Genomic DNA, 44,940 nt, shown 5'->3' with positions numbered 1-44,940 from the left:
ACTCAAACGGCCGGCACCGGCGACCGGGGGCGAAGTAGATGTCCGGGCCGAGGAGCGCTCAGCGGCCCTTCGGCATCCGCATGCCCTTCGGCATCGGACCCTTCGGGATCGGCATGTTGCTCATCAGGGTGCCGAGCGACCGCAGCCGGTCGTTGACCTCGGTGACCTTCGGCCCCGCCAGCACGCGCGGCAGCTTGAGCAGCGTCGTCCGTACCTTCTTGAGCGGGACCTGGCCCTCTTCGTTGCCCACGATGATGTCGGTGATCGGAACGTCGAAGACGACGCGCGCCACCTTCTTCTTCTCACTGGCGAGCAGGGACTTCACCCGGTTCGGGTTGCCCTCGCCGACCAGCACCACACCGGCCTTGCCGACCGCGCGGTGCACCACGTCCTGGCTCTTGTTCATCGCGACGGCCGGGGTCACGGTCCAGCCGCGGCCCACGTTCTCCAGTACCGCCGCGGCGGCACCCGGCTGGCCCTCGAGCTGCCCGAAGGCGGCCTTCTCGGCCCTGCGGCCGAAGATGATGGCCATCGCGAGGAACGCGAGCAGGAAGCCCAGGATGCCCGCGTAGATGGGGTGATCGATCAAGAAGCCGAGGGCGAGGATGACACCGAAGGTGACGATTCCCACAGCCGCTACGACGAGCCCGACCTTGGGGTCGGCCCGCCTGGTCATCTTGTAGGTCTGAGCGATCTGCTGAAGACGCCCAGGGTTCTCGGATGTTTCCTTCCTCGCCATGCGGCACAGGATACGTGGCCCGCGCGCCGGCGGACGCATCGGAGGCCCTCAAGAGGCCGGCCGGCCGCCTACAGGGAATCCGGCCCCGTGTTCCGGCTGCCGGGGTGCGGGTTCAGGGCCTCGATGACGTGCTGCACCTCGCGTCGGTCCTTGGCCCGGCGGCGGTCCTCGACCACGGCCGACCAGGCGTTGCGGCGGGCGGTCTGCTGCCCCCCGCCCAACAGCAGCGCCTCCATGGCACGCAGGGCTCCGGTGACGGTGACTGTGGGGTGGAGTGTGCTCTGGCGGAGTTGTGCGGACTCGACCTGCATGGGGGTCCCCCTCAGGACGCCTCGGAATCGCGTGGGAGTGCGTAGAACCAGGCTCGCCACATTGTGTTACCAGCCTGTGACCGTATGGTCAATCTCGCATGAAGCCCTGTCGCATCCCTGACACCGCCCCGCCGGGCCCCATGCCTGGCGGGGGCGGTGACGCGGTGCGGAGCCGCACCGCGCCCCCGTGAGGGGTCTCACACGATCTGCGCGGCCACCGAGTGCTCGCCCGTCTGCCGGCGCCGCTCCATCGCCTGCTGGAACAGCCGTCCGGCCCGGTACGACGAACGGACCAGCGGCCCGGACATGACTCCGGCGTAGCCGATCTCCTCGGCCTCGTCCTTCAGCTCCACGAACTCGTGCGGCTTCACCCACCGCTCGACGGGGTGGTGCCGCGGCGAGGGCCGCAGGTACTGGGTGATGGTGATGAGCTCGCAGCCGGCGTCGTGCAGGTCCCGCAGCGCCTGGCTGACCTCCGAACGTTCCTCGCCCATGCCCAGGATCAGGTTGGACTTGGTGACGAGTCCGGCCTCGCGGGCCTTGGTGATCACTTCGAGGGAGCGCTCGTAGCGGAAGCCGGGGCGGATCCGCTTGAAGATCCGCGGCACCGTCTCGACGTTGTGCGCGAGCACCTCGGGGCGGGACGAGAAGACCTCGGCGAGCTGCTCGGGTACCGCGTTGAAGTCCGGGATCAGCAGCTCGACCTTGGTGAAGCCGGTCTCGCGCTGCGCCGTCATCGCGTGGATCTGCCGCACGGTCTCCGCGTAGAGCCACGCGCCGCCGTCCTCCAGGTCGTCGCGGGCGACGCCGGTGATCGTGGCGTAGTTCAGATCCATGGTGACCACGGACTCGCCGACGCGGCGCGGTTCGTCACGGTCCAGCGCCTGCGGCTTGCCGGTGTCGATCTGGCAGAAGTCGCAGCGCCGGGTGCACTGGTCGCCGCCGATGAGGAAGGTGGCCTCGCGGTCCTCCCAGCATTCGTAGATGTTCGGACAGCCGGCCTCCTGGCACACCGTGTGCAGACCCTCGCTCTTCACGAGCTTCTGCATCTTCGTGTACTCGGGGCCCATCTTCGCCCGGGTCTTGATCCACTCGGGCTTGCGCTCGATGGGGGTCTGAGCGTTCCGGACCTCCAGGCGCAACATCTTGCGACCGTCGGGTGCGACAGCGGACACGTCTGGCTCCCTGCGACTTCGATTCTTCGGCGAACACCAGGGTACGCCCGTTGTTTGTACCTCTACGAACGGAGCCAACCGACAGGCTCGTGGGGGCATTCCCCCGGACAGCTGCTGGACGACTGCGGGACGGCTGGGAGACGGCGGTTAGACGGCCCGGGGGAGCGGTGCCGCGGCCCGGGGAAGCGGTGCCGCGGTCTCCAGGACCGCCCTCAGGTGCTTCTCGATCACGGGTGCGACGTCCGTGACGGGGATCTCGCGGGCCAGCTCGTTGGAGAGCGAGGTGACCCCCGCGTCGCGGATGCCGCACGGCACGATCCGGTCGAACCAGGTGTTGTCCGGATTGCAGTTGATGGCGAAGCCGTGCATCGTCACGCCCTTGGCGACCCGGATGCCGATGGCCGCGAGCTTGCGGTCCTCGCGGCGCTGGCCGGCGTTGGACGGGGCGTACTCCGGACCGTTCAGGCGCGGATCGAACTCCTCGTCCGCCAGCCGGGGGTCGAAGTCCAGGGTCAGCCCGCCGCCCGGCGCCGGACGCTGCTCGACGGGATCGCCCAGCACCCAGACGCCGCTGCGACCCTCGATGCGGGTGGTCTCCAGGCCGAACTCGGCGCAGGTCTGGATCAGGGCGTCCTCGAGGCGCCGTACGTGTGCGACGACATCGACCGGGCGCGGCAGCTTGAGGATCGGGTACCCGACGAGCTGGCCGGGGCCGTGCCAGGTGATCTTGCCGCCGCGGTCCACATCGACGACCGGCGTGCCGTCCAGCGGACGCTCACTGTCGGCGGTGCGGCGCCCCGCGGTGTAGACCGGCGGGTGTTCGAGCAGGAGGCAGGTGTCGGGGATCTCGTCCTCGAAGCGCGCGGCGTGCACCCTGCGCTGCTCCTGCCATGCCTCCTGGTATTCGACGGCGTCCGCCCCGAACCCCAGGTGGACAAAGTGCAGGTCAGTCACGTCAGCTCCTCGTAGTCGCCCCCGTTAGCGCCCCTGCAACTGTACGACCGCGGCGAAAGCCGTCCGAAGGGGGCTCATAGAGGGGCCCGCCGGCGGCCGGTGCGCGGCGGATGTGCGGCGGATGTGGGTGATCGGCCGGTGCCCGGAGGCGCTACCACGGGTTGTGCCCCGAAAGAAGGGCCTTTGCAGGTCAATGAGGCTACGTGTAACCCATTCGGGGTAATCTGAGGCTCTGGTAGTGAGTGCGGCACTACAGGCCGTTACATTCACGCCGATCCAGAGTCCTTCGAAGGAAGCGGACCGCACAGCCGATGACGGACCGATCCACGCAGCGCGTCCCCAACCGCCAGCTCGCCACCCTGATCGCCGAGGCCGGCTTCTCCAACGCGGGGCTCGCCCGCCGGGTCGACCAGCTGGGCATCGAGCACGGCCTCGACCTTCGCTACGACAAGACCTCTGTGACGCGCTGGCTGCGCGGCCAGCAGCCGCGCGGCACCACTCCGGCGCTCATCGTCGAGGTCTTCACCCGGCGCCTCGGGCGGCGGCTGTCCGCGGAGGACCTCGGCCTCGAGGCCTGCGCGCCGGTCTACGCGGGCCTGGAGTTCGCCTCCGGACCGGAGGAAGCGGTCGACATCATCAGCGGACTGTGGCGGAAAGACACCGGTAGCCAGGCCGAGCTGCGCAAAATCACCTTCACTCCGGCGGGGCTGGTCGTGCCCAGCCGCGACTGGCTCATCGGCCGGGCCGATGAGCACGTGGCGTCCGGTCCCGCGTCCGGTTCCGCGTCCGGTTCCGGGGTCGGTCCCGGGGGTCAGGAGGCGCCGCAGCCCGGCCGCGTCCGGGTCCCCGCCCAGACCCGCGGCCACGCCTACGCCCGGGCGGCCGCCGCCCCCCGCCAGCGCGTCACCATGGGCGACATCGCCGCGCTGCGTTCTGTCGGCGACCTCTTCAGGACCCTGGACAACACCTACGGCGGCGGCCACGCCCGCCAGGCGCTCGTGCGCTACCTCGAGCACGAGGCCGAGCCGATGCTGCGCGGCACGTACGGCGAGGCCCTCGGGCGACGGCTGTTCGCCGCCGTCGCCGATCTGACCCGGCTGGCCGGCTGGACGTCCTACGACATCGGCGCCCACGGGCTCGCCCAGCGCTACTTCGTCCAGGCACTGCGCCTCGCCCAGGCGTCCGGGGACCGCGTCTACGGCGGCTACGTCCTCGTCACGATGAGCCGTCAGGCCGTCTACCTCGGACACGGGCGAGAGGCCGTCCAGCTCGCCCGTGTCGCCCAGCAGGGGGTCGGCACCAGCGCGCCCTCGGTCGTCCAGGCCCTGCTGCACGCCGCCGAGGCGCGCGGACACGGGCTGCTCGGCGAGGTACGCGCCTGCGCCGCCGCCCTCGCCCGCGCCGAACGCTCCCTCGAAGCCGCGCGGGCAGGCGACGAAGTCCCCTACTGGGCCCGCTTCTTCGACGAGGCCCAGCTCGCCGACGAGTTCGGCCACTGCCACCGCGACCTCCAACAGCACCGCGCCGCCGCCCAGTACGCCGAACGCTCCCTGGAATTACGCGGCCCCGCGTACGCCCGCAGCCGCCTCTTCTGCCGCACCGTGCTGGCTTCGGCGCGGCTCGGGCTCGGGGAGCTCGATCTCGCGTGCGCGCTGGGGAGCGAGGCGATGCAGCAGGCCACCGAGATGCGGTCCACTCGCGCCGTGGAGTACGTACGCGACTTCGGCCGCCGCCTCGAACCCTTCCGTGACACGACGGCGGCCCGGGCGTTCCACGAACGGGCCGCGGCACTGGGACTTGCCGTCGGCTGACGGGTCGCTTGCCGCGGGCTTGGGGGTCTCGGGCCGGGCCCTCCGGGGCGGCGGTTCGAAATCGCCTCTTTACGTTCCAGGCGGCCCATCAAATAGCTCGGCAGCATTTCGAACCCCACCCCTCCGGCCCCGTCCCCCTCCAGCCGGTTCTCCGTGTGCGGGCGCCGACCTCCCCCGGAGCCGCCGGGCCCCGGCCCGAAAAGCCCGCCGTAGGCGGTTACGCCGCCTCCTCCGACTGGTGGGGGGTTTCTCCGTAGCCCGGGCGGAGGCCGAAGTCGGCGAGGAGGTGGGCGGCGGCGCGGCGGCCCGAGAGGAGGGCGCCCTGGACGGTGCTGGTGTCCCGGTGGTCGCCGCAGACGTAGAGGCCGCACAGGAGCCGCACGGGGCGCCGCAGGTCGTGCGGCGCGGTCATGACGGGGACGGCCTCGGGGTCGTGATGGGCGGCGAGGGGCTCCCAGTCTTCGGTGGAGGTCTCGTAGAGCTCGGCGAGATGCTCGCGGACGGCGGCGTCGGCGGCGTCCGCGCCGGCGCCGTTCGCCGGCGGTCCGAGGAGGACGGACGTGATGAGCGCGCGTCCGGCGGGCGCGCGGGAGGCGTCGATCTCGCTGGCGGGGATGGTGTGGGAGACGGGTCCGCGCCGGTCGGCATCGAGGACCAGAAGGGGCTCGCGCAGCGGGGACCGCGGTGCCGCGTGGTGGACGAGGGTCACGGCGTGGAAGGCGGGCACCCGCAGCCCGGGGAGGAGTTCACCGGCGGCGCGCGCGCCGGTGGCCACCACGACGGCGCGGCAGGGCAGTTCACCGCCCCCGCCCCCGCCGTCGGTGGCGACGGCGTTGACGGAGACGGCGGTGACCCGGACGCCGAGCCGGACGCTGCCCGGCGGCAGCGCGGCGGCGAGGCGTTGCGGGAGGGTCGCGGCGCCGGTCGCGGGCAGACACGTGCCGCCGCGGGCGAAGCCGCGCAGCACAAGGTCTGCGCACCGGCTGGAGGTGGCCAGTTCGGGGTCGTAGAGCAGCGCGTTGAGGAGCGGGCGCAGGAAGCCGTCGACGAGGCGTGGCGCGAAACCGCGGGCGGCGAGCGCGGCGGCCGTGGTGGTCTCGGGCCGGGCGAGGAGCCGTGAAGTGGAGGTGGCGGCCAGCCGGTTGAGCGCGGTGCCGAGGCCCGCCCAGTCGAGGGTGTCGCCGATCGGCGTCCGCGCCGCGGAGAGCACCGTGCGCGTACGGGTACGCGCGCCGCCGACGCGGTAGCCACGTCCCCCGGCCCGTACCAGGGCGCCGGGGGAGAACGGGCGCAACCGCAGTCCCTGCAGCCCCGGGGTGCGGCGGAGTTCGGGGTACGAGGCGTTGAGCAGCTGTGGCCCGTGGTCGAGCCGGAAGCCGTCCACGGTGTCGGTGGCCATCCGGCCGCCGACCCGTGGCCCCGCCTCCAGGACGGTGACGGTCAGCCCCGCACTGGTCAGATGATGCGCCGCGGCGAGGCCCGCAAGCCCGGCCCCGACCACGACGACGTCCGCTTGCCGTGCTGTTGAGAGCACGATGCCCCTCCCGGAGATTGGCTTCGTTCCCCGCTCGCGTCAGCTGGCGCTGCTAGGGGTCATGCCCTCATCCCAAGCGGCTGACGCACCGCGCGCACGGTGCGATTCGGCCTATTCGGCACTCAGTGCCCGAGTGCGGCCCGGACGCAGTCGTCGATCTCGGCGAACGCGAATGAGAAGCCCGAGTCCAGCAGCCGCCGCGGCCGTACCCGCTGGCTGCCCAGGACGTCCTGGGCGAATTCGCCGAGCACGACGCGCAGGACGGGCGCGGGTACCGCGGCGAGAGTGGGCCGGTGGAGTACGCGGCCCATGGCGGCGGTGATCTCGCGGTTGGTGAGGGGCTCGGGCGCGGTCAGGTTCACCGGGCCGGAAAGTGTCTCCGTGTCGATGATGTGGCGGAACGCGGCGATCTCGTCGTGCAGGGAGATGAAGCTCCAGTACTGGCGCCCGTTGCCGAGCCGGCCGCCGAGCCCGGCCTTGAAGAGCGGGAACAGCCGTCCCCAGGCGCCGCCCTCGCGGGAGACGACGAGCCCGGTGCGGGCGTGCGCGACCCGCACGCCGGCCGCCGCAGCGGGTTCCGCGGCGGCCTCCCACTCCTGGCACAGGTCGGCGAGGAAGCCGCTGCCGGGCGGGCTGTCCTCGTCCACCGGGCGGTCGCCGGTGTCGCCGTAGAAGCCGACCGCGGTGCCGCACACCAGGACCGCGGGCGGGGTGTCGAGCGAGGCGACGGCCTTGGCGATCGCGGCGGTGCCGAGCACCCGGCTGTCGTGGATCTCCCTCTTGTACGCGGCGGTCCAGCGGTGTTCGCCGACGCCCGCCCCGGCGAGGTGGACGACCGCGTCGCAGCCCGTCAGTCCCTTGGTGTCCACGTACTGGCGCGCGGGATCCCAGCGCACCTCGCTCGGGCCCGCGGGCTCGCGCCGCACCAGGCGCACCACCTGGTGTCCGTCGGAGGTGAGGTTGTGGACGAGGGCGGTGCCGATCAGGCCTGTCGCGCCGGTGACTGCGATACGCATGGGCTCATTCTGCCCGCTCGGGGACCCGGCGGGGCGCCACGGACCAGGGGTGCGGCGCGTGGCACAGTTGCCCGCATGTCAGATGTGATGATCCGTTCGGCGACCCTCGCCGATGAGGCCGATCTGGTAGGGATCGATGTCCGTACCTGGTCGTCGCTCCACGCGGTGCAGCCGCCGCCCGACCCCGCGAAGGGGTTCTTCGACGAGCGGCACCTCCCGGACCAGATCCTGGTCGCCGAGGTCGACGGACAGGTGGCCGGTTATGTGCGCATCGTGCCGCCCACCCCGCTCCCCTGCAACGCGCACGTCCGCCAGATACAGGGCCTCGCGGTGGACACCTGGGCCCGCGGCCGGGGCATCGCCCGCAAGCTGATGGCCGCCGCCCTGCGCGAGGCCGACCGACAGGGCGCGGTCCGCATGACCCTGCGGGTACTCGGCCACAACGCGCCGGCCCGGCGGCTCTACGAGTCGATGGGCTTCGCGGTGGAGGGCATTCTGCCGGGCGAGTTCCTGCTGGAGGGCGCGTACGTGGACGACGTGCTGATGGGGCGGCCGCTGGATTTCGCGGCCGCGTAGCGAGGCGGAAGGGCGCGGAGGACTCGGAAGGGCGGGGCGGGACGCGGAAGGTGAGGCGGGACGTGGCCGGCCGCCGGGTCAGCCGAAGCGGGCCCACAGTTTGGGGAAACGGTCCGCCATGAGGTCCGTGTCGTCCATGTCCAGCTGCTCGCCCTCCGGGTCACCGGGCTGTGGCAGCTCCAGATCGGGCAGCCGCACCCCGGTGAGCTGCTCGTACGCCTCGTCCGCCGCGTAACCGAGCTCCTCGGCGTCGCCGTCGACCTCCGGGTCGAATTCCCCGACGAGGAAGGCCAGGTCGTCGGGTGAGTGCAGGGAGCCCTCGAAGACATGGCGGCCCTGGCCGATCAGCCAGCAGCGGAAGAAGTCGAACGCCTCGTCGTCGGCCCCGCCCAGCATGATGTCCGCCGCGCTCCACACATCCCACCGGAAGGCCCGCGCGAAGCGGGTCTCGAAGTGCCGCGCGAAGTCCACGACCGAATCCGGATCGAGCTGCGCCAGCCGCTCGATCAGCAGGTCGGCGTGTTCCTCCGGATCACCGTCCGCGGCCGCGCGGGTGCTGTCGATGATCTCCCAGAACTCCGTCTCGTCCATCACGCGTCCAGCTTCCCGGTTGCCGGGGCCGGACGCACGCGGAGTGCCCCGTATGCGTCCGTGTCGTTACGCACGTTTGGGCTCAATGGCCGGATGACGCCGCGGGGTGCCCGCCCGCGGTCGCGGGAAGAATCGGAGGAATTCATTCCGCCAGGCTCAGCTGGTACTCCACCGTCTGCCGGACCGGTACGAATCCCAGACCCGCGTTGATCGCGACCATGTGCCGGTTGTCGTCGGCGTTGTCGGTCTCGATCTCCGTCACTCCGGGCAGCTCGGCCACCACCCGCTGGATCATCGACGCCTTCAGCCAGCGGCCGAGCCCGTGCCCGCGGTGCCCGGAAACGACGGCCGTGTCGTACTGCAGCGCGCGCCCGGTGCCGCCGGCCGGAACGGCCAGCATGGTGTATCCGGCCATGGAGCCGTCGGTGTCACTGACCGCGGTGATGGTGATCAGCTGCTCTCCGCGCTTGGCGAAGCCCTCGAAGACGGACCGCACCCGCTCCGCGTTCCACGGCACGGTGCCGAAGTCGATTCCACCGGTAGGCATGTCGGCCATAGCCTGCTTGGCCCGCGCGAACGCGTCGATCAGGTCGTCGGGCGCGACGCCCTCCCACGCCTCCAGCCGGTAGCCGGGGTGCGGCTCTCCGGCGAGGCCGCCGATCATCGCGGCGTCCGTGGTGTCGAGCCGCAGCCGCCGCCAGGTGAGCTTCAGTGCCGGTGTGAAGGCCCGGGTGGCCAGGAACCGGTCCCCGGGGGTGCCCACCGTGGTCCGGGTGATGAGACTGCGGCGCCCGTCGCCGCGGGCCGCGTCCACGGCGGTGGCCAGCAGCCGGGAGCCGGCGCCGAGCCGCCGGTGGGCGGGGTGCGAGTACAGCTCCAGAGAGGCGAGGTGCGACCGTCCCGGCTCGTCGAACAGCCGCAGCGCGGCGGTCCCGACGGGCGCCCCTGAGGTGTTCCGCGCCAGCCACAGCAGCTTGCGGCTGTAGGCGTTCGGTGTTGTCAGCCGGGTGGAGACGTCGTCGTGCGAGGGCACCGGATCGCCGGGTAGGTCATGGCCGAGGGCAGCGGCCAGCACCTGGTGCCAGTCGTGGAGTTGCGTGCCGGTGGGCTCGGTCAGCAGATCTATGTGAATCGACAAGATGCCTCCGGAGGAAACCCGACACAGGATGTCGAGTATGGCTGCGACGGTCATGCAGTACGTACCACTACAGGAGGTCACGCATGGCCGACAAGCCGAATGACGGGCTCAAGGGGAAGGTAGTCCTCGTCGCGGGAGCCACGCGCGGAGCCGGGCGGGCGATGGCCGTGGAACTCGGCCGGGCCGCCGGTAGCGGGCGGTGACCACCCGGTCGTCCCAGACGGCGTCGGCGAGCGCGGGGAGGAGCGGCGGCGTCGCCGGCTCCTGGTACCAGCCGGGCGCGTCCAGATGGAACCGCTGGGCCGCGGAGTGCGAGGCGTCCCGGAGTTCGGGGAGCAGCGCCGCCGTGACCTTGAGCCGGGCGGCGGATCCGGTGTCCGCCAGGCCCATGTCGCGCAGCGCGCCCGGCACCCCGGACAGGAACAGCGCCTCCGCCTCGTCGCGCCCCAGCCCCGTCAGGCGCGTGCGGTACCCGCCGACGAGCCGGTACCGCCGGACCGCCCGCGCTCGGCGTACACCGGCACGCCCGCCTCGGAGAGGGCCAGCACGTCACGCGCGACCGTGCGCTCCGAGACCTCGAGGGTCTCCGCCTGCTCGGCGGCCGTCATCGAGCCGCGGTTCTGGAGCAGCAGTACGAGGTGGATCAGCCGGGCCGCGCGCATGGGTGGTTCCTCCTGTCCGCTCCTCCGCTACGACAGCGCCCCCGGCCCGGAGGAACCGGGTCGGGGGCGCTGTCGTAGCGAATGCCTCAGTAGACCGGAGACCCAGTGGCTCCGGGTCTCGGAGCTCTCAGAGGCCGATCTCGGTCTCGAACTCCGCGGCTTCCAGGATCTCCTTGACGGCCGTCAGGTAACGGGCCGCGTCGGCGCCGTCCACCAGACGGTGGTCGTAGGAGAGCGCCAGGTACGTCATGTCGCGGACGCCGATGACGGTGCCCTCGGCGGTCTCGATGACCACCGGACGCTTGACGGTGGCGCCGATGCCCAGGATGGCCGCCTGGTTCGGAGGCACGATCACCGTGTCGAACAGCGCACCGCGCGAGCCGGTGTTGCTGATCGTGAAGGTGGCACCGGACAGCTCGTCCGGGCTGATCTTGCTCGCCCGGACCTTGCCGGCCAGCTCCGCGGTCCGCTTGGAGATACCCGCGATGTTGAGGTCGCCCGCACCCTTGATGACCGGGGTCATCAGACCCTTCTCGGAGTCCACCGCGATACCGATGTTCTCGGAGTCGAAGTAGGTAATGGTGCCTTCGTCCTCGTTGATCCGGGCGTTGACGACCGGGTGGGCCTTCAGCGCCTGGGCTGCGGCCTTGACGAAGAACGGCATCGGCGAGAGCTTGACGCCCTCGCGCTGCGCGAACGCGTCCTTGGCCTTGTTGCGCATCTGCATGATCTTGGTGATGTCCACCTCGACCACGCTGGTGAGCTGTGCCTGGCTGTGCAGCGCCTTCATCATGTTGTCGCCGATGACCTTGCGCATGCGGGTCATCTTGACCGTCTGGCCGCGCAGCGGGGACGCCACGAGGGCGGCCTTCGGAGCGGCGGCCGGAGCGGCCGGGGCGGCGGACGCGGCGGCCTTGGCGGCCTCCGCGGCGGCGATGACGTCCTGCTTGCGGATACGGCCACCGACGCCGGTGCCCTTGACCGCGGACAGGTTCACGCCGTTCTCCGAGGCGAGCTTACGGACCAGGGGGGTCACGTACGCGCCGTCGTCGCCCGAGGTCGCCGGAGCGGCGACCGGGGCCGGGGTGACGACCGGTGCCGGAGCGGCAGCGGGTGCCGGTGCGGCGACCGGAGCAGCCACCGGAGCCGGGGCCGGAGCGGCGACCGGAGCGGGAGCCGGGGGCGCCACAGGGGCGGGAGCCGGTGCCGGAGCAGCGGCCGGTGCCGCAGCGGCGGGAGCCGGGGCGGCCGCCGGAGCGGCACCCGCGGCTCCGATGACGGCGAGCTTGGCGCCGACCTCGGCGGTCTCGTCCTCGTTGATGAGGATCTCCAGGAGGACACCACCGGCCGGAGCCGGGATCTCGGTGTCGACCTTGTCGGTGGAGACCTCGAGCAGCGGCTCGTCGGCCTCGACGGTCTCGCCGACCGACTTGAGCCAACGGGTGACGGTGCCCTCGGTGACCGACTCGCCCAGTGCGGGGAGCAGGACCGGGGTGCCCTCGGCGGCGGCCGGAGCAGCGGCCGGGGCCGGAGCAGCGGCCGGGGCCGGGGCGGCCACGGGAGCGGGAGCAGGTGCCTCAACAGCGGCCGGGGCCGGGGCGGCCACGGGAGCGGGAACAGGTGCCTCAACAGCGGCCGGGGCCGGGGCGGCAGCGGCGGGCGCGCCCGAGCCGTCATCGATGATGGCCAGCTCGGCGCCGACCTCGACGGTCTCGTCCTCGGCCACCTTGATGGAGGCCAGGATGCCGGACACGGGCGATGGGATCTCGGTGTCGACCTTGTCGGTCGACACCTCGAGCAGCGGCTCGTCGGCCTCGACGCGCTCACCCTCGGCCTTGAGCCAACGGGTGACGGTGCCCTCGGTCACGCTCTCGCCGAGCGCCGGAAGGGTTACGGAAACCGCCATGGTTGCGGTTGCTCCTAACGATCTGTGCGGATGGGGTGCGTGGTGAGGGGCTTAGTCGTGGGAGTGCAGCGGCTTGCCCGCGAGAGCCAGGTGAGCCTCGCCGAGCGCCTCGCTCTGCGTCGGGTGTGCGTGGATGAGCTGGGCGACCTCGGCCGGCAGCGCCTCCCAGTTGTAGATCAGCTGGGCTTCGCCGACCTGCTCGCCCATACGGTCACCGACCATGTGGACGCCGACGACGGCGCCGTCCCTGACCTGGACGAGCTTGATCTCGCCCGCGGTCTTGAGGATCTTGCTCTTGCCGTTGCCGGCGAGGTTGTACTTCAGGGTGACGACCTTGTCGGCGCCGTACAGCTCCTTGGCCTTCGCCTCGGTGATACCGACGGAGGCGACCTCCGGGTGGCAGTACGTGACGCGCGGAACGCCGTCGTAGTCGATCGGCACGGCCTTGATACCGGCCAGCCGCTCAGCTACCAGGATGCCCTCTGCGAAGCCGACGTGCGCGAGCTGGAGCGTCGGGACGAGGTCACCGACGGCCGAGATGGTGGGCACGTTCGTCTGCATGTACTCGTCGACGAGGACATAGCCGCGGTCGATCGCGACACCGGCCTCCTCATACCCCAGGCCCTGTGAGACCGGGCCGCGGCCTACGGCGACGAGCAGCAGCTCGGCCTCGAACTCCTTGCCGTCGGCGAGGGTCACCTTCACACCGTCGGCCGTGTACTCGGCCTTCTGGAAGAAGGTCCCGAGGTTGAACTTGATGCCGCGCTTGCGGAACGCGCGCTCCAGGAGCTTGGAGCTGTTCTCGTCCTCCAGCGGGGCCAGATGCGGCAGGCCCTCGACGATCGTGATGTCCGCGCCGAAGGACTTCCACGCGGAGGCGAACTCGACGCCGATGACGCCGCCGCCCAGCACGATCGCGGACTTCGGGACGCGGTCCAGGACCAGCGCGTGGTCCGAGGAGATGATGCGGTCGCCGTCGATGGCCAGGCCCGGCAGCGACTTCGGCACGGAGCCGGTCGCCAGCAGGAGGTGGCGGCCGGTGTAGCGCTCGCCGTTCACATCGACCGTGGTGGGGGAGGACACCCGGCCCTCACCCGCGACGTACGTGATCTTGCGGCTGGCCACCAGGCCCTGCAGGCCCTTGTAGAGGCCGGCGATCACGTCGTCCTTGTACTTGTGGACACCCGCCATGTCGATGCCGTCGAAGGTGGCCTTGACACCGAACTGCTCGCTCTCACGAGCCTGATCGGCGATCTCGCCCGCGTGCAGCAGAGCCTTTGTGGGGATGCAGCCGTTGTGCAGACACGTGCCACCGAGCTTGTTCTTCTCGATCAGGGCGACGTCCAGGCCCAGCTGCGCCGCGCGCAGCGCTGCGGCGTAACCGCCACTGCCGCCGCCGAGGATCACTAGGTCGAAAACGGTGCTGGCGTCGTTCGCCACGTCACGTCCTCCATGCATGGGTACGCCGGAGCCGGTCTGTGGTGACCGGGCGGCGGCTGTTGATCGGCCGCTATGTCTGAAAACTTTGAAAACTGGGCCCTGTCGTGCCGACCAACATCTTCGCACTTGTTCGCGGCAGACGGGTCACCGGGCCGGGGTCCGAGACGGACTTAAGCCCCATCCTGGGAGGCTACTGGCCCGTAAAGGGCACTCCGGGCGGCAGAATCTCGCTCAGGGCGAACACCTGCCCAGTCGCGCGCACGGCCCCGGGCGTGCTAGTGCCGTAACCGGCAGGGTGCACCGGGTTACGGGTCGTCCGGCCGCGCTGTCGTCACGTGCCGGACGGGCTGAATGCAGCCCGTCCGGCACGTGAGGACGAATCGGTTGCCTAGAGCACGTCGCCCGCGGCGGCCTTCTCGACCAGCCGGACCAGGGTGCGGACCGCTGAGCCGGTGCCGCCCTTGGGGGTGTAGCCGAACGGCGCGCCCTCGTGGAACGCCGGGCCCGCGATGTCCAGGTGTGCCCAGGTGATGCCCTCGCCCACGAACTCCTGCAGGAACAGGCCGGCCACCAGGCCGCCGCCCGGCCGCTCGCCCATGTTCGCGATGTCCGCGACCGGCGAGTCCATCCCCTTGAGCAGCTCCGCCGGCATCGGCATCGGCCACGCCTGCTCGCCCGACTCCGTCGCCGTCTCGTGCAGCGCGGTCCGGAAGCCGTCGTCGTTCGACATGATCGCGAACGTACGGGTACCCAGCGCCAGCACCATCGCGCCGGTCAGCGTCGCCACGTCCACGATCGCGTCCGGGTGCTCCTCCGAGGCCCGCGCCAGCGCGTCCGCGAGGACCAGCCGGCCCTCGGCGTCCGTGTTGAGCACCTCGACGGTCTTGCCCGAGTACATCTTCAGCACATCGCCGGGACGCGTCGCGTTGCCGCCCGGCATGTTCTCCGCCAGCGCCAGCCAGCCGGTCACATTGACCTGCACGCCCAGCTTGGCCGCCGCCACGACGGTGGCGAACACGGCGGCCGCGCCGCTCATGTCGCACTTCATCGTCTCGTTGTGGCCCGGGGGCTTCAGGGAGATGCCGCCCGAGTCGTACGTGATGCCCTTGCCGACGAGCGCGACGGTCTTCTTCGCCTTCGGGTGGGTGTAGGCCACCTTCACCAGCCGCGGCGGGCTCGACGAACCCTGGCCGACGCCCAGGATGCCGCCGAAGCCGCCCTTGAGCAGCGCCTTCTCGTCGAGCACCTCGACCTTGAGGCCGTGCTCCTTGCCCGCGGCCTGGACCGCGGTGGCGAATGCCTTCGGGTTCAGGTCGTTCGGGGGCATGTTGATCAGGTCACGCGCCCGGTTGACCTCCTCGGCCACCGCGGTCCCCCGCTCGGCCGCGGCCTTGTGCGCCTTGTCGCGCGGCTTCGCGCCCGCCAGCGCGATCTCGCCCAGCGGCCCCTTGCCGCCGGCGCTGTCCACCCGGTACGCCGTGTACGCGTACGCGCCCAGCAGTGCGCCGGTCGCCACCGCCTCCACGCCCGCCGCGTCCGTGGCCGGCAGCGCGAACGCCGCCTTCTTTGTCCCGCTCAGCGCACGCGCCGCGGCACCGGCCGCCCGGCGCAGCGCCTCGGCGTCGTAACCGGCACCGTCGGTGGGCGTCTCACCCAGACCCACAGCGAGCACCACCGCCGACTTCACGCCGGACGGAGCCGGCAGCTTCGTCACCTCGCCCTCGCCGCCGGAGGCGCCGAGGAGTTCCAGCGTGGCGGCGAGCTTGCCGTCGAACGCCGCGTCCACGGCCTCCGCACCGGCGGCGACCTCGGGGCCCTTGGCGCCCTTGGTCACTCCGATGACGACGGCATCCGCGCGCAACGCTGCGCCGGAGGAAGTGCTGAGTGTCAGTGCAGTCACGGTGAGGGTGGTCCTGTTCCGTCGAATGTTGTCGGCCAAGGGGTGGGCTGGCCGCGCCCCTCGCATCGTATTCCGCCACGCCCGCGGGGCGGCACGCCAGGCCGCGCCGCCGCCGAGCCTACGCCTGACGCGGCGCGTCGAGGGCCCCTGTCTTGACGGCGTCCAGGAACGCGCGGAGCCGGACGGGAGTGGTCGTTACGATCGCCCCGGGATCAGTGCTTTCCCGTATCGCCACGCCGGCGGGTGTGGTGGCGAGCTGTATGCAGTTGTTGCCGCCCTCGCCGCTGAAGGACGACTTCTTCCAGACAGTCACTGGGTGCCTCTCAAAGGTCACGGACGATGGCTCCGACGAACGCTTGGGATTCGGCGGCGGACAGGGCCCGCTGTTCCATCAGGTCCAGGCGGCGCCTGTAGTTGATGAGCTGAGTCTGCGCGTCGATGAACTCAGGACCGTGCGACGTGTCCATCTGGACGGTGTCGAGTTCGGGGACGACGCCCTCGGCATAGAGGATCGACTGGTCGGCTCCCGGAAACCCGCCCGCGGAGAACGGGATCACCAGCAGGGTGATGTTCGCCCGGTCGGTGGCGGCCAACAGGTGCTCGAGCTGGGCGCGGGTGGTCGACCGGCCGCCGAACTGCATGCGCAGGGCCGCCTCGTGGATGATCCCGGTGTACGGGGTCGGGGCGTCCCCGTCGAGGATGCGCTGCCGCTCGAGCCGGTGCGCCACCCGCAGTTCCACCTCCAGCCGGGGCAGCGGTGGAACCACCACATCGAACAGCGCCCGCGCGTGGTCCTCGGTCTGGAGCAGCCCCGGCAGGTGCACCGTCTGGGCGGTGCGCAGCCGTACCGCGTAGTGCTCCAGCTCGGCCACGTCGAGGAATCCGGCGGGCAGGCTGCTCCGGTACTCCTCCCACCACTCCTTCTTGCGGCCTCCGGTCATCTCCGTCATCGCGCCGATGAATACCTCGTCCGGGCACTCGTAGTGCAGCGCGAGTTGGCGCAGCCGCTCCTCGCTGACCCCGACCCGGCCTGCCTCGATGTTCGAGATCATCGCCCGGTCGGTGCCCAGCAGTTCCGCCGCCCGCGCGGCCGTCAGACCGGCGTGCTCGCGCATCCTGCGCACCTCAACGCCGAAGCGCTGCTGGCGTGCTGTGGGAGTAGTCCTCGGTGCCATGTGCCCTCTCTCTTCGCCGCACCCAGTCTGCCGGGCCGGTGGGGACGGGTCCACGGTCCCATGTGCACACTATTTTCCCTTAGGCGGTAACAACTATGTGCACTTACCCCTACGATGTGACCCACGCCACTCGACTCGGCCCGGAGACGCCCATGTACGCCGTGCAACCGTCATGCCCCGACCCCACCCCCCGCGCAGCGGAACCGTGGGAGTACTACCTCCAACTGCCGCACGATCCGCGGGCGCCCGGGATCGCGCGGACGACCGTGCGGGCGGTGCTGGTGGCGCACGGCTTACGTGAACTCGTCGATACGGCCGCGCTGCTGACGTCGGAGCTGGCGACGAACGCGTACCGCTACGCGGCGGGCCCGGCGTCGCTGCGGCTCAATTGGGGACACCAGCGGCTGCGGGTGACGGTCCGGGACAACAACCCGGAACTGCCGTCGGCGCTCGCCCCGGAGCCCGATGCGGACGGCGGGCGCGGGCTCTTCCTGCTGGACCTGTTCTCGGACCGGTGCGGCGGATACGCGCTGGGGGAGGAGCCGTTCGGGCTCTGCGGCAAGCTGATGTGGTTCGAGCTGGCGGCGCGCTGACGGAGCGGCGCGGTGTACATCGGGCGCTGGTGCGCGCCTTCCCCGCAGGTGCGCGCCACTCCAGCCGCGGCGGAAGCCCTCCCCGGTCCCCCAGCAATTGCGGAGGCCGACGACCGATCGAGTAACGTCGTGTGATCCACAACGGCTGTACGGGGGAACGCACGTGGGAGAGCCAGGCGAAGTACTGGACATCAAGACGGCCGACATCAAGGTGTCGGCTCCTGTCTTCCATACACAGAGTGAGAATTTGCGCCTGGCTGCGGCCGCGCTGAAGACGGCGCTGGATGGGCTGGGTGCTCCGTGGGGCGGTGACGATGAAGTCGCCAAGTTCCGTGAGGGCTACACCAAGAACCGCACCAGCATCGAGAGTTCGGCGGCGATTTTGGTGGAGGGGCTGGCCAGTATCCACACCGCGCTGACGGACATGGCCGACGGTCACATCGACAACGACGAGCTCATCAAAGCGATGTTCAGCAAGGCTGGGCGCAAGGACGCCCACTGATGGGGGCCTTCGAGGAGGCCAAGGAATGGCTCGTCGAGACGATGGGCATGTGGTGGCCGGACGGCGACGAGGGCAAGCTCCGCCAGGCGGCCACCGCCTGGCGGACCTACGCCGATGCCGTCGGGGACGTGCGGGCGGCGACGAACAGCTCGGCCGGCACGCTCATCCATCACAACAAGGGTGAGGCCATTGATGCTTTCGACGAGTTCTGGCGCCGCTACAGCGGTGGCGGGAAGGGCTGGTTGGAGGACCAGGAGGCCGCCGCCCGGCAGATGGCGAAGGCGCTGGATGACCTCGCGGACGAAATCGCCGACGTCAAGGACAAAATCGACACGCAGCTCGAGATATCGGCGGTCGTCATCGCCGCGGGTATCGGTCTGGCCTTCTTCACCGCGGGTCTCGCCGCCGGAGCCGCCGCCACGGCGGCGGCCGCCATGGTGGACTTCGCCGCGAGTATGGGCATGGTCGTCGGCACCACGGCGGCCCGGATCGCCGCCGGTGCGCTGGTCGGCGTGGTCTTCGGCGGAGTCGAGTCCGTCACCGTCAACCTCGCGGTCGCCCAGCCGCTCCAGATCGCGGCCGGCACGCAGAACGGCTTTCAACTCGACCAGGTCGACCATGCGCTGACCGACGGGATGAAGTACGGCGGCGTCTTCGGCGCCGGCGGTGCCGGGGCCGAATCCTTTGCGACGAATGTCGCCGCAGCGGGCGGCTACCGCAACTCCTTCCTGGGAATCCTCGGTCGCTTCGGAGTTCCGGGCGCTCCCTCCCCTGTGTGGAACGCTCCCTTCCCTCTCCTGGCCAATCGCGGTGGCGGAACTCCGCTTCCCCCGTTCGACGAGATCAAGAGAGCCGTCGCCGAGAGCAAACCGCAGATCGTGTCGGGTCGTTGGCCCGATAATGACGGCCGGTACTATGCGAGCAGGGTGCTCGCAGGTGGTCGATCCGACGGAGAAACCGTCTTGGCGGGTCATGGCTATATTGAGCGCAATGCTGGGGAGATTACCGTCCCGCCGGGTACCACAATTTCGTTCTATGTGGAGCACGGCGAGCGGATTCCAGGGCTGAACGGGGTCGCGGTGGAGGGCGGGTCGTATCCTGCTGCGGCCCTGGAGACGTTCCATCCGGGCGACCGAATACCTAACTACACCCTCGGTCCCCCTACGCCGTCCGCGGCGGGAGGATTTACTGTCTACGAGAACTCGACCACCGTTCCCGGGCGTACACCCCTCGGTGATCTCCTCAAGCCGAACATGGGGAATGTTCACTGGGCCGCTTGTCGCGAGTTCAAGTAACGGGATAGGGAATTGGCCGGCACACTGGAAGAGAATTTTCGAGGGGTTCTTTATGAGTCTTCATGACAACGAGCCACAGGCCTGGGCGCTGACGGATGTCGCCCTCGTCGTCAAGAAATCTGATCTTGATCCCGATTCCGTGACCCGCATCCTGGGACTGGACCCCAGTGGCACCTGTCAGCCCGGTGTCAATCGGTGGAATCCGGGCGGGGAAACCGATGGAGAGTGGCGTTTCCAGATCGATGAGCGCACATCGCGGGTCTTCTCGGAGCAATTGGACATCATCCTCACCGTCGCAGAAGGCAAGCGGGAGGAGATCTCTTCGTTGGCGGTGGCGGGGTGCGACGTTCACCTCGCCGTGTACGGATATGCGGGCCACGGCTCGACTCTCGCGCTTTCCGACGGTGAACTGGGCCGGCTCTCGGCACTCAATATTCCGCTGGAGATCACACCGAACATCAATGAGCGCTAGTCCGAGATATATCAAGAGATTCAAGGAGTACTGTGCCTAAGTCGTCGAAGCCGTGGGCGTCACTGACCGTATCTCTGGTGGTCACCAAGGGAGAGGTCGTTTCGGACCTGGTGTGCCGGACTCTGGGCTTCCTGCCCGAGGAGGAAGGGCTGAACGTTGAGGGAATCGGTATCTCCAGCGGCCCGGACTGGTGGATATGGCGATATGTCGACAACATTTCCCCGGAGGGGGAGGAGCCGGTCGCTGCTCTGGCGGCGAAACTTGCCGGCCGGGCAGACGCGATCCGCGAGCTGCGGCAGTCCGGATATGACGTCCGCGTGGATATGTCGGGGACGGTCGAAACCGGTTCGACGCTCCGTATGTCGCCTGCGGTGCTGTTCGACCTTCGCGCTCTGGGGGTTCCTGTCACGTTCACCACCGTCCTGGCGGGTGGCCCCGGCGAAGATCCTCTCGCCTGGCTCGACTGAGAGTCGGCATCGAGGCCGCGATGTCGATCTCGACCCCTTGACGATGGACCCGCAGAGGCAGCTCGTCAGCCGGGGTGATGGTCCGGTGGACTCTGCCGCGGTGTGATCCCCGGGCTGTGCGCAACCACTGACCGGAAGGGGACACATGTCCCGCTCGCCCTCGTCCGGGAAGGCTTCGGCTGGTGGGATCGGGGGGTCCCAGGAGCCAGCCGAAGATAATCGCAGATGTCTTCGCTCAAGCGCCGGATCGCCGCAGGAATCGGAAGCACCGCCATCGTCGCGGCAGGTCTCATCACCCTCGCCCCCGCCGCGAGCGCGGCGCCCAGCGCGCCTGTAGCGTGCAGCACGAGCAACGCGGTGAGCAAGAAGGCGCGGCAGCGGCGGTGGGCGTTGCCGGGGGTCCGACGGCGTCAGGGGCCCCCGTCACCCGCACCTCGTGGTCGAAGGAGAACAGCAGCGTCACCGCGCCGTCCGGAACCTCCAGCCGCTGCCGCGGCAGATCCAGGTTCAGCCGGTATCGCCGGTAGCGCTGCACCCCCGGCCGCAGGAGGGCGTGCGGCAGGGCCGTTGCCACCTCCCGGCGGTCCTCAGGACATGCCAGATACTGCACCGTCCGATCCCCCGTGACCCCGGAACCGTTCAGCTCCTGCCATCCTGCGGTGCGGGGAAAGGGATCGGACCACTCTTTCCGGTCGGATCCGGGGCCCTTTGGGCACGGTGGCGGCTTTCGGACCTAGGCCGTGCCCGGTTCGGTCGGCCGGCGGGTGCGCACCACGCGAGCGCGGCCGTCCCCCCAGGGACAGCACGACCAGGGCCGCCGTCGCCGCCGTCTCGGCGAGGGCGCCGAAGACGTCGTCACGACGGCACCGGGCGCGGTGCTTTCGCGCAGCGCTGCGCGGCCGCCGATGACGGCGAGTTCTATGCAGTTGTTGCCCCCCTCGGGGCTGAAGGACGACTTCTGCCAGATCGGTCGGGACATGTCCGCTTCCGCTCAGATGCCGCGCGCGACGGAGTCGAGGGATCCCGCCTTGACCGCTTCAAGGAACGCGCGGACCCGCGCGGGTGTAGTGGTGATGATCGCTGCGGGTGCTGTGCTCTCGCGGATGACTACGTGCATGTCGACGGTGGCGAGCTCTATGCAGTTGTTGCCCTCGCCGCAGTACGAGGACTTCTGCCAGTTCGATACGGGCAACGGTTCTGCCTTTCAGAGGCTCTGGGCGATCTCGCGGATGAAGTCGCGGGAATCGCTGGGCTTGAGGGCCACCAGGTCCAGTCGGCCCAGGATGTTGCGGTACTTGCTCAGTTGGGCCTCGGCGTCCAGCAGAGCCGGACCGTGCGACTGGTCGAGCAGCACCGTATCGAGCTGCGGAACGGACCCCACCACATAGGTGATCGTCTGCCCGGACCCGGAGAAACCTCCGGCGGCGAATCGTGATCACCCCGGACCAGGCCTGCGAGCAGTCCGGCGGTGAAATCGACGACGCAGTTGTCGCGCTCCAGCTGATCGACCCGCATGAGTGCGAGGTCGCCCGCGTCCCGGTGGCGCAGCCGCAGAGCACTGACGGTGTCCAGGCGGCGGGCGGTGGTAGCGGGATGGTGCAGCAGGTCACTGAAAGGGACGTTCGTCAGTTGATCTACCGACTGCCTGACCTCGTGAATGCTTGCTCACGGTGGAGCTGACGATGATTCACCCATTCGCCGCTCGAGGGTCGCAGCATATTACATATCGTCACATATAGCTTTGGTTGTCGGGCTACGCCTCATCACCTCTACAAGGGGGAAAGGATCAGTCGTGCCGGACGCATCGTTGAAGAAGCCCTCCAGTTCGGCCGTCCGGACGGAGCGTCGGTCCGGTATCGGCCCGGGACTGGGCTCAAGCCCAGATGGATCCCGGTCATGACGTCGGAGGTCGGCGAGGCGCGGAGTGGAGCTGACGGAGCCGGCGTGCTGGCTGCACCCGTCTCCCTCCTTCAGCCCCACTTCGTCGAGGGCGCTCGCCGGCAGTCCCTGACCCGTGCGGGGAAGCGGCCGCGGGTGGTCGTCATTGAGACTGGCACGTCGGAGATCGATAGCGACCAGTTGGACGAAGAGCTTGACGTCGTTGCGCGCCTCGCGTCTCCACTGCAGCTGGCAGAACTGGAAGCGGTATTGGCGGTGCATCAGCCCAGAATGATCCTGTCCAAGGTTTCCCTGGACAGCTTCGACTACCGGCTGATGAAGTCGTGCCTTGCGCCTCGGGTGAGGATTCTCGTACTGGCGCGCCCCGTCTATGGGCTGCTCGGTGTGGCACATATCCATCGGTTCGGAGGGCTGCCCTGGCTGCGGCTTCGGGAGCCGGGTCGCCAGTGGGTCGGGACGTTGGTCAAGCGTGCGGTCGATGTGCTGGCGGTCCTTCTCAGCGCGCCGCTGGTACTCGCGGTGATGTTGGTGGCCGGGGCGGCGATCTGCTGGGACGGTCCGCCGCTGTACCTCCAGGAACGGGTGGGGGAAGGCGGGCGCCATTTCCGGCTCGTCAAACTCCGCACGATGCCGGTGGATGCGGAGTGGGACACCGGGCCGGTGCTGGCTGATGCCAACGACTCCAGGGTGACTCCCGTCGGACGGATTCTGCGCCGGCTCCGCCTTGACGAGCTGCCGCAGTTGTGGAATGTCCTGCGCGGTGAGATGAGCCTGGTGGGGCCGCGTCCGGAGCGTCCGGAGTTCATCGCGGAATTCCGTCAGCTGCCGCACTACGACTTGCGTCACCTGATCCGGCCCGGGATCACCGGGATCGCGCAGCTCACCGGAGGCTATGCAGCCACGGTGGACGACAAGCTGCGTTGCGACTTGTTGTACGTGAATTGCGGGTCGCTGCGCTTGGATCTCAGGTTGCTCGCCCTTACGTGCGCCGACATGCTGCAGGGGTTCCCGCGTGGCTAGCTCGGAAGCCCTGGTGGCTCGGGTGGCGCGCAACAGCGCCAGGCTGCTGGCAGCCAGGGTAGCCACGTCGCTGGCTGGTGTGGCGTCACTGCCGCTGGTATACGGGCAACTCGGCAGCCGCGCATACGGCGTGTGGGCGTTGCTCGCGGGCCTGGTCGCGGTGGCGTCGCTCGCCGATTTGGGGCTCGGCTCCGCGCAGATCCGGGAGGTTGCCCGGGTGGCGGACGGTGGCCAGCAGCGGCAGGCCCGTGCGGTACTGGGCTTGGGCCTTGTGTGGGGTGCGTTGCTGGGCGTGCTTGCCCTTGCCGGAACGGCGATCTGCTGGCCGTGGCTGGCCCACGCCTGCCATCTCGGTGAGCTCACCGCGCCGGCACGGAGCGCTGCTCTGCTGTTACTGGTGGGCTTTCTGCTGGACAGCCTCGCCATGCCCTGGCGGGCGGTTCTCGAGGGTACCCAGTGCTACGCCCCGGTCGCGTGGGTGGTCGGCGGCACCTCCCTGATCGGCGCCGGGCTCGCGGTGACCGTGGTCGAACTCGGTGGCGGACTGGTGGAGCTGGCTGGTTCGGTGGTGGTGACCAGCGCGTTGCGGGCATTGATGTTCGTCGGCGCGGCCAGGCGGTACGCTGCCCGGCTGAGGCCCAGCCTGCGGGCCGTCACACGATCCGACGTGGCGTATGTGATGGCCTATGGCTCACGGGTCCAGGTGGCCAACGCGGCGGCCGCGGTCAACAGCGAGACGGACCGGCTGGTGCTGGCCGGCTTCTTCGGGCCGGCGGCAACGGCTGGATTCGACCTCGGCAGCCGGCTGGTCGGCCTGTTGCGGCTGCCTTCGGGGATCATCCTCACGGCCGTCTTCCCGGCGGCTGCCGCCGCCCAGGACGATCCGGGCCGGCTGGACCGGCTCTACATCGAGATGACCCGGTACCTGGCAGTGTTCGCCGCGGTCGGGGCCGCCATGCTGGTGGTGTCGGCCGATCCACTGGTACGGCTGTGGCTCGGCCATCCGTTGCCGTCCGCCACTGTGACCATCGCGATCCTGGCCCCCGGCTACGCCGTGAGCACGGCCGCAGGCGCGGCCGCGGTGGTGACCCGGGCCGAGGGATCGCCCGGACGCGAGACCCGCAGCGGCGTTGTGGCCGCCGTACTCAACCTGCTTCTCACGGTTCCGCTGCTTTGCCTGCTCGGCCCGCGAGGGGTTCCCCTGTCGACCACGCTGGCGGCCTTCGGGGCCACCGGCTATTTTTTCGCGCACTTTCATTACAGATCGCGGCGGCCGGTAGCGCCGCTGCTGCGTGCGCTGTGGCCACCTGCGTTCGCCGCAGCGGTGGCGGGGGCGCTCACCTGGATGGTCGCATTCGACCTTCCGAGTGCCTCCGGCCGGGTCGGCGCCGCCTTGGTAGTCGCTTTCCGGGGCGGTCTGACCGTGCTGATCACGGCCGCGTTCCTGGCATTGCTCGGTTTCTTCGACGCCGGGGACAGGTCCCGGCTGAGCGTGATCACTTCCCAATTGAGGCCGCGCCGCAGCGCGGTTCCCGCGATGGATTCGGAGTAGTCGATGACCATTCAGATTGAGGCAACCGGCTGCCTGCTCTGCCACGAGACAGCGGGCGATGAGCCCTCCTTCAGCGGCTTGGTACGCCGCTGCCTGTCCTGTGGGTTCCACTGGACCGCCGCGGGGGGTGGCGGTGCGGCACAGCCAGACCTTTTCGACGGCAGTTACTACCACGACTACTTCGCCCGCGCCGGGCAGTGGCGGTACGAGGCCGCTCGGCGGCTGCGGTGGCTGCGCTCGGCGGTACACCCCGCGTCGCTGTTGGAGGCCGGGTCAGCCGGCGGCTACTTCCTCGAAGCGGCCCAGCAGGCCGGCATCACGGCCACCGGAGCGGAGTTGTCCGAAGTCTGTGTGAACTACGCGAGAGACCAGCTCAATGTGTCAGCGCGACACGGCTGCTTCGAGACACTCGCGCCAACCGCCGCGACGGAGGCCGTGTGCGCCTTTCATGTGCTCGAACATGTCGACGACCCCCGGGGTTTCCTCACCACCGCCCGGAGGGCGCTCACCGCAGGGGGCTGGCTCGCCCTCGAAGTGCCGAACATCGCATCGGCCGCCGCCCACCGTTGGGGTGGTTCTTGGCCGCATCTGCAGCCGGGCTGCCACCGCTGGCATTTCTCCCCGCAGTCGTTGACGAGGCTGGTGGAGGAGTGCGGCTTCCACGTCGAGCGTTGCGACACAGTCTCCTCCCGGTACTACATGCGGCCGCGCCGCTGGCTGAGCCCGGCGGGCGTGTCGATGCTGCTTGCCGACTGGGCCGCTTGCGGCTCCCCGAGGACCACCCATCCCCGGCTCGGCGACCACATCCGGCTGCTCGCGCGTCTGCCGAAAGGCCCTGTGATCCGATGACCCGGATGGATGTCTCGGTGCTTCTGGTGAGTTGGAACACCCTCACCGAGACTCGCCGCTGCCTCGCGTCGTTGCCCAGCGCTGCCACCGATGGCCTGCGCTACGAGACGATCGTCGTCGACAACGGATCGCGAGACGGCTCGGCGCAGATGCTCGCCGAGCGTCCGGACCTGCTGTTGATTGCCAACGACAGCAACCGCGGCTTCGCCGCGGCCGTCAACCAGGCGTACGCGCATGCGACCGGTCAACTGATCCTGCTGCTCAACAGCGATGTGTCCCTTCATCCGGGGGCTCTCACCAAGCTCGTCCGGTTCCTGCAGGACCGGCCCGAGGCGGCCGGGGTCGCCCCTCTCTACCTCAACCCGGACGGCACCGTCCAGCAGCACTACATGCAGTTGCCGACCTTCCGCAGTGCGCTCGCTCTGGCCACCGCGCTGAGATTCCTCCCGGGCTTCCGCCGCGCATGGCGCACCTACCTGATGAGCGGCCAGGACTGGTCGTCCTGCCCGGTGCCGGTCGCCCAGCCCTCGGCAAGCAGCCTGCTGCTGCGCCGTTCCGTACTCGGCCCGGCAGAAATCCTCGACGAGCGGTTCCCCATCTACTTCAACGATGTCCTGCTCGCCCGTACCCTGGCCGACGCGGGTCACCAGCTATGGATGACACCGGACGCGGTCGTCACGCACACCCTCGGTGCCTCAACCGGGCTGCTCGGTCACGCCGCCCGGTCCCGCCACCACCTCGGCGGCCTGATCAGGTACCTGCGCGTGACCCAGCCCCGTCACCGGCTCGGCGTCTTCCGGGCTCTGGTGTTGGGCGACCGGCTTGCCCGGCGCACCCTGCGCCGACCCGGGGGACTCGGTCTGGGAGACTTGTTCGCCGCCCTCCGTGGTGATGTCGGGCCGCTACCGGACGGCGGCGACAGCCGCAGCTGGGCGGTGATGCTCAGCGGGGTCGCCTGGTCGTCGGGCGAGCATCGCCAGCACGCCTTGGCCCGGGAGCTGGCCGCTGGCCGCCGGGTGCTGTTCGTCGATCCACCGGGGCCGTACCCGCGCTGGCGGCTGACCGTTCGTCCGGTGGAGCCCTCACTGTGGCATGCGGTCCCGCCCAGCGTGCTGCCCTTCGGCCAGCTGCTGCCTCCTGTCAACTGGCTCAACCGCAAGGTCGCCGCGGCGCTGCTGCGCCGCTGGCTGGGTCGCCGCCCGGGAGCCCGACTGCTGTGGATCGACGAAGACCTGGCTGCCCCGGCCGCCGGTCGACTCGGCGAGGACACGGTCGTCTACGACGCGACCGACCTGGACTGGACGTTCACCCGACCCTGGAACCGCTGGCATCTGCGCAGTGGCCTGCGCTCGGCGGTCGCAGGCGCCGATCTCGTCCTGGCCTCCTCGACGGCGCTTCCCGAGCGGCTCCCGGTCTCGCGGCGACCGCCCATCGTGGTGCCCAACGGCTGCGACCCGTCCCATTTCTGCGCTGACGGGCCGACGGTAGAGCGAGTGGGCCGCCTGACCGGACCGCTGCTCGGCTACGCAGGTGCGATCGACACCCGGGCGTTCGACGGGGAACTGATCGCCGCAGTGGCACGCCGCCGCCCCGACTGGACGCTGGTGTTGGCCGGACCGTCCACCCGGTCGGGCCGCGCGCCCCTGGCCGGATTGCCCAATGTGCACCTGTTGGGGCCGGTCCCCTTTGACGACGTGCCCGCGGTTCTGCGCGCATGCGATGTCTGCCTGATCCCGTACCGGCTGGGTGGGCTCATCGACTACGTCCATCCGAAGAAGTTCTACGAATACCTGGCGATGGGAAAGCCCGTGGTCGCCACCCCATTGCCCGCACTGAGCGGTTTGGGCGCCCTGAGCGGCCTCGTTCACCTCGCGGGCGATGCGGCAGGGTTCACGGCCGCCATCGAAGCGGCACTCGACTCCTGCCGAAACCCGGATGCCGGCGCCCGGCGTCGCGCCGTGGCGGTACGCAACAGCTGGTCGACCCGCGGCGAGCAGCTCCGCGCACTGCTTGCGGGACTGGAGGCGGAGCGGCGATGAGAGCGCTCATCACGTGGCTGGCCGCATGCCTGGCCGCTGCGGCTCTCGGCGCCGGCGGCGCGGGTTTGGCGGAACTGCCGTCTGCCCGCCTCGGAATCCTGCTCGCGGGCGCCCTGGTATGCGGTGTGGCATTCGTGCTCTGGCCGTGGTCGGTGCTTCCGGCAGGGGTCATCGGCGGGGTCGGGGCCACCACGCTGCTGAGCGACGGCCATGTCACCTTCGTCGTGGAGGTGCACGCCGGAGTGCTGGCGGTTGGCTGCCTGGCGTTGCTCGCGCGCAAGGTCGTGTCGCCGGGCTGTGACAAGCCGATCAGGACGGTAGCCGACGGGCCCATGCTGGGCTTCGCCGCGTTCATCCTGCTCGCCGCCGGCTACGGCCTAGCCTGCGGCAATACCCCCCATCAGGTGCTGATCGCCGGGTATGAGTTCGCCGTGGTGCCCGCCTACTTCTTCCTGGCCACCCATACTCTGACCAGCCCGCAGCGGCTCAAAGCGGCCGGAATCCTCTACGTCGTCGGGGCAGCGGTGCTGGCCGCGTCGGACCTGACCACGCCTGGCCGACACGGCGGCCTTCTCTCGGTCCTGGCGATTCCACCGCTGCTAGTGGCAGTCGGCCGTCTGCGCGGGTGGCGGCAGGTCGGCCTGCTGCTGCTGATCGCAGGGTTCACCGTCGATGCCACGCTTGCGTCCTACCGTGCGATGTGGCTGGTCACCGGAGTGGCGTTGCTGATCCTGCTCATTCGCGGAACGGCGTCAGTCCGGCGCGGCGTGGCGGCTGCCGTGATCACCGGGGCGCTGCTGACGGTGAGCGTCGCCACATTCAGTACAGGCGCCCAGGCCAGGTCCGCGCTGGTCGGACAGGAGCTGCACGAGTCCGCCGGGTATCGAGCGCAAGAGGCGTCGATCGGGCTGAACGCTTTCACCACCCGACCGCTCATCGGCCACGGGTTGGGACAGTCCGTTCCCCATGTGTACCTGCCCGATTTCGCTGTCACCGACATCGGGCCGACCTACCACGTCTTCTACGTGATGATCCTCGCCAACCTGGGTCTGGTGGGTCTTGCGTTGATGGGCTGGCCATTGGCGCAAGCCCTGCGTGGGGCTCTGGCATCGCGGGACGGACAGGCCCTGGCCTTCGCGAGTCTCACCTGCGGCTTCCTCGCAGCCGCAGCTTTCGCCGGCCCTACCGATGGGCACTGGGAGCTCGGTCTGCTCGCCGCGCTGACCCTTATGAGTAGCCGCGCAGGCACTGGCCTGGCCGGTTCGTGCAGCTTGGGAGGCACACAGTGAACAGACTCGACGCCACCGCGATCGTGGTCACGTACAACTCAACGACCCACATCTCCAGCTGCCTCGGCGCGCTGATCGACGCCGGCCTGGCCGTACGGGTGGTGGACAACGCCTCCTCGGACGGCACCGCAGCCTTCGTCGCAGCGCGGTTCCCAGAGGTGCCAGTGATCAGCAACTCGGCCAACGTCGGGTATGCGGCGGCCATCAACCAGGCGCTTGCGGCCACCGACACCGACATCGTCCTGCTGGTCAACCCCGACTGCATGGTCCCCGCAGCGACGGCCCGAGGCCTCGTCCACACCATTCGGAGCGGACCGCAGGTGGGAGTCGCCGGCCCCCGGCTGGTCGATCCGGACGGCAACATCGCCATCAGCGCGCACCCCTTCGAGTCGTGGATCACCGTGCTGGCCAGCCGCTTTGGCGGCGGCCTGCTGCCGGTGCCGCTGCGCCGCCTGTTCTGCGGCACTAGGCGGCGGAGCACCTACGACGCCTGCCGTCAACCAGGCCTGCCCATCGCCGTCGACTGGCTGTCCGGCGCCTGTATGGCGGTGCGCACCGCATTGCTGCGACAAATCGGCGGCCTCGACGAGGGCTACTTCATGTATTACGAAGACGAAGAGCTGTGCCTGCAGGTCTGGAGACAAGGTGCACAGGTGCTCTACGTCCCCGCGGTCAAGGCCATCCACGTCGGCGGAGCCAGCTGCGACGACCCCTCCTGGATCTGGCCCCATCTGTACCGAAGCCTGCTCCGGTTCTTCGCCCGGCACCGGCCCCGCAGCTACCCCGTGGTCCGAGCGACGATCCTGCTGCGCGCAGTCCTCGGCGTGGCGCTTGCCGTCGCTCGCCAGCCCAGGGCAGGAGTCCGCGCGAACCCCCGCGTCCGGGCCTGGGCACAGGTGGTCCAGATCGCTCGCACGGCCACCCCAATCGCGCGCACAACCGCCCCAACCCTCACCGGAGTGCCCACATGCACATCCTGATCACCGCAGTCGGCAAACGCACCGAGCACTGGGGCAGACTCTTCGCGGCGCTCAGCGACCGGCCCGATGTCGAGCTCACCGTGCTGGCTGCCGACGTGTCCCGGCTCGCTGAGCAGGAGCTGACACGGCTTGCCGCCGGGCGGGAACGCTTCCGCTTTCACCTGGCCCCGCACCTGCTCAGTGAGGACCGCACCGGCCACATGGCCTCGGTCGTCTTCCGTCCGGGCAGCGGGCGCCTGGTCAGGAACGAGCAACCCGACGTCATCCACATCATCGGAGAGGCCGCCTATCTGTCCACCCGTCAGGCGATCCGGCTGCGCAACCGCTACTGGCCCCACGTGCCGATCACCCTCTACGCCGCGCAGAACGTCGTGACGCGATTCCCCTTCCCGTTCCCCCTCCTCGAACAGCACGCCTTCCGCACGATCACGCACGCACTGCCGATCACCCCGACGGCGCTGCAAGTACTGCGGACCAAGGGCTACCACGGCCCTGCCACCATCGTCCCGCTCGGCGTCGACACCGACGTCTTCCAACCCGCCCCACCTCCGCAACCTGGTCCCTTCACCGTCGGCTTTGTCGGGAGGCTGGAACCACACAAGGGCATCAGCGCCCTTCTGCGCGCCCGCGAACTCCTGGACTGCCGCCTGCTGGTCGTCGGCGACGGCAGCCTGCGCGGCGAGATCGAACAGGCAGCGGTGCGTTATCCGGACCGCATCGAGTTGAGGGAGTGGGCGGATCACGCCGAACTGCCCTCGTTGCTGGCCCGCATGGACGCACTGGCTCTGCCCTCGATGGAGGTCATCCAGCGCAACCTCGTGCCCTGGATCGGCATTCCGCTGCGAGAACAGTTCGGGCGTGTCCTGGTCGAGGCGATGGCATGCGGCATCCCCGTCGTGGGCAGCGCCATCGGCGACATCCCCTATGTCATCGGATCAGCGGGCCTTGTCTTCCCGGCCGGCGATGCCCCCGCGCTCGCCGACCGTCTCGCCCGGATTCGCGATAACCCCGATCAAGCCCGGCAGCTGGCGGCCGCTGGGCGTCGCCGGGCCAGTGCCGAATTCAGCTGGAGGCACATCGCCGACACCCTGTGCTGTACCTGGCGGCAACTGACCGATGATGCCGCCGCAGCCCGCAGACCGATGGTTCCTTCCTCTTCCCCGGCCCACGCAGAGCTGCGAGCGGTCGGTGGTAGCCCAGAACTGAACGAGAGAATCCAATGAACACATCTCTTGGCGTGGCCGCTGCTCTGCACAGGGGCCGGCTAACTGCCGGCATCCTGCTCCTGGCGGTGTGTGCGGGGGTTGGCGGGGCACACGCGGTGACCGTGCTGACTCCGAAGACCTACGAAGCCCAGGCGTCAATGCTGATCACCGGTGGCGCTGCCGGCAGTCCCTCCGGGATTCTCGCGCAGAGTCTGGTGCCGACAATCGCCCGGCTGGCCGAAACCCGCGAAGTGGCTCTGGGCGCTGCAACCCAAGCCGGTCTGCCGGACAGCCAGGTGATCGGGCACATCACCGCGGCGTCCCAGCCCGGCATGCAGATCATCACCCTCACCGCCAGGGCCGGCGCAGCGGAGAAATCAGCCACCATCGTCAATGCGGCAGCGCACTTCCTGAGCACCAATCTGCCGACTTGGCTGAGCAAGGAGAAGGATGCGCCTACGGTACAGGTGCTCGACAAGGCGACATCGCCCATGCGACCTGTCACACCGATCCCGTTGCTCAACTACGCCCTGGGTGGATTGCTCGGCCTGCTGACCGGCATCGGCTTCACCTCGATGCACCGCCGTCTGGACGACCGGCTGCGCTGGCCCACCCAGATCGAAGCAGAACTCGGCCTGCCCGTCCTGGCGGCCATCTCCGGTCTGCCGCGCTGGCTGACCCGCCGCGGGGCCCGCTCTGCCTACCGTCGCAAGCGCGTCGCCGGCGCGGTCCGCGAAGCGGTCGCCACGCTCACCGTGCTGACGCACGCCTCAAACCACAAGCGGCTATTGGTCACTGGCGTCCGAGAGGACGGCAACAGGGCCATGGTGACAGCGCTGCTCGCGCTGGGTTTGGCCGAACGGCACGACCGTGTCACTCTCATCGACGGACACCTGCGCCGATCGGCACTCTCCCGTCACTTCCCGGAGACCGCAGAGCACAGTCTGCAGCAGGTACTCACTGACGCAGTTACGCCCCTCCCGCAGCAGTTGGCCTCCCCTGCGACGCTCAGTGTGCTGGCCGCCGAATCCACTGACGCGCTACAGGGCGCGAGGCTGCTCCGCAGCCAGCCGTTCGCCCAACTCCTGGACAAGGCCGCCACACAGAGCGACGTACTACTGGTACACGCCCCAGCGGTCCTCGACAGTGCGGATATCGCTGTACTGGCAAACCACACCGACGCCGCAGTGATCATGGTCCGCGCAGGAACTACCCGCACCGCCGAGGCCAGACGCGCGGTGCTGCTCCTGCAGCGGCTCGGCACCCCGATCGTCGGTGTCCTCATCATCAGTGCCACCGGACGCCGCCGGCACACTCTGGGATGGCCGCACAGCTCAACGGAGTCGGCCGTGACCTCGGCGCCCAGCCGACTGGTGCCGCTATCGCCTCATTTGAGCGCGGCATCCGTGTCCGCCGGTCTGAACCGACAGACAATCACCACTCTGAGCGATCAAACGTGCTAAGGCGTGGCAGGCACGACTTGGCATGGGTCCGAAGGGTAAAGGCTGTGGCAGCCATCTCGGTCTACCCGGTATACGCCACCTCGGCGCCCAGCTGGTCGAAGCGTCTCTCGACGATTGTGCACCAGGCGTGCCGACCGGCCTCGAGCGAGAACGTCCCGCCTTCTCCACGCGCTAGAACTCCAGCCTGGCTGGAGCCGCGTGCCCGGCCTTCACCCTGCTGGCCGTCGCGGCAACACCGTCAGTACCGGCGCGACCGCTGGTCCCGCCATCCACAGCCAACCCCCGTCCCCAGCAGCACAACCTGGAGGGAAGCAGATGGCCCAGCCCGACCTTGCCTCGCAGCAGCCCCGGCCGGCAACGGATGAGGATGATCCACGGCGGGTCTATCTCGACCTGCTCAAGCGGACGCTCACTCGTTACGCGTTCGGTGAGACGCGGCGCCCGATCGTCTTCCGGCAGGGGTTTGTCTTCCGCTGGCTCCACCTCCTCGCGAAGTACCCCGTCGAAAGGAAGCGATGGGAACTCGTTCGCCGGTGTCCGTTCGATGCTGAAGCTCGGTCGCAGGGCAGGGACTATCCGGCTGAGGCAGAGACGATGGTCGGGCTCAGTCGGCTGGACAATCTCGAGCAGTGCATCACCGACGTACTCGACCGAGATGTCGCCGGGGACTTGATCGAGACGGGAGTCTGGCGCGGAGGTGCGAGCATCTTCATGCGTGCGGTCCTGAAGGCCTATGGCGATCGGGATCGTGTCGTCTGGTGCGCGGACTCGTTCAACGGTCTTCCGAAGCCAGACGCAGCGCTACATCCTGATGATGCCGAGGACGCGCTCTGGGACCAATCGATCCTGGCGGTTTCCCTGGACGAGGTGAGGAGCAACTTCGAGCGGTACGGGCTGCTCGACGAGCGAGTCAAGTTCCTGCCCGGCTGGTTCAAGGACACTCTCCCCACGGCACCCATCGAGAAGCTCTCGGTGCTGCGGCTCGACGGGGACCTTTACGAATCGACGATGGTGGCGCTGCAGTCGCTCTATCCGAAACTGACGGTCGGCGGCTATGTCATCGTCGACGACTACCACGCGATCCGTGGCTGTCGGCGAGCCGTGGACGACTTCCGTTCCCAGCACGGCATTGAGGACGAGATGCTGCGGGTCGACTGGACATGCGTCTTCTGGCGCAGATCGAAATGACGCGTCCTGAGTCAACCTCGATTCGTCAGTGGTGATCGCTGCTGGTGGTGCCGGCCGGGAGGGGCCGGTCAACGGGTACGTCCTTGACGCAGTGCACAGCCAGATCGGCCTCCCCGGCGAGCAGGGCGGCGTCCACTTCCTTCGTGAACGCGCCCTTCCCGTCCAGCTTCGCGAGATCGCCCATCCACCGGTCGCCGGACGTGGTTACAGGGACGACCTCCGTGCGAATGCCGGGGTGGAGCGCGGCCAGCTCGGTACGGACGCGATCCACCTGGGCGAGGGCCATGGGGGAGGAGCGCGAGACGATACGGATCAGCTCAGGGGCAGACATGCTGTCCACGATAGAGCGTCAGATTTCCACGCTGCCGCACGCTGCCCGCCGTTCCGCCGGCGATGCCGTACCCGGTCAGACCTCCAGGGTCCATGCGGGCGAGTCCCGCGGCGGGGCTTGGCGGATCCGCCATGGGGAGCGATCGGCGTCGGGCTCCCAGTAGGGCACGTCCCCCTCGTAGTAGAGGCCGTAGGCCCAGTGTTCGGGGTCCTCGTGGGCGAGCAGGTCGGGCCACTCGTCGAAAACCTGATGGCCCCACGCCTGGTTGATGCGTGCCACGGCCTCGGCCCGGGAGATCCCGAAGAGAGTCACCAGTTCTTCGGCGACTTCGCCGAGGTATTCCTGCATTTCCGGCACTGCGGGCATGATGAACTCGGACACGGCTGAAACTCCTAACGGACCAGGGATCGGGTGAACAGTTCAGCCGCCTGAGAAGAGAAGATCGCGATCTGGTGTCCCTTGAAGACACCGTCCGCGCCGCGGCGGAAGGCCCTGAGGTTCAACAGCATGGGGCCTTCCACCATCTCGAAGCTGTGCATGGCACCGCCATTGCGGTGATGCCTGATGAATTCGGCCAGATCGTCGCTGGGGCCGTGGAAGATCTTACTCGTGAGGGTGTCGAGCTCACTCTTCGGGACACGGAAGTGCAGTACCTCCGCTGTGTCGCCCGCCCTGTCGGCCAGCCTGGTGGCCCATTGCCGGGCCTGGTTGGCATCACTCGTGACATAGAAGCCGCCTTGGCCGAAGTCCATGGCCCGGGTGCTGAAGGTGGGATCGATTCCGTTCCTGAGGATTCCGTCCAGGCCGGATCCCGTGGTGCCGTGGTAGAGATCCACCACGCATGCCGTGAGGCCCAGCGGATCGGACCAGTTGAGCGGGTTGGAGACGTAGCTGTGGGGATTGGGGGCGGCGGTGAGACCGAGAGGGTCCGGGCTGAGATATCGCGCGGTCCCGGGCTCGTAATAGCGCTGATAGTTGTAGTGCAAGCCGGTTTCGGCGTCGTAGTACTGCCCGGGAAAGCGCAGCGGGCAGTCCGCGGCTGCGGGGGGCGCGCCGCCGAGTGGTGATCCCCACAGTGTCGACCGGTTCTTCCAGACGATCACGCCGTATACGTCGACCATTTCGGTCGGTGTGCCGACCGGATCGGTGACGATGGCGTAGAAGCGCTCGTCGATCTCGTCCTGGGGAGCATCGCGCAACGAGGAGCGGACCGTTTGTGCGACGGGGATATCGCCGTGTTCCCAATCCCAGGTCGTCGTGGTCTCCGCTGTTGTCTGTTCGGCGAGGCGCGTGCCGTCCCAGACGAATTCCGTCCTTTCGAGGGCAGTCGACCTGTCGTCGGCGAGGTGCGACTTGGAGATCCGGCGGCCGAGCGGGTCGTACTCGTAGTGCCAGTCGCTGCCGTCCGGGGTGGTGACGTCGGTGAGCCGGTCCTCGGCGTTCCAGGTGTAGTGCCAGACGCGGCTGCCACCCGAGAGAAGCTTCTGCGTACGTCTGACGACGCGGCCCTGATCGTCGTGCGCGTAACTGACGCGCCCGGCTCGCTGGATGAGCGTTCCGTTGTAGGACCGGTCGCCCGGTTCCGGGTCGCTGCGATCGCCGGCTGACAGCGTCGCGTCGGCGAGGTTGCCGGCGGCGTCGTATACGTACGCTTCGGTCCAGTCGGTACCGTTGACGGCGGTAACGCGGCTCGTGGAATCCAGCTCGAAGTGGCGGAAGTCCCCTGACGCGTCATCGATGGATGTGAGACTTCCGTCCGCGGCGTGCGTGAAGGTCCGGCGTTCCGCCGACCGGGACTTCGGGCCACGAGCCGACAGCGTCTGTGTCGTGGAACGGTTGAGGTCGTCCCACTGCCAGTTGAGGGTGACGCCCCCCAGGTCGCGCTCGATCTCCCGGCCCGCTTCGTCGTAGGCGAACCGCACGGTGTGGCTGCCCGATCGCAGGGACAGCGGCCTGCCGGTGGTGCCGAATTCCCAGACGCTCAGGACGCCGCCCGGTGTGGTGCGCCGGGTACGGCGGCCGATCGCGTCGTAACTCGACAAAATGGTACGACCGTTGACCTTCTCGGCCAGAATGCGGCCGAGGGGATCCAGTTCCCGGGACAGGTCGGCAACGGGGCTGGTGGCGCGTTGCAGACGTCCGAGCGCGTCGTGAACGAAGTCGGTGACGACACCACCGGCATTCTGCCGGGTGACGTTGCCCAGGGCATCGCGCTCGAATCGGATACTCTGCCGGGCCCCGTTGACGCGTTCCGTCAACTGGCCGGCGGCGTCGTAGTGGTAGCTGAGTGTCCGGCCGTTGAAGTCTGTCTCCCCGGTGAGGCGGCCCGCGGGATCGTACGCGTAGCTCCAGACGCGGCCCAGCGGATTGGCGACCGCCACCAGCCGTAGCTCCGTGTCGTAGGTGAACTCGTATCGGGTGCCGTCCGGTTCCGTACGAACGGAGCACAGGTCGAAATGGGTGTTCTCGTATCGCGTTACGCGTCCGCTGCCGGAGCGGTGCTCGACGGGGTTTCCCTCGGCGTCGTACGACCATTGCTCGACGGCTCCGTCCGGAGCTGTGCGCCAGTCGATCCGTCCCTCGCCCGTCCAGCCGACGCTTGTGGACGCCCCGAAGGCGTCAGCGGCTTCCACCATGCGTCCGAAGGCATCGCGCGTGATCCGGATCGTGCTGCCACTCACGTCGGTGATCGCCGCGGGAAGACCGGCGGAGTCATTGACCACAACCTGCTGCACGGCGCCGAACGCGTCGATGACGCTGGTCAGGCCGCCGCGTTCGTCGTACGTGAACGTGGTCGTGGTGCCGAGCGCATCGGTTGCGGACGTACGGTTCCCGACGGCGTCATAGAAGGAGAGGGCGCGTGTTCCGTCGGGCTGGGTGATCGCCACGGGCAGGTTGAGTTCGTTGTACTCGATCGTCGCGGAGCTGCCGTTGGGCCGGATCGCCGTAGTGAGGTTCCCGGCGCTGTCGTACGCGCAGTTCGTCGTGCGGCCGAGGGGGTCGGTCCGGGTGAGCAAACGGTCGAATCGATCCCAGCTCAGGAGGGTGGTCCGGCCCAGCGGATCGGTTTCGCGGATGAGTTGGTACTGATCGTTGAACTGGAACGTGGTGGCGTGACCGAGGGAGTTCGTCGCGACCGTGGTGCGGGCGCCGGGATCGTACGCGTAGCGGTAGTTCAGGATCCCTTCGGATCCTGTCGTGCCCACACAGCGTCCTTCTGCGTCGTACTCATAGCCGTACGCGGTCCCTGTCCGGTCCTCCCAGCCGGTGATCCGGCCGCGACCGTCGTAGCTGAAGGTGAGCGGCAGGCCGGAGGAGTCATAGATCCGGGTGACGTTGCCGTCGCTGTCGTATGCGTATCCCATCAAGAGCGGCTGTTCGGGATCGCTGAGCAGGCGCAGGGCGGTGACCCGGCCGTCGGCTGTCTCGATTCCGATGTGATATCCCCCCGAATGGCGTAAGCCGAGGGGTGCCGCGTCCGCGGAGTAGGTAAAGGTCGTGCGGTTGTTGTACCGGTCTCCGACCGACGTAAGGAGCAGCTCGGCCGTTCCGGCGTGGGGGGTGAAACGGAGAGTCCGGCCGGACTCGGGTATTCGGACCGACATGTCGCCGGTCTTTTCGCCGTCCCAGGTCAAGGGCCATCTGGGACCTTCGACAGGCATGATGGAGAGACCCGCGCTGGGAACGGGGTAGTGCAATACCATCCCGTCCTCAGTGGTGAAGCGCACCCCCTGGTCGTCGAGATGAAGCCGCTGGTCCAGCGTTGAGGCCCAGGACCTGCCGAACCAGCGGCCCGCCCGATTCGAGGAGCGAAAATGGCGTTCCAATGTGAGCGGCAGGACACCGGGGAGTTGGAGATCCGTGGCCGACATGACCATCTCGCCACTCGCCACGTCGATGGGGTCGCCACAGGTGAAGAGCTTCTTCATCTCGCGTCCCATTTGGCGTATGCTCTCCGCTCCCTTACGAACACTGTTGGCGATGTTCTCCAGGGCTTTGCCGCTCTTGAGGAGCGCGGGCAGGCCCTTGGCCATCTTGGCGAGGCCGCCGAGGGTGGTCAGGCCCTTGAACATCGGAATGCAGTCCAGGGCGGCGAAGAACACATCCCACAGGCCGGCTTTGCCCTGGGCGTATTTGATGAGGGTGTCGGCGAAGACGACCAACGCTGCGGCCAGCACGATCCACGCCAGCGGCCCACCAATGATCATCACAATGACGCCGAGCACGGCGACGATGACCTTGCAGATGGCGACGATGTCGCCCCAGTGGTCGACGACCCATTCGACCACCTTCTCCCACCAGGTCTTGTTTCTGATCCCCGCGTCGGACGCCTCGTGCAGGGCGTGTTCTGCGGTGCTCGCGGCGGTGTCCCGCAGGTGCGCGGCCTGCGCCGCGAGTTCCTTGGCCGCGTCCAGGCGCTGCTGGGCGTCGTGCACGGCGGAGTTGGCGGAGTTCTGCGCGTTGGTGGCATCCAGCGCATTACGGGTGGCGGTCCGGACCTCGTCAGCCGACGGCGGCGCCACACCCGGTTTCGGATCGGCCCGGTACTCCTTGGACTTGTCGCCCGCCCGCTTCACCCAGTCGCTGGTGTTGGTCTGGGTGGTCTTGGCCGCGTCCAGATCCTGCCGCGCGGTCCGCCCGCGGGCCAGGGCGCGGTCGGCGTCGGCCTGCGCGGTCTCCAACTTCGGCCAGTACGTACCCAGGGCACCCGACGCCAGCCGGTAGGACCGCTCCAACTTGTCCAGCTCGCCCGGCAGATCACCGAACTGCTTGCGGTACTCGTCGGCCGCTAACCCCGCCCAGTCCTGAACCGCGTTGTTCCCGCCCAGTCCCCGCACCGACCGTAACGCGGAGGAGACGTCATCCGCGAAGTCCCCGAGTTTGCGGGCGAGTTCCTTCACCTCGTACGGGTCACCCGGCACCGGATCCCGGTCCAGATCCAGCACATGCCAATCCGTCGGCCGGTTCGCCACCGTTTAACCCCCATGAGTCGTTACCTTCTGGGCGATTCTTTCACTTTCGCCCCAGACGTTTCTACGACACGTGTGCGACAGCACACCGTGATGCCGGGATCAGCCCAGGGACAGGACGACAAGGACTGCCGTGGCCGCCGTCTCGCACAGGGCGCCGAACACGTCGCCGGTGACGCCGCCGAAGCGGGTGCGGCAGTGGCGGAGGAGCAGTTCGGCCGCGGCGAGGGCGATGAGGGCGGCGAGGCCGAAGTGGAGGGCGGAGGAGGGGCCGAAGAGGAGGCCGGCCGCCGCTGAAACGGCGACGGTGGCGGCGGCGGTGAGGCCGGCGGTGCGGAGCGGGACGGCTCCGGCGACGGCGGCGCCCAGGCCGTCGGGGCGGGCCGGGGGGACGCCGTCGCGGCAGGCCAGTGTCATGGCCGTACGGGCCACGACGGCGGACACCGCGGCCGCGGCGGCGCCGCGGGACCAGCTGTCGGTGTAGAGGGTGGCGAGGCACGCGACTTGGGTGAGGAGGACGAAGAGCAGGGTCAGGACGCCGAAGGGGCCGATGTCGGACTGCTTCATGATCCGCAGGGCGTCCTCGGCGGGCTTGCCGCTGCCGAGGCCGTCGGCGGTGTCGGCCAGGCCGTCCAGGTGCAGACCGCGGGTGAGGGCGGCGGGGACGGCCGCGGTGGCGACGGCGGCGAGCAGCGGGGAGGCGCCGAGCAGGAGCAGCAGACCGCCGGCCGCGGCGGCGCTCAGGCCGGCCACCGCGCCGACGAGCGGCGCGCACAGCATCCCGCCGCGCGCGGCCGACCGGTCCCAGCGGCCGACCGCCACGGGGAGCACGGTGAGGGTGCCGAAGGCGAAGCGCACTGAGTCGGTGGCGGAGGCGGCGGAGGCGGCGGAGGTGGCGGAGGCGGCGGGCGCGGGCTCGGCGCCGGGGCGGTCGGAGTCGGTCACCGCGTGAGGCTACCCCGGGGCCCCCGGGCGGACCCCGCTACGGCGGGAGCCGAACGGCCGCCGCCTCCCGTCGCCGGCGGAGCCGGCCCTCCAGGCCGCACAGCAGGAGCGTCGCGACGATCGCCGTCAGATGCTCGAAGCCCGCGAGGTTCACGATGAAGACGACCTCGGCGAGCATCGCGAGGATCAGCACGCCCAACGTCCACCACGCGCGGTACCGGCAGGCGACGTAGACCCCGAGGGCCACGACCGCCGCCGAGGGGCCGGTGTCGCGCACGACGAGGGTGGAGACCGGGAGCCCCAGGAAGCCGTCGGGGCCGACGGACAGCGAGTAGCGGGCGAAGGACGTGCCGGCGAGCGTGGCGAGGAACCCGATACCGAGGGTGTGCACCCTGCCGACCGTCATCTCGGCGATGCCGAAGACGATGACGACCTGAGCGATCAGCCCCCACACGGGCAGGGAAGGGTCGGGCACGAAGAGTGAGAGCGGAGTGCGAAGCAGCGCCTCCCACCACGGGAGCGTCGCGTAGACGCCGCCGACCCGGTTGACCCAGTCGTGCCCGGCTGCGCCCGAGTGCTGTATCACCTGCAGCGCCAGGATGAACGCGCACGAGCCGAGGGTCAGCGGGATCGCGCGCAGTCTCTTCGTCCGCACCTCGAACTGGATGTCCCCGAAGACTCCCCCCCATTCGACGTGTGCGAAGTCGCGGAGCCGCTTGCTGAATGGGCTCACCGGCTGCCGGCCCGGTCACGGTCGCGTCTGCGCAACGGGGACGGCAGCCAGGGCGCCTCGAGGAATCCCTCGGCGCGGGCGCTGGCGATACCGATCCGCGGCAGCTCGCTGGTCTTGCCGAACAGCAGGTAGCGCGGCTCCCAGATGGGCCGGTACTTGGCGTTGGCACGGTAGAGCGACTCGATCTGCCACCAGCGGGAGAAGAACGTCAGCAGCGAGCGCCAGATCCGCAGCACCGGCCCGGCGCCGAGCTTCGAGCCGCGTTCGAACACCGAGCGGAACATCGCGAAGTTCAGCGAGATCTGCCGCACCCCCACCTCGTCGGCGCGCTGGATCAGCTCGATGACCATGAATTCGATCAGCCCGTTCTCGGAGTCACGGTCGCGGCGCATCAGGTCCAGCGACAGCCCCTCGGGACCCCAGGGGACGAAGTTGAGCAGCGCGCGCGGCACGCCCTCGCCGTCATGGCACTCGACCATGACGCAGCGTCCGTCGGCGGGGTCGCCGAGCCGGCCGAGCGCCATGGAGAAGCCGCGTTCGGTCTCGCCGTCGCGCCAGTGGTCGGCGCGCTCCAGCAGCTCGTCCATCTCCGCTGCGGGGATGTCGTCGTGACGGCGGATCCGGACCGTGTAGCCGGATCGTTTGACGCGGTTGTACGCCTGCCGCACGGTGCGCATCGCGCGGCCGTCGAGAGTGAACTCGGCGGTCTCGACGATCGCCTCGTCGCCGATCTCCAGGGCGTCCAGGCCGTGCCGGGCGTAGATCACACCGGCTTCCTCGCTCGCGCCCATCACCGCGGGCACCCAGGCGTGGGCGCGGGCCTCGGCCAGCCAGGCGTCGATGGCGCCGGGCCAGGCCTCGGGGTCGCCGATCGGGTCGCCGGAGGCCAGCGACACCTCGCCGACGACGCGGTAGGCGATGGCGGACTTCTCGCTCGGCGACCAGATGACGCTCTTGTCGCGGCGCAGCGCGAAGTAGCCGAGCGAGTCCCGGTCGCCGTAGCGGTCCAGGAGGCCGCGCAGTTTTCCCTCGTCCAGCGGGCCGAGCAGCGCCCGGCCGCGCGGCGAGCGGAACGCCACGTACAGCACGAGCAGGAACAGCAATGCACTCATGACATTGATGACGACATCCACCCACCCGGGCGTTGAGATGTTCGCGTAATTGTCGTCATTCGGATCGAGCGCGATCATGCGCATGATCGCGTAACGGAAGCTGGACCCGAAGGCCGAGCCGCGCTCGGTGTTGGTGGCGGTGACCAGGAGCACGCTGATCAGGGAGCCCACGATGAGGCCGCCGACGGCGACGAAGACGGCGTGCCGGGGGTTGGCGCGGTCGCCCTTGGCGCGGAACTCGCGGCGGCCGACGAGCAGGGCGGCCACGAAGGAGCCGGTCAGGCCCAGGGTGATCCAGTTCTGGACGTGGCCCCGGTACTCGGGGAACGCCATCGACAGGGCGAGCACCAGCAGGAACAGCCCGCTCAGTACGAGATTGAGCACCCAGGCGGGCCTCTTGCGGCGCCGCATCGTGCTGGCGAAGAAGAGGGCGAACACCCCGGTGGTGAAGCCGGAGGTGAGCAGATAGGGGGTGAAGAAGTCCTCGACGTTGTGCCGCCGGATGTCGGCGCCGAAGGAGACCCACACCGCCCCGAGGAAGTTGAGGAAGGCGACAACCCGCAGATACCAGACGGCGTAGGCAGCGCTGCGCTGCCGCCAGAGGTGCGGGTGGCCCTCCCCGTCCTGCGCGGTGACGTCGGCGGGAAGCTCGGCCGGGTCGCAGTCCAGAGCCATGTCGATCACCCGGACCTGCGCGCCGTACTGACGGGCCAGCACGTTCACGGCCGCGCCGCCGTCGAGCACCGTCCGCACCAGCGCGACCGCGGTGCCGGCCTCGTGCGCCGAGACGCGCAGGCCCGCGACGCCGTGGTCCCCGGCGAAGAGCAGCACCCGGGGCCGGGCGATCGGCCGCGCCGGCACCTGCCCCTGGGCCGCCGACAGCCACTCGGCCAGCTCCGCGGGCTTGCCGAGCGCCCCCGCCGGGCTCACCAGCCGCTGCCAGCGGTCTTGCGCCTCACGGCGTACGCCGGCGTCGGGACGCTCCACCAGGGAGCCGAAGTCATCGAGATTCAGGCCGCTCATTCGCCGCACAGTACCGGCATCGCCTCCGGCGCGGCTGCCTCGACCCCGCCACCGGTACGCCGGGCGGCGGGCTCGCAGGGGGGAGGGCGCGACAACCCTCTACGCGAGGGGACGGGATCGCAGCCGCGGAGGGCGAAGGAACACTCGACGTGAGGGGACGGGATCGTAGGCGTGGGGGTCCGAAATGCTGCCGGGCTATTTGATGGGCCGCCTGGAACGTAAAGAGGCGATTTCGGACCCCCACGCCGGAGAGCCCGGCCCCGACCCCCGGCCCCGGGTCACCCCCGAAGCGGCAGCGCCTGGCCGGCGACGACCAGCAGGACGTGTTCGGATTCCGCGGCCACCGCGGCGTTCAGCCGTCCCAGTTCGTCGCGGAAGCGGCGGCCCGACGCCGTCGCCGGGACGATGCCCGAGCCGACCTCGTTGCTGACCGCAACGGCGGTGCGCCGGGTGGCGCGCCACGCAGCCGCCAACTCGCCAGTGCGGGCGTGCAGTTCGCGTTCGCCGCCCGACACCCACTTCTCGTCGTCCCAGGCGTCCACAGCGTCCATCGCGGCCGTCAGCCACAGCGCCAGGCAGTCGATCAGCAGCGGAGGGCCGTCCACCGCTAGCAGCGGCACCAGGTCGCAGGTCTCCGTGCTGGCCCATGATCCCGGCCGGCGCTCGCGGTGCAGCGCGACGCGGCGCGCCCACTCCTGGTCGCCTTCCCTGCCGCCTCCGGTGGCCACATAGAGGACGTCGGCGAAGCCGGCGAGCCGCCGCTCGGCCTCGGCGGACTTGCCGGAGCGGGTGCCGCCCAGCACCAGCGTGCGGCGCGGCACGTCCGGCACCGCGTGGTAGTCGCCGGCCGTCAGCGTCGTCCCGTCGGGGACGGCACGCGCGCCGAGGGCGGCGAGCCGGCGCCGCAGTTCGGCTCCCGGCGGCACGCTGTGGTCGAGATGCACGGCGACGACGTCCGTCGTCCCGCCGACGGCGCCGGCGGCGCGCAGCCTGGCCAGCGCGTCGGGCCGGGCGACCGCGTCGAGCAGCACCACGTCGTACGGCGCGGGAGCCTCCTGGACCCCGGCGGGGGCGCAGCCCGGTGGCAGATAGAGCATCCGCATCCCGTCCGGCCCCTCGACCTCGTAGCCGGTGCCGGGCGCGTCCATGGACACCGCCCGCACCCGGTGCCCGGTCAGCAACGTCAGCTCCTGCCCGTCGGGTACGCGGCCGGGCGCGGGCAGCCCGGCGGGGATCTCCACCGCGGGCCCGTCGTGCGGGTGCGACAGCAGTGCCTGCCGTACACCGCTGAGCGAGTGCCCGGCGCGGGCGGCCGCGAAGGCCAGACCGGGGGTGAGATCGAGCAGCAGCACGCCGTCCACGAGGACGGCGGTCGCGGCGCGGGCCTCGTCGCGGTCACGTATGGCGCCGGCACAGGCGGCGCAGGGGCAGTCGGTCAGGGGCAGGCCCTCGGGGCCTCCGGTGCCGAGCAGAGTCAGTTCCACCCCCCGATGGTCTCGCGTCCGCGAAGGCCGGGCTCGTCAGGTCCGCCATGCGGTTAGTCTGCGGGACAGGCACCCGCAGGATCAGCAGCACCTGTGGACTGCACCTGTGGACAGCAGCTGTGGACCGAGGACCGAGGAGAAACACATGGCGTGGACGTGGCGGTTCGAAAAGGCCGACGGCACCGAGGTTCCGCCCGCGGTGCAGCCCGAGGAGTTCACCACCCAGGGTGACGCCGAGTCGTGGATCGGCGAGCTGTGGAAGGAACTGATGGAGGGCGGCGCCGACCAGGTCGTGCTCTTCGACGGGGAGACCAAGATCTACGGCCCGATGAGCCTGCACGGCGAGACGGAGTGACGTAGCCCGTACCGGGCGGGGCGGCCCGTACCGGGCCGGCCCGTACCGGGCCGGGGCCTCCGGGTCGCTGGCGGACGTGGTGCGGGCGGATCGCGGCGGGATTCGCCTCGGCCGTCTTCGCCGCCGCACGCCTGCGATCCCTGCCCCTGGTGTGGAAAGTTGCGGCCGGTCAGATCGAGCCGAGGGTTGCCTCGGCCGTTTTCGGCGTGCCGCCGCGTTCGAAGCTCACCTGGACCTTGTCGCCCG

At 69.6% G+C, this 44,940-nt stretch carries 41 protein-coding genes and 2 pseudogenes (1 of these 43 running past the window's edge); 18 read left to right on the top strand and 25 right to left on the bottom strand.

Annotated elements, in window-relative coordinates:
• Positions 1-58: 58 nt before the first annotated feature.
• The 4 genes from QMK24_RS06605 to lipB all read right to left on the bottom strand — a co-directional run bounded on the left by QMK24_RS06605 (position 59) and on the right by lipB (position 3,179).
• Positions 59-739, bottom strand: coding sequence for a DUF4191 domain-containing protein (locus QMK24_RS06605; protein WP_283464221.1), 681 nt, complete (start codon positions 737-739; stop codon positions 59-61).
• A gap of 68 nt (positions 740-807) precedes the next feature.
• Positions 808-1,050, bottom strand: a complete 243-nt coding sequence (locus QMK24_RS06600) for an SCO2195 family GlnR-regulated protein (RefSeq protein WP_283464219.1) — start codon at positions 1,048-1,050, stop codon at positions 808-810.
• A 197-nt stretch (positions 1,051-1,247) separates the two neighbouring features.
• Positions 1,248-2,225 (bottom strand): lipoyl synthase, encoded by a 978-nt coding sequence (lipA, locus tag QMK24_RS06595; RefSeq protein WP_283464216.1) that lies wholly within the window; start codon positions 2,223-2,225, stop codon positions 1,248-1,250.
• Between the two features lie 147 nt (positions 2,226-2,372).
• A complete protein-coding gene (lipB, locus tag QMK24_RS06590; protein ID WP_283464215.1) occupies positions 2,373-3,179 on the bottom strand; it encodes a lipoyl(octanoyl) transferase LipB in 807 nt (268 codons plus the stop codon).
• Between the two features lie 311 nt (positions 3,180-3,490).
• Here lipB and QMK24_RS06585 point away from each other — a divergent pair, with 311 nt between their 5' ends.
• Positions 3,491-4,990, top strand: a complete 1,500-nt coding sequence (locus tag QMK24_RS06585) for an NsdA family TPR-like regulatory protein (RefSeq protein WP_283464214.1) — start codon at positions 3,491-3,493, stop codon at positions 4,988-4,990.
• Between the two features lie 217 nt (positions 4,991-5,207).
• Here the strand turns inward: QMK24_RS06585 and QMK24_RS06580 are convergent, their stop codons facing one another.
• Together QMK24_RS06580 and QMK24_RS06575 are read right to left on the bottom strand one after the other, a co-directional pair.
• A complete protein-coding gene (locus QMK24_RS06580) occupies positions 5,208-6,524 on the bottom strand; it encodes an NAD(P)/FAD-dependent oxidoreductase (RefSeq protein ID WP_283464213.1) in 1,317 nt (438 codons plus the stop codon).
• A gap of 122 nt (positions 6,525-6,646) precedes the next feature.
• Positions 6,647-7,540, bottom strand: coding sequence for a TIGR01777 family oxidoreductase (locus QMK24_RS06575; protein WP_283464212.1), 894 nt, complete (start codon positions 7,538-7,540; stop codon positions 6,647-6,649).
• Between the two features lie 75 nt (positions 7,541-7,615).
• On the opposite strand from QMK24_RS06575, the gene QMK24_RS06570 reads away from it, so the two are divergent.
• Entirely contained in the window at positions 7,616-8,116 is a 501-nt protein-coding gene (locus QMK24_RS06570) for a GNAT family N-acetyltransferase (RefSeq protein WP_283464211.1), read from the top strand.
• A 78-nt stretch (positions 8,117-8,194) separates the two neighbouring features.
• On the opposite strand, the gene QMK24_RS06565 is transcribed toward QMK24_RS06570, so the two are convergent.
• From QMK24_RS06565 to QMK24_RS06530, 8 genes and pseudogenes are all read right to left on the bottom strand, one after another.
• Complete coding sequence (locus QMK24_RS06565; protein WP_283464288.1) at positions 8,195-8,707, bottom strand: DUF4240 domain-containing protein; 513 nt, start codon at positions 8,705-8,707, stop codon at positions 8,195-8,197.
• A 142-nt stretch (positions 8,708-8,849) separates the two neighbouring features.
• Positions 8,850-9,845, bottom strand: coding sequence for a GNAT family N-acetyltransferase (locus QMK24_RS06560; RefSeq protein ID WP_283464210.1), 996 nt, complete (start codon positions 9,843-9,845; stop codon positions 8,850-8,852).
• A 183-nt stretch (positions 9,846-10,028) separates the two neighbouring features.
• A pseudogene (locus QMK24_RS06555) lies at positions 10,029-10,507 on the bottom strand (helix-turn-helix transcriptional regulator); the annotation flags it as partial.
• A 127-nt stretch (positions 10,508-10,634) separates the two neighbouring features.
• On the bottom strand, positions 10,635-12,413 hold the full coding sequence (gene sucB / locus QMK24_RS06550) for a 2-oxoglutarate dehydrogenase, E2 component, dihydrolipoamide succinyltransferase (RefSeq protein WP_283464209.1): 1,779 nt from the start codon (positions 12,411-12,413) through the stop codon (positions 10,635-10,637).
• A 51-nt stretch (positions 12,414-12,464) separates the two neighbouring features.
• Entirely contained in the window at positions 12,465-13,853 is a 1,389-nt protein-coding gene (gene lpdA, locus QMK24_RS06545; protein WP_283464208.1) for a dihydrolipoyl dehydrogenase, read from the bottom strand.
• A 388-nt stretch (positions 13,854-14,241) separates the two neighbouring features.
• A complete protein-coding gene (locus tag QMK24_RS06540; RefSeq protein WP_283464207.1) occupies positions 14,242-15,753 on the bottom strand; it encodes a leucyl aminopeptidase in 1,512 nt (503 codons plus the stop codon).
• Between the two features lie 118 nt (positions 15,754-15,871).
• Positions 15,872-16,066, bottom strand: a complete 195-nt coding sequence (locus QMK24_RS06535; RefSeq protein WP_283464206.1) for a DUF397 domain-containing protein — start codon at positions 16,064-16,066, stop codon at positions 15,872-15,874.
• 10 nt (positions 16,067-16,076) lie between these two features.
• The gene (locus QMK24_RS06530) at positions 16,077-16,928 is read right to left on the bottom strand and encodes a helix-turn-helix domain-containing protein (protein WP_283464205.1); all 852 of its coding nucleotides are present in this window, start codon (positions 16,926-16,928) and stop codon (positions 16,077-16,079) included.
• A gap of 152 nt (positions 16,929-17,080) precedes the next feature.
• On the opposite strand from QMK24_RS06530, the gene QMK24_RS06525 reads away from it, so the two are divergent.
• From QMK24_RS06525 to QMK24_RS06505, 5 genes are all read left to right on the top strand, one after another.
• Entirely contained in the window at positions 17,081-17,521 is a 441-nt protein-coding gene (locus QMK24_RS06525) for an ATP-binding protein (RefSeq protein WP_283464204.1), read from the top strand.
• 163 nt (positions 17,522-17,684) lie between these two features.
• Entirely contained in the window at positions 17,685-18,023 is a 339-nt protein-coding gene (locus QMK24_RS06520) for a hypothetical protein (protein WP_283464203.1), read from the top strand.
• Positions 18,023-19,318: a WXG100 family type VII secretion target gene (locus QMK24_RS06515; RefSeq protein WP_283464201.1), complete on the top strand. Its 1,296-nt coding sequence runs from the start codon at positions 18,023-18,025 to the stop codon at positions 19,316-19,318. The genes QMK24_RS06520 and QMK24_RS06515 overlap by 1 nt, the downstream gene beginning before the upstream one ends.
• 52 nt (positions 19,319-19,370) lie before the next feature.
• Complete coding sequence (locus tag QMK24_RS06510; RefSeq protein ID WP_283464200.1) at positions 19,371-19,790, top strand: DUF4279 domain-containing protein; 420 nt, start codon at positions 19,371-19,373, stop codon at positions 19,788-19,790.
• Between the two features lie 77 nt (positions 19,791-19,867).
• Positions 19,868-20,257 carry a hypothetical protein gene (locus QMK24_RS06505; RefSeq protein ID WP_283464199.1) on the top strand — a complete coding sequence of 130 codons (390 nt, stop codon included), beginning with the start codon at positions 19,868-19,870 and terminating at the stop codon, positions 20,255-20,257.
• Positions 20,258-20,990: 733 nt separating this feature from the next.
• On the opposite strand, the gene QMK24_RS06500 is transcribed toward QMK24_RS06505, so the two are convergent.
• Genes QMK24_RS06500 through QMK24_RS06490 form a run of 3 tightly spaced genes read right to left on the bottom strand, consistent with a single transcriptional unit; the run spans position 20,991 to position 21,650 of the window.
• Entirely contained in the window at positions 20,991-21,236 is a 246-nt protein-coding gene (locus tag QMK24_RS06500; protein WP_283464198.1) for a DUF397 domain-containing protein, read from the bottom strand.
• Positions 21,237-21,248: 12 nt separating this feature from the next.
• Positions 21,249-21,449 carry a DUF397 domain-containing protein gene (locus QMK24_RS06495; protein ID WP_283464197.1) on the bottom strand — a complete coding sequence of 67 codons (201 nt, stop codon included), beginning with the start codon at positions 21,447-21,449 and terminating at the stop codon, positions 21,249-21,251.
• A gap of 12 nt (positions 21,450-21,461) precedes the next feature.
• Positions 21,462-21,650: a Scr1 family TA system antitoxin-like transcriptional regulator gene (locus tag QMK24_RS06490; RefSeq protein ID WP_502962477.1), complete on the bottom strand. Its 189-nt coding sequence runs from the start codon at positions 21,648-21,650 to the stop codon at positions 21,462-21,464.
• A gap of 38 nt (positions 21,651-21,688) precedes the next feature.
• Here QMK24_RS06490 and QMK24_RS06485 point away from each other — a divergent pair, with 38 nt between their 5' ends.
• From QMK24_RS06485 to QMK24_RS06440, 10 genes are all read left to right on the top strand, one after another.
• Complete coding sequence (locus QMK24_RS06485; RefSeq protein ID WP_283464196.1) at positions 21,689-21,937, top strand: hypothetical protein; 249 nt, start codon at positions 21,689-21,691, stop codon at positions 21,935-21,937.
• 216 nt (positions 21,938-22,153) lie between these two features.
• On the top strand, positions 22,154-23,176 hold the full coding sequence (locus tag QMK24_RS06480; protein ID WP_283464195.1) for a sugar transferase: 1,023 nt from the start codon (positions 22,154-22,156) through the stop codon (positions 23,174-23,176).
• Between the two features lie 22 nt (positions 23,177-23,198).
• Positions 23,199-24,728, top strand: a complete 1,530-nt coding sequence (locus tag QMK24_RS06475; RefSeq protein ID WP_283464194.1) for a lipopolysaccharide biosynthesis protein — start codon at positions 23,199-23,201, stop codon at positions 24,726-24,728.
• Positions 24,729-24,731: 3 nt separating this feature from the next.
• Complete coding sequence (locus QMK24_RS06470) at positions 24,732-25,577, top strand: class I SAM-dependent methyltransferase (protein ID WP_283464193.1); 846 nt, start codon at positions 24,732-24,734, stop codon at positions 25,575-25,577.
• A 17-nt stretch (positions 25,578-25,594) separates the two neighbouring features.
• Positions 25,595-27,616, top strand: a complete 2,022-nt coding sequence (locus QMK24_RS06465; protein WP_283464192.1) for a glycosyltransferase — start codon at positions 25,595-25,597, stop codon at positions 27,614-27,616.
• Positions 27,613-28,905 carry an O-antigen ligase family protein gene (locus QMK24_RS06460; protein ID WP_283464191.1) on the top strand — a complete coding sequence of 431 codons (1,293 nt, stop codon included), beginning with the start codon at positions 27,613-27,615 and terminating at the stop codon, positions 28,903-28,905. Before QMK24_RS06465 ends, QMK24_RS06460 begins: the two co-directional genes overlap by 4 nt.
• Positions 28,902-29,885: a glycosyltransferase gene (locus QMK24_RS06455; protein WP_283464190.1), complete on the top strand. Its 984-nt coding sequence runs from the start codon at positions 28,902-28,904 to the stop codon at positions 29,883-29,885. Before QMK24_RS06460 ends, QMK24_RS06455 begins: the two co-directional genes overlap by 4 nt.
• The gene (locus QMK24_RS06450) at positions 29,873-31,108 is read left to right on the top strand and encodes a glycosyltransferase family 4 protein (RefSeq protein WP_283464189.1); all 1,236 of its coding nucleotides are present in this window, start codon (positions 29,873-29,875) and stop codon (positions 31,106-31,108) included. The genes QMK24_RS06455 and QMK24_RS06450 overlap by 13 nt, the downstream gene beginning before the upstream one ends.
• A gap of 98 nt (positions 31,109-31,206) precedes the next feature.
• The gene (locus tag QMK24_RS06445) at positions 31,207-32,553 is read left to right on the top strand and encodes a hypothetical protein (RefSeq protein ID WP_283464188.1); all 1,347 of its coding nucleotides are present in this window, start codon (positions 31,207-31,209) and stop codon (positions 32,551-32,553) included.
• Between the two features lie 315 nt (positions 32,554-32,868).
• Positions 32,869-33,741 (top strand): TylF/MycF/NovP-related O-methyltransferase, encoded by an 873-nt coding sequence (locus QMK24_RS06440; protein WP_283464187.1) that lies wholly within the window; start codon positions 32,869-32,871, stop codon positions 33,739-33,741.
• 46 nt (positions 33,742-33,787) lie between these two features.
• Here the strand turns inward: QMK24_RS06440 and QMK24_RS06435 are convergent.
• The 7 genes and pseudogenes from QMK24_RS06435 to QMK24_RS06405 form a co-directional block, all read right to left on the bottom strand.
• Positions 33,788-34,072 (bottom strand): annotated as a pseudogene (locus QMK24_RS06435) (hydroxymethylbilane synthase); the annotation flags it as partial.
• Positions 34,073-34,147: 75 nt separating this feature from the next.
• Entirely contained in the window at positions 34,148-34,453 is a 306-nt protein-coding gene (locus tag QMK24_RS06430) for a hypothetical protein (protein ID WP_283464186.1), read from the bottom strand.
• 11 nt (positions 34,454-34,464) lie between these two features.
• Entirely contained in the window at positions 34,465-39,018 is a 4,554-nt protein-coding gene (locus QMK24_RS06425; protein WP_283464185.1) for a DUF6531 domain-containing protein, read from the bottom strand.
• Positions 39,019-39,144: 126 nt separating this feature from the next.
• Positions 39,145-39,987 carry an adenosylcobinamide-GDP ribazoletransferase gene (locus tag QMK24_RS06420; RefSeq protein WP_502962471.1) on the bottom strand — a complete coding sequence of 281 codons (843 nt, stop codon included), beginning with the start codon at positions 39,985-39,987 and terminating at the stop codon, positions 39,145-39,147.
• Positions 39,988-40,024: 37 nt separating this feature from the next.
• Positions 40,025-40,720 (bottom strand): hypothetical protein, encoded by a 696-nt coding sequence (locus QMK24_RS06415; RefSeq protein ID WP_283464183.1) that lies wholly within the window; start codon positions 40,718-40,720, stop codon positions 40,025-40,027.
• The gene (locus tag QMK24_RS06410) at positions 40,717-42,855 is read right to left on the bottom strand and encodes a phosphatidylglycerol lysyltransferase domain-containing protein (protein ID WP_283464182.1); all 2,139 of its coding nucleotides are present in this window, start codon (positions 42,853-42,855) and stop codon (positions 40,717-40,719) included. The genes QMK24_RS06415 and QMK24_RS06410 overlap by 4 nt, the downstream gene beginning before the upstream one ends.
• 278 nt (positions 42,856-43,133) lie before the next feature.
• The gene (locus QMK24_RS06405; RefSeq protein ID WP_283464180.1) at positions 43,134-44,339 is read right to left on the bottom strand and encodes a bifunctional adenosylcobinamide kinase/adenosylcobinamide-phosphate guanylyltransferase; all 1,206 of its coding nucleotides are present in this window, start codon (positions 44,337-44,339) and stop codon (positions 43,134-43,136) included.
• A 145-nt stretch (positions 44,340-44,484) separates the two neighbouring features.
• On the opposite strand from QMK24_RS06405, the gene QMK24_RS06400 reads away from it, so the two are divergent.
• On the top strand, positions 44,485-44,694 hold the full coding sequence (locus QMK24_RS06400) for a hypothetical protein (RefSeq protein WP_283464178.1): 210 nt from the start codon (positions 44,485-44,487) through the stop codon (positions 44,692-44,694).
• Positions 44,695-44,863: 169 nt separating this feature from the next.
• Here the strand turns inward: QMK24_RS06400 and QMK24_RS06395 are convergent, their stop codons facing one another.
• Positions 44,864-44,940 carry the 3' end of a S1C family serine protease gene (locus tag QMK24_RS06395; protein ID WP_283464177.1) on the bottom strand. It continues 1,015 nt past the right edge of the window, so 77 of the gene's 1,092 nt are visible here — the last part of the coding sequence; its start codon lies off the right edge, out of view; the stop codon is at positions 44,864-44,866.

Origin of the sequence: Streptomyces sp. PH10-H1 (assembly GCF_030063355.1) — a bacterium.
Lineage (GTDB): Bacteria > Actinomycetota > Actinomycetes > Streptomycetales > Streptomycetaceae > Actinacidiphila.
Note: the sequence above shows the minus strand (reverse complement) of the source record. Positions and strands in the feature narration are given on the sequence as shown.

Excerpts from the sequence above, each read along its gene's own strand:
- QMK24_RS06605 (WP_283464221.1), bottom strand. The coding sequence starts at position 739 with ATGGCGAGGAAGGAAACATCCGAGAACCCTGGGCGTCTTCAGCAGATC.
- QMK24_RS06600 (WP_283464219.1), bottom strand. The coding sequence starts at position 1,050 with ATGCAGGTCGAGTCCGCACAACTCCGCCAGAGCACACTCCACCCCACA.
- QMK24_RS06585 (WP_283464214.1), top strand. The coding sequence starts at position 3,491 with ATGACGGACCGATCCACGCAGCGCGTCCCCAACCGCCAGCTCGCCACC.
- QMK24_RS06575 (WP_283464212.1), bottom strand. The coding sequence starts at position 7,540 with ATGCGTATCGCAGTCACCGGCGCGACAGGCCTGATCGGCACCGCCCTC.
- QMK24_RS06570 (WP_283464211.1), top strand. The coding sequence starts at position 7,616 with ATGTCAGATGTGATGATCCGTTCGGCGACCCTCGCCGATGAGGCCGAT.
- QMK24_RS06565 (WP_283464288.1), bottom strand. The coding sequence starts at position 8,707 with ATGGACGAGACGGAGTTCTGGGAGATCATCGACAGCACCCGCGCGGCC.
- sucB (WP_283464209.1), bottom strand. The coding sequence starts at position 12,413 with ATGGCGGTTTCCGTAACCCTTCCGGCGCTCGGCGAGAGCGTGACCGAG.
- QMK24_RS06530 (WP_283464205.1), bottom strand. The coding sequence starts at position 16,928 with ATGGCACCGAGGACTACTCCCACAGCACGCCAGCAGCGCTTCGGCGTT.
- QMK24_RS06525 (WP_283464204.1), top strand. The coding sequence starts at position 17,081 with ATGTACGCCGTGCAACCGTCATGCCCCGACCCCACCCCCCGCGCAGCG.
- QMK24_RS06515 (WP_283464201.1), top strand. The coding sequence starts at position 18,023 with ATGGGGGCCTTCGAGGAGGCCAAGGAATGGCTCGTCGAGACGATGGGC.
- QMK24_RS06510 (WP_283464200.1), top strand. The coding sequence starts at position 19,371 with ATGAGTCTTCATGACAACGAGCCACAGGCCTGGGCGCTGACGGATGTC.
- QMK24_RS06500 (WP_283464198.1), bottom strand. The coding sequence starts at position 21,236 with ATGTCCCGACCGATCTGGCAGAAGTCGTCCTTCAGCCCCGAGGGGGGC.
- QMK24_RS06480 (WP_283464195.1), top strand. The coding sequence starts at position 22,154 with ATGACGTCGGAGGTCGGCGAGGCGCGGAGTGGAGCTGACGGAGCCGGC.
- QMK24_RS06470 (WP_283464193.1), top strand. The coding sequence starts at position 24,732 with ATGACCATTCAGATTGAGGCAACCGGCTGCCTGCTCTGCCACGAGACA.
- QMK24_RS06460 (WP_283464191.1), top strand. The coding sequence starts at position 27,613 with ATGAGAGCGCTCATCACGTGGCTGGCCGCATGCCTGGCCGCTGCGGCT.
- QMK24_RS06450 (WP_283464189.1), top strand. The coding sequence starts at position 29,873 with ATGCACATCCTGATCACCGCAGTCGGCAAACGCACCGAGCACTGGGGC.
- QMK24_RS06440 (WP_283464187.1), top strand. The coding sequence starts at position 32,869 with ATGGCCCAGCCCGACCTTGCCTCGCAGCAGCCCCGGCCGGCAACGGAT.
- QMK24_RS06410 (WP_283464182.1), bottom strand. The coding sequence starts at position 42,855 with ATGAGCGGCCTGAATCTCGATGACTTCGGCTCCCTGGTGGAGCGTCCC.
- QMK24_RS06400 (WP_283464178.1), top strand. The coding sequence starts at position 44,485 with ATGGCGTGGACGTGGCGGTTCGAAAAGGCCGACGGCACCGAGGTTCCG.